This window comes from Candidatus Chlamydia corallus (genome assembly GCF_002817655.1).
Taxonomy (GTDB): domain Bacteria; phylum Chlamydiota; class Chlamydiia; order Chlamydiales; family Chlamydiaceae; genus Chlamydia; species Chlamydia corallus.
Window position 1 is genome coordinate 403700 of the sequence record NZ_NWQK01000001.1, and the last position, 57671, is coordinate 461370.

The window sequence follows — 57671 nt, forward strand, 5'->3', positions numbered from 1 at the left end:
AATAATGATGTATGATGTTGTTTATAAAAATCCCGATGTTTATCTAAAGCTTGACTTTCTAAAAAATTTTCATCTCCGTCTTCGAGAATTTTACTTTCTATTCCTTCTTGGAACTCAATAATATCTTTTTCTAAACATGTGATTGCTAAATCAATCTGGCCAACGACAAAAGATCCTTCTTCATCTTGAAGTGTCTTGAGATGACGGCCTTCTTTAGTCAACTCGATATAGCAACGCCAGTGATCTGCCCGCTTCATCATATCTTCGATATCATTAAATAAGGGTAAACATTGCTTTCTTAGATCCCAAAACAACCTTAAATCTGGGCCTTGAGACGTCGCAGTTAAAGCGCCTCTCATCTTATCCAAGATAAAAGCAACTTTCTTTTCTGGAGAGGCTAGTTCTTTAATCTCATCAGAAAAACGTAATGTTGCATCAGAAACTTCAGTGCTTTCTATAGATGTTACTTCTTCCACTGCTAATTTATCGTTCAAAAACGATTGCTGCTCCGTTTCCAAAGTATGAAAGCTGTTGTCTGAATTATCCATAATAACAACTTAGGTGTGGGGCTTGACAAATAAAATTGTTAAAAGCTAAAGTCTGCTTCTACCAATCTTTAACGTCAATTATTTTATGAGTTTATGTAAAAGAATTTCATTTGAGGAAGGACTGAAAATGTTTGTTTCGTCACCTCTAGAAACGTTACAAAAACTTGCAGACTCTATTCGTAAAGAACGATATCCTTCAAACGAAGTTACTTATGTTCTGGACGCCAACCCAAACTATACTAATATTTGTAAAATAGATTGTACTATTTGTGCGTTCTACAGACAACCTAAATCTCCTGACGCATATCTACTGTCTTTTGATGATTTCCGCCGCCTATTACAACGTTATGTAGGGATAGGAGTTAAAACTGTCCTAATGCAGGGCGGTGTGCATCCTGACTTAGGGATAGATTATTTTGAAGAACTCGTGCGTATTACTGTGCAAGAATTTCCTTCAATTCATCCTCATTTCTTTTCTGCAGTAGAAATTGAACATGCTTGCCAGGTCTCTGGGATCAGCATTCAACAAGGTCTCCAACAGTTATGGGATGCTGGACAACGCACAATCCCTGGGGGCGGAGCTGAAATTCTCTCAGAGAGGGTTAGAAAAATCATTTCGCCAAAAAAAATGAAGCCTGGAGGCTGGATCAATCTACATAAGCTAGCTCACCAAATGGGCTTTCGCACAACAGCAACGATGATGTTTGGGCATGTGGAAAATCCTGAAGATATTCTTATACATCTTCAAACAATACGTGATGCTCAGGATATCTGCCCTGGCTTTTATAGTTTTATCCCTTGGAGTTATAAACCTAGTAATACAGCTCTACAGCATAGAATTCCTAATCGTGCTTCTGCTGAAACATATTACCGCATTTTAGCGCTTGCAAGAATCATTCTGGACAATGTTGATCATGTAGCAGCATCGTGGTTTAGTGAAGGTAAAAACATAGGAGCTAAAGCTCTCCATTACGGAGCTGATGATTTCGGAGGGGTGATTTTAGACGAAAGCGTTCATAAAGCTACAGGATGGTCGGTACAGAGCTCTAAAGAAGAAATTTGTGATATTATCCAATCTGAAGGCTTCATCCCTGTGGAGAGAAATACCTTTTATCAACACATTAACTGTAAAGCAAGTAGTCTTTAGCTATCTTCTGAGCAATAGCTTCTGAAGAAAGGCCTAGTGTAGGGAGTTCTCGAAATATCGAACAACGTTTAAACCATGTTTTTTGTTTTTTAGTATAGTGCCAACTATTGGATATAAATTTTCTTTTTGCTGCATTATACCCTTCTAATTTCTCTCCTTGATCTAAAAATTCTATCCATTCGCGATAACCAATTGCTTTAGATGCTGAAGGATTCTCCCTTATCCCCTGGGTCAATAAGTTCTTTACTTCATCTAATAATCCTTCTTCCAGCATAGCTTCGCAACGCACCTGAATGTTGTTGTGCAAAAATTCCGTTACGGGGGAAAGAAACCAAGCACGACAATAATACTCTCTTGAAGCTTTCGGGACCATATCCCATTCATGATCACTGACTTTTTTTCCTGTAAGTTGAATAATTTCTAACCCTCGAATGATTTTATTTTTATCATTCTTAGTGATTGTTTGAGCATATTCTGGATCTTTAAGAAATAGTTCCTCATAAAGAGCAAAAACTCCATGTTGTTCTGCTACAGCTTCAAGCTGTTCTCGTATCTGAGGGTCTGCGGCAGGACCTTTAGGAGGACCTGAAAGAAAGGTATGAAAGTAAAATCCTGAACCACCAACTAAAATAGGCACTTTATTTCTTGATAGGATGTTTTGGCATGCTTGAATAGCTTCATAATAAAAATCCACGACATTAAACGGTTCTTGAACATGACAGATGTCAATTAAATGGTGAGGAATCGCTTGTCTAGCTTTTAAAGATACTTTTGCAGTTCCAATATCCATTTCTCGATATACCTGCATAGAATCCACTGAGATGATTTCACCGTCAACCATAGGGGCTAATGCTAAAGAAACTTCTGTTTTCCCAGATCCTGTAGGCCCAGCAAGCAAGATGATAGTACGCTTGAATAACTTTATAAACAATTTCTGAGGATCAAGGCATACATCGCATTCAGGAAAAGAAGTTGTACTGGACTCGAATTCAAAAGGAAGCATATAGAGAAACTATAACTTACTCAAACATTCCTGTTCAGACTGACACAGGAAGATCATTTGGTCCAAACCTGCAATCCGCATAACCTCCGCTACGCTCTCTCTGACACAACACAGGCACATTTTTCCTCCTAAGCTCTGAACTAATTTAAAACTAGATAGCAGTAGACGAATACCTGCGCTACTGATATATGAGACATCTTTAAAATTCAGAACAATTTTAAAATTCTTTTTCTGGACAAACTGATCTAAAGACTCTTGAACGCTAGGTACCGAGACAGCATCTAAAGATCCTTCTAAATAAATAACAATGATGTCTCCATATTGTTTAGCTAATAAATTCATCTATAGTCTCTCCAAAAGTAATCTCGTAAATATTAGGGATATTATTTACGATCATAATAAAAAACAATGAACTCATGATAAGACGTTTTCTCAAAACGCTTTTCCCTCCAGGCCCTCGATACTCTTTATGTTATGCTCTGACCTTCATAATGCTGAGCTTATTGGCGTGTGTTCCTATATTTTGTTGGTTATTTCTCCCTGAACTTTCTTTATCTAAATTCAATCCTTCTCCTATCAGGAACCTATTTTTAGTTTCATCCACTTTATCTAGAGTTCCTCCGACTGCAATCGCGGAACACTTATATCTTTCTGCGGACTTTCCTACATATCTACATCAGTTCTCTATTAAAGAAGCAGAGTCTTCATTAAATGCTCTTGGGATTTTTTCCTCTTTAGTTATAGAGAAATCTCCTGATAATAAAGGTATTACGATTTTCTATACCCTACACACACCGATTGCCTATGTTGGCAACCAATCGAATACGTTGTGCAACCTGGAAGGAAACTGTTTTCTTTGCCAACCTTACTTCCCATCTCTTAATCTACCTCAAATTTTTTTCTCTCAAGAAGACTTAGAAATGGAAAAACTACCTAAAAAAAAAATGACTCTTGCTGCTATTCTTCTTAAAGAACTCGCTATGGAGTTTCCGAAAATCATTGACTTGTCTTTAACCGATTCCTACCCTGGAGAAATTATAGTTACTCTCTCCTCAGGCAGTCTGTTACGACTTCCAACTAAAACATTAGATATTGCCTTAGACCTTTATAAACAAACGAAAAAAAGTCCCTTAATAGATGTCGAAAAACAGTACGTTTATGATTTGCGTTCCTCTAATTTCTTATTATTAAAGGCCCTATGAACCCTGTTCTTATTCTTACATCCTTCCCTTCGAATCAAAGTGCTAACTCCTTAGCCACGTATCTTATTAAAGAACATATTGCTTCCTGCGTGCATGTATTCCCTAAAGGACAATCCACATATCTATGGGAAGGAAAGCTATGTAAATCTGAAGAACATCTTGTACAAATCAAATCAATAGACATACGTTTCTCTGAAATCTGCGTAGCTATTAAGCAGTTCTGTAGCTATGATGTCCCTGAAATCTTACTATTCCCTATTGAATATGGGGATCCAAAGTACTTGAGTTGGTTAACGATGGATAGTTGCCCTAAGAAGCCTCTGGATTCAGATTAGACATTGACTTTTTCATTTTGAATATCTACACTTTCGTAAGGAACTTTAAAAACATAGAGTTATGTTTTTTTCTTTCTACATCTCAATTTAATTTGGATTTTATGGAAGAGTTTGTAGCATATATTGTTAAGAATTTAGTTACTAATCCTGAAGCCGTTGAAATTCGTTCTATTGAAGACGAAGCTAGCGAGTCTATTAAACTAGAAATTCGTGTTGCAGCGCAGGATATTGGGAAAATTATTGGAAGAAGAGGGAACACAATACATGCTCTAAGAACCATTCTTAGACGTGTATGTTCTAGATTAAAAAAGAAAGTACAGATAGATTTAATTCAGCCTGAAGACAGAAATGATATAATCCCTGACCACGATTGTATTGGTGATGATCCCTCTACTGACTCTACTGAAGATGATTTTGTTACATCTGAAACGTGCTGCCAAGGACACTGTAAGTACGAAGATCTTGATCAAGAAGAAGAAGAAGACAGTGTGCATCATTCTTGTGAATGTAGTAACCACCACTAATCTTGGTTCCTTGTCTGCTTCTATTTAAATGTAAAAGCTAGAGATTTTAATAAAAAGATCTCTAGCTTTTTTATTACCTTTTAATCAGTGCTTTTTCTTTAGTAAATGCCTGTTCGATAGTCTGCTGTCTATCAAACTTGTGCAAAGCTTCTATAATAAAATGGTCAACAACTTCTTCTTTTGTCCATCCTGCGTGAACAAAAGCCTGTAAAAATGGACTTGATGCTGTCATTCCTGGAATAGGATTGACTTCTGATAACCAGTAATTCCCCTCTTCATCCAAGAAAAAATCTATTCGAGACGAACCTTTCCCTTGCATAGCTCGGTAGACACGCTCTGCAAATTCTCTAACACAATCTAAAGATTCTTGGGGAAGCCCCAAATCAAAAGTAATCTTAGCGCAATCAATCCCATCAAACCCATATTTCTCTTGATAGTCAATAAACCCACCAGCACCACGACGTTCGTTTGGCCCTTCAACACAATACCAACTAGAAGAGTCTCCGATACAGGAAATTTCTATTTCACGAGATCCTAAGCGACTTTCCTCAACAAATACATCTGTATCGTATAGAAAAGCTTCTGAGATCTTTTTTTCTAATTCCTCTGTATCACGGACTAAAAATATTCCAATACTAGATCCCAAATGCGAGGTTTTCACAATCATAGGAAAAGAAAATGCCTCTATAAGATTCTGAACACATATTTCTGGATTACGTTTCCATAAACAGAGATTTATAGCTTGGTAAGGGACTACAGGAACACCAGCCGCGGATGCTATCCGTTTTGTTAACAGCTTATCCATTGCAGCTGCTGCTAAAGGTAGTGAAGGACCGCTATAAGGTTTGCCTAATATTTCAAAAAATCCCTGGATGGTTCCATCTTCTCCAAATGGACCATGTAGAACTGGGAATAAACAGTCAACTTCCGATAAGGCTAAAGCAATTTCCGAAGAAAGAGGAGAATGCCCCTGAGTCTCTTCTATAAGATGAGCAAAATCCCTTCCTGTTCTCCATAAGCCTTGACGATCTATAATGAAGTAACTCAAATCATAGAGTTTTGGAGAAATATATTTAAAGACATGTTGAGCAGAAAGTAGAGAAATATCATGCTCGCAAGATTTGCCTCCACAGACCAATCCTATAGAGAGTTTTCTAGGTTTAAAGTCTTTTAAAGAATCTCCAATAGTATAGATATTTCCAGCTCCTAGAGAAACACAGACGTCATGAATGCGGATATACTTTTGTAGATACTCTACTAATTCTCCATGGGGGACATAATAACAACGCGCGTAAGAAGACTTCCTAATATCTTCAGCAAGGTCGGTAAGGATTATAGACTCTCTGTAACTTTCTCCAGCACTATAGACATCTGTAATGATGACTTCATCAGCTTCTTGGAATGCTTTAGGGAAGGTATTTAAGCAGTCTTTCAGACGAGAGAACCTGTGGGGTTGAAAAATTGCGATTACCCTTCGCAAACCCACAGCATCACGCACAGCTCTCAGGGTATTTGCAACTTCTACAGGATGGTGGGCATAATCTTCTAAGAAAAGGAAGTTTTCCGATGTATTTTTTCTTTCCAAGCGTCGATAAACTCCTGAGAATTCTTTGAGAGCTTTTCGAATGATGTTCATTTCTATGCCAAAGGCAAGCGCAATACCACAAGCTGCTGCTGCATTTGCAGCGTTGTATTGTCCAGGGAGGTTGAGCTCAATGTCTCGATACTCTTGACCCAAAAAGGTAAAGGAAAAGCAAGATTGCCATGCCTTTTGACAATAAGAAACTATATGTAACTGACATTCTGGAGAATATCCATAAGAGATCCCCTCTATCTTTCCTCTCAAAATGGGGCAATCGCCGTTATAAAATACTTTATTAGGATCTATGGCTTTTCTAGAGAAATCCTGAACTGCCTTTATGAGGTTGTCGAGATTTCCTCCATAGTTATTCAGATGTTCATTATCTATATTTGTAATTACCAATGCATGAGGCGTATAGTACTTTAAAGAACCATCACTTTCATCTGCTTCGGTAACAAAGATTTTCGATGATCCAGAATAACCATTCAGGCAGTTTGGAGCTAGTCCTCCAATAGCGTAAGAAGGATCTTTCTGAGCTACCTCAAAAATCGCTCGAATTAGAGATGAAGTACTTGTTTTCCCATGGCTCCCTGAAACCAAAATGCTTTCATAGCCATCCATAAGCTGACTCAAGAGCTCTGCTCTATGGAGAAGGCATAACGATTTTTCAATAGCAGCAAGATACTCTACATTATCAGAAGCTATACTTGAGCTATAGACAACGACGGCACCATCGGGAACATGGCATGCATCATGACCTAAGAAACACCGCGCACCTTTAGCTTTAAGGCTGTCAATAGTATGGCCTACATATAAATCACTTCCAGATATACTATAGCCGCGATCAAGCAAAATATGTGCTAAGGCACTCATGCCTATACCACCTATGCCGATAAAATGATAATGAGGAGTTTCTGTCATGTAATTAACCTATAAGCATTCACAAATAAACGCATGGAATGTTTTTTTAGCCCTCTGTTGATCATAAACTGCTAGGGAGCTGCGTTGTTTTTCTTTATTATGGGAGTCTAAAGCAAACATTACTTTTTCTACTAATAGCTTATCTGTTAACTCTTTTTCTAGGATCATAGCGCCCCCACCTAAGATCTCTACAAAGAATTTAGCGTTAGCCTCCTGATGTCCATAAGCTCCAGGATAAGGAATTAAAATCCCAGGAACTTTTGCCCATAGGATTTCATCTAAAATTGTAGCTCCTGCCCTACTGATGACCAAGTCTGCAGCGAGCAAGACATCGAGTAATTGTTCTTCGAACTGCTTCACACAGCACAGAACTTCTCCACGATTATAGACATGTTGCACTTTAACAATATCACTTTTAGGTCCCACAATATGGTGAACGTACATGTTGGGATACTTATTCACTAGCTTGACAAGAGCTTTTGGAACAAAGGTATTTAGTACATGGGATCCCTGAGAACCTCCAACTACACAGATTGTAGGAGTATGATTTGTACAGCGTTTCATCATAGGGCTTCCTAAAGAAAAGCTTCGTTTAGGAAGGGAGACCTCTTCAGCAGGACATCGGAAATATTTGGCTACAGGAGAGAAATTCACTCCAACGCCTCGAGCATAGCGGGCAAAAAGTTTATTGACCTTTCCAGGAACAAGATTTTGTTCGTGTAGAAATAGGGGGATTTTACGAGATAACCCTGCCATTAATACAGGAAGAGAGTGGTAACTCCCAAATCCTATGACCAGGTCAGGATTAAAAATTTTAAGTTCCTTTCTTGCCTTAAGGTATCCTGAACATAGAGAAAGGGTTCTAGTCATTATCTTTACAGGGTTAATGACTGTAGGAAGCCCTGAGGGGATTTCCCGATAGCTGATGTTCTGTTGCAAAGAAGGATGGTTCTCGAGACCTTTTCCTAGTAGCAATACATCGATGCCTTCACAAGAAAAAGCTTCCTTTACTGAGAGAGCTGGAACGATGTGTCCGCCTGACCCCCCTACAGCTAGGGCTACTTTTCGAATTTTCTTCATCATATACCTTCAATAACAATGTAACTCCACACATATTTGCGATAAGAGACGACCCTCCTTGACTAAAAAAAGGCAGGTTGACTCCTTTACTGGGCAGCAAGCCTGAGACCACTCCCAAATTTATAAACGCTTGCATGCTAATAATCAAAGTAATGACGATTGCCAAGGACGCGCCCTCTAGTGATGACACTTTTATAGCAATTGCATAGCCACCGTAGACAAAGCACATATACAAAAGTATGAGCAGAAGAATACCTACAAATCCAAATTCCTCAGCGTATATTGCAGCAATATAGTCATTTTGAGCTTCTGGGAGATACGTGAGCTTCTGAAGGCTTGCTCCAGGTCCTTTTCCTATTAGCTTTCCAGATCCAGCGGCAATTTTAGCTTGATATGGCTGGTGACCCCTTCCCTTGATGTCTAATTCAGGATGAAGGTAGACATTCAGACGGTACCGAACATAGGGCATTCTATAAGCAAGGGCTCCCCCAGTTATGGTGATACATACAAGTGGAAGAAGCCAATAGCGAAGACGCACTGCGGTCATGATAAAAACAGGAATCAAGGATGCCGAAATAACAGCAGCGGAGCCATTGTCTGGTTCTATTGCAATCAAAAGAATAGGAATAAACAAAACAGCTGTAAGTTTAAGAAACATTTTAAGTTGTTTTTGATACAAGGAAGAGAATGTTAGGAACTGTACAGCAACTATGGGAACGAGATATTTCACAAATTCCGAAGGTTGAATAGTAAGTTGACCAAACCCCAACCAACGTTTTGCACCATTACGGCAAATCCCCACTCCTGGAATAAAAACACAGACTAAAGCTAGGGTAGCTCCTGCAAGCAACACGGGACTAATTTTTAAGAAATCCCTCCATTCCATCATGTAGAGAAGAGAAGAGAGGCCTAAGCCAAGGATAAGATAAGTCACCTGGCGAACGAGAGCTTTATGTGTGCTGCATTCTAGAGAGCGATCTAATACCTCTGCTGAAGAAGTATCAAAAACCATAATCAGCCCTAGAGAGAAGATCCCTAATAAACAAGAAATAACAAACCACTTCATACTAAGGGCCTGCACAAATCAACGTATGCGCAACTGATCTCCAGGTTTGAGACGGCGGGCTTTATACTCATCAAGATCATTCATTTTTAGCAAATCGTCCAATCGAATATGATTGCGCAATGCTATTGTCCAAGGGCTATCTCCTTCTTGGACGATATAATAATTTTCAGATGTAGTATTTTGTGTTTGAGGATTTTTTTCACTGCCGACTTCTTGAGAAGTAGGCACTTTGATGATCTGGCCAATTTTAAGTTGGGTGGTCGTAAGATCATTGATCTGCATCAATTTCGCAACGGTAGTGTGGTTAGCTCGCGCAATGCGTTCAAGAAAATCTCCCTTTTTCACGACAACAGTAGCATAAGGAGATTGTTCCTCTTTCAAACTCTCCTGAACAGACTGAGGCACGACCGTGACAGTAGCGACTTCAGGAGTTTCGGTAACGACAGGCACAGGAGGGGTCGTTACAATAACAGGCTTACTTTCAATAAACTGTGTAGCTAGGGTTTCTTTAGCTATAGAACGATTTGGAACTTCTGCGACTAAAGGCTTTTCTATGACTTTTTCTTCTGAAACAACTGCTTGTGTAATTTTGCTGGCAGCAAAATTACGGTATCCCTCGTTATAATCCTTGACGCCAATACGCTTTGATGTGACAAAAAGAGCCACAAGCAATATAGCATTCACCACGACGGCTGTTATTACCATGTCTCTACGATTCATATCTACCTCGCTGCCTGCATTTCCCCGATCAACAGTTTAAAGTAAGTTCCCCGTTCTTCAAAACTTTGAAATTGATCAAAGCTTGCGCATCCTGGAGACAATAAAACAGTATCTCCTTCTTGTGCTATAATTTGAGCTATAGACACCGCTTCCTCTAAATCTTTAGCTAGCGTCAAAGGAATCGTTCCTGATAAGGCACGAGCTATTGTCTCTCGACTCTCCCCCATAACGATGACGTGTTTGGCTGTTTGGGACAACACAGAAGTTAAGGCAATGAAATCTCCACCTTTATCTCTGCCGCCCAAAATAACAACAACATCTTTCCCTACAGCCATAAGAGCCTTTTCTACTGCTGTCACTGTCGTGGCTTTGCTATCATTAATGTAGTGTACGTGATTTTTTTCCCCAAGATACTCTAATCTATGGGCAGGTTTTTCAAATGTCTGAACTGCCTTTAGAAAACCTTTTGGAGAAATGCAACTCACTTCATTAGCCAAAGCATAAGCTGCACAATAGTTATCTCTATCATGCAAGTATGTTGGTTTTAATGCATCCCCTTTATCTAAAATCTTCTCAATTTTTTCAGAGTAAATTTGATAAGGATTCCCTGAGCAACAGTCGCTCCCTGTCCAAAACGTTTTGGCATGACGCAGGCATTTTTTTATGCGAACTTTAGCATCAAAATAGGCCTCTAAGTTGCGATGATAATCCAGGTGATTACGACAAAAGTTCAACAATACAGCTCCAGAAAATACAGGAATGTTTTCTTCTTGAGTTGCTAACTGAAACGAGCTGATTTCTACAACACGAATTCCTGGATGTATCATTTGGTCTAGTATAGGCAAGCCGATATTGCCCATAGCTATAGCAGGAATTCCCAAGGTATTTAAGAGATGGACTAGAAATAATGTTGTTGTCGTCTTGCCATTAGATCCTGTAATTCCAAAGGAGGGGTATCTTTGAAATTCTGGTGTCTTCAAAGCAACTTGAATATCAGTAACCACGGGGATCTTACGGGATAATGCTTGTTCTACCCACGAATGATACGGTTTGATTCCTGGAGAGCGAATCACAAGGTCGATATTTTCAGGAAACTCGCCTGTTTCCATGAAGATTCTTTCATGCAGATTCTCTACTGATATCAGAGCTTCTAAGGAACTGTCCGCTCCTATAAGATAATGTCCTTGCCTATATAAAAACCTTGCTACGGACTTTCCTGTGATTCCAGCACCCAAAACGAGAATACGCTGGCACATATCTATCTCCATAATACAGCGGCTATCCCTATACTTGCGCATATAAAGCTAAAAATCCAAAAGCGCATGACAATTTTGGTCTCAGGCATCCCCTGATATTCATAATGATGATGTAGTGGAGAGCATAAGAAAATGCGTTTTTTCCTTAATTTACAACTAACTACCTGTAAAATTACAGATCCCGCTTCAGCAACAAAGACCCCTCCAATGATGACTAGAATACATTCTGCGCGTAGCATAACAGCACAGCTACCTAACATGCCTCCTAGAAGCAGCGATCCCGTATCTCCCATGAAAAGCTGTGCTGGAGCACCATTATACCATAAGAATCCTACGCAGGCTCCTACAAGGGCTGCTAAAACATAAGCGACATCTTGAGCTATAGGAATTGTAAAACTTTGTAGAGCAACGAAGATAAATCCCAAAGCAGCTAAAGACATTGTTCCTGAAGCAAGTCCATCCAGGCCGTCGGTAAGATTTACTGCATTGTTTGTTCCTATAATTGCTACAAGAGCGAGTCCCAAGCAAAAAACTTTCCCTATCCAAGAGGACATAAAAAACATACCTTCCATAAAAGGAATCTTGAGAGTAAATAGGGGTTCCGCACTCCCGTAGATGTAGGGAAGGCAAATGAGAGTAGAAGCTGCGATTAAAATTTGAACAATGAATTTATGCTTAGCCTTGAGTCCATGCCCCTGTTTTCGTTTCATTTTTATTCTATCATCATACCAACCCAGACCTGCGTAACAAACCATGATGGCAACAAAGAACCATGTTGAAAATTTTCCCCAAGGCAACCAAATGAGTAGCGAAGCAAGTAAAGAGATAAAAAGTAAGACTCCTCCTCCAGTAGGAACCTGAGCTTTATCTTTGTGAAGAATCTGGAGTTTCTCACAATATTCTTTGTGGATGTAGTCACGATAGTCTTTTCTTTTAAGCCATTTCATTACAGGAACACCCAGAACTACTGTAAACAAAAGAGCTGTCATTCCTGTCAAAGCCAAAGAAAAAAATAAGGACTGCTTTAAAAGCGGAACTAAGGGAACCATACTTGCGCCTAAGGAATTAAAAACAAGCTAACAAAGATTCTAGGGCAAAGGCACGAGAACCTTTCAATAGAATCACATCCCCGTGTTGTACAATTTGCTTCAAAATATCTTTGACATCTTGAGCTGAGGGGAAAAAATTAACTTCACAAGAATAGTCTTTTAAAATGCGTTGCACTGGAATCCACTTTTCCCCAATAAAAAATATAATATGTCCTCGAGAAGCTGCTTTTTCAGCTACCAAAGCATGTCCTTCTTCTGAATACATGCCTAATTCAGCCATATGACCCAAAATTAAAATGATTTTCCCTCCCTCACTTGGTAAAGGCAGAGCATTGAGAGCAGCAATCATAGCTTCTGGACAAGCATTATATGCATCGTTGATTACCTGTATTCCATTTCTGAGGCTATGTTCGAAGCGCATAGGAGGCAATTTCAGTTCGGGTAAGGCACGTATCAAACTTTCTTCTGGAACTTCTAAAATCCAAGAGAGTGCTACAGCAATTAATAAGTTGATGTATGCAGGTTTATAAGAAAAAGCTATCGGGAGATGATAATTTTCTTCAGGAGTTTGGATCACTACAGATTCTTCACTAAGAGCCTTATAGCAGAAATCTGCGAGAGGATCATTAAAAGAAAAAGAAAACTTGTTAGCATTAGGAGAGCAAGCCCATAGATCTGGGAAGCATGAGGAATCTTTGGGGAGAAGCTGCACTTTACTTCTTTGTAGAATGTAACTTTTTTCTCTTACGATCTCTTGGATCCCCTGGGGAAAATTCATAGCATGTTGGTCATTAATATGCGTGATCACTGCAATCTCTGGCTGCACGATACGAAGAAGATCGCGCATATTCCCTGGTTCAGAAACTCCCATCTCTAAAATAATAACATCTTCGTCCCCATCCGCCATCAATAAACTTAAAGGGACGGTCAACTGCGAATTATAACTTTTAGGACTTGCATGAATTTTATAGACAGAGCTTAGAAGTGTTTTTGAGAATTCTTTTGTTGTTGTTTTCCCTACAGATCCTGTGATCCCAACAAGATTTCCTTGGAATAGGTTATATTGATTCGTCCCTGCTTGTTGCAGAGCAAATTTAGGATCCTCAACACGGATCAATTCCAAGCCAAAGTTGTCTCCTTGGTATTGACTGGAGACAACCGCTCCAACAGCTCCTGATTTTGCTGCTTCTTTTAAAAATTTATGACCATCTGTTGCGCTTCCAGGAAGAGCAAAAAATAGATCTCCAGGCTGTATTTCCCTGCTATCTATAGCAAATCCTGTAATTTTTTTGTCAGACTTGGGGCAAGAAACATCTGAGAGCATCAGAGAGACCCAATCTTCAAGCAACACAGCTCGCATATATTTTGCCTACAGAATCTAGGATTTTAGAAAGTCTGCATTCCCTATCAAGAGGAGAGACCTACCCTAAAAAATACTATATTTAAAATGAAGACAAGAATGCAAGCAACCTTATCAGCTCAATTACAAAACCTATTTTTTGAGAAGACTGAAGGGAATCGCATCCCTTAGAAACAACGAAGATATCCCTAGCCTCTCGAATTATAAACACTTCTCGCTTATCATAAAATCTCCTTTCGCTTAAACTGAGGATTCTAATTTTCCCTTTTGGTGGCATAGCCAAGCGGTAAGGCCGAGGCCTGCAAAGCCTCTACCCCCGGTTCGATTCCGGGTGCCACCTTTCTTACTGAAGATATTGTGAACTAAAAAACAAATTGGTAGTGTGAAAATTTCCTACCTACTGGGGGTTTGCATGTCTGAGCAGGAAAAATTATCTAACTATGACGCTGATAAAAAACTTTTTTCAGGTATAGATAAACTTTTCCAGGTAGTGAAGCGATCTTACGGTCCTAAGCAGTCCCTCTCTCAATCTTCTTTCTTTAAAGAGCGGGGATTCAGCTCGATTTCCCAAACAGAACTTACCGATTCCTATGAAAATATAGGTGTGGATTTTGCAAAAGCCATGGCGAATAAAATCCATAAAGAACACGGCGATGGTGCTACCACTGGCCTTATTTTACTTCATGCAATTTTAAAAGAAAGCTACTCGGTTTTAGAACAGGGAATCCCTACTCATAAACTGATTTCTGCTTTAAAAGCTCAAGGAGAAAAACTCCAAGAGGCATTACAGCAACAATCTTGGCCGATTAAAGATGCACAAAAAATTCGGAATATTATTTTTTCTACTTTACAAATGTCAATCATTGCTGATGATTTTTACAATGCTTTGTCTGTTGTAGGCCCTGAAGGTCTTATTTCTATAACTAACGAAAAAGAAATCGATAAAACTTCAATGGATATCTTCCAAGGATTTAAAATTCCTGCAGGTTATGCCTCCACCTATTTTGTTTCTGACACAGCATCCCGTCTGACGAGAATTGCTCATCCCTTACTTCTGATCACAGATAAAAAAATCTCTACTATTCACCCATTTCTTCCCCTACTGCAAGAAATTTCAGAACAAGATCAACACCTGATAATTTTCTGTGAAGATATCGATCCGGACGTACTTGCCACCCTCGTCGTTAACAAGTTGCAAGGACTCTTGCGAGTTACTGTAGTCACAATTCCCGAACTCTCTACTGTAAATCAAGAATTAGGTGAGGATATTGCTTTATTTACTGGGACTCACATTTGTTCTTACCAAGAAGGATCTCATATTTTAACTCCCGAGATGGTGACTTTAGGATCATGTTTATCTATAGAAATCTCGGATTCACAAACGATATTAATTGGAGGTCTACACATCCCCGAAGTCCTGGCCCTGAAGACGCAGCAATTAGCAGAAGACATCCGCACGACTTCATGCCCCGAAACCAAAAAAAGGCTTATCAAAAGAAAAAATAGACTGGAAAGTTCCGTAGCCATTCTTCCTGTTGATGAAGATAACGAAGCTTTATATAACCTAGCTCTTAAGATTATGGACTCTGCTTTAAGTCGTGGTTATGTTCCTGGAGGGGGAACTGCGTTGTTTTATGCATCTTTAACTTTAGCAAGCCCTAAGGATAACGATATTGATGAGAATAAAGTAGCGATTTCTGTCTTAGAGAAAGCCTGTTGTGCTCCCATAAGGCTCTTGGCCGCCAATGCAGATTTGGACGGTGATGCGGTTATTGCTAAGCTCTCCTCACTTGGAACGACAAGCTTAGGAGTCAGTGTGTTTTCTAGAAAAATTGAAGACCTTATTGCTGGAGGAATCTTAGATTCTCTAGCTATGATATCTACAGTGTTCGCCTGTGCTTTAGATACCGCTATTCTGATTCTCTCTTCTAAAATTTTAATTTTTGAAAATCAATATGAAATTTCTATGCTCTAATCTTCTCTCATAAAACTAAGAAACAACTTGTCATAAGCAATTTAAGTTCGATTCTTAAAATAAAGACTTTGAGAACTTCTCCTGAGCCATACATCTTTGCTGTTAGAATTTTTCCCTAATTTCTAATACAATAGATCGGATTGGAAAAACAAAAGTGAGCAACATCATATGCAAGAAAAACCGCAACATGTGCATCGTGTTATTCACATCTCCGATGTACATTTTCATGTTCTCCCTTTCAATCCCCTGCACTGCTTTAATAAAAGACTCAAAGGACTCTTGCGTAAGGTATTTGGATTAGTGAATTTTCAAGCCACAACGATAGGTCAGCGTTTCCCAAAGGTTGCAGAATCTCTTGGAGCTGATAGCATATGCATCACTGGAGATTTCTCCCTTACTGCTATGGATGCAGAGTTCTTACTTGCTAAGCATTTTGTTGAAACTCTAGCTAAACACTCTTCTGTTTACCTTTTGCCTGGGAACCACGATGTGTACACCCCTAAAGCTCTTGCAAAGCAAACATTTTATACCTACTTTCCGAATGAGCAACTCCAACAGAATAAGGTGTCGTTTCACAAGCTCACAGATCATTGGTGGTTAATTCTATTAGATTGTTCTTGTTTGAATGGGTGGTTTTCAGCAAACGGAGCTGTGCATGTAGGACAGATCTCGGCTATTGAAAACTTTTTACTCTCTCTTTCTAGTGAAGAAAATGTCATAATTGCAAACCATTACCCTCTGCTCTCTTCACAACAACTAGACCATGATCTTATCAACAACACACTTTTACACAACGTTTTGAGGAAATATCCTAAAGTACGCCTTTATCTACATGGTCATGAACACCATGCTACTATCTATAGCTGCTTAGATTCTTCACCTTCATACATTCTCAATAGCGGATCGATCTCTCTACCCACGAACTCACGTTTCCATGTTATAGACCTGTATCCTGAGAAATATCAGGTGCATACTATGGTTTTGAAAAACCTCTTAGATTTTAATGCACCTTTAGAGATTGGTAATGAAGCGAGTTTGAATTTTCAGGAGCTGTAGAATGACTCGTAGGAACAATTAAAGTGGCGACTTAAACGCCCTCTTCTAGAATCTTCTCTGCTATAGTTTGAAATAATTCAGGAGTTTCCACTAACTCTTCTTTCTTAACATTGCGGAGAGATTCTGGCATAGCTACAAGCTTAGCAACCCAAGATTTGCGCTTATTCTCTTCATCAAGACCTTGAGCCTTCTCTCTTAATTTTTTTAGTAGTTGAGCCTCTCTAGATAGCTCTTTTATTTTCTTAGTTTCCATATTGCGCACTCTAAGATAGAGACGCTTTTCCTACAACGACTATCTATTTAGAAACTCGAGATTCATAGCTCCCCGTACGAGTATCCACTTTGACCAATTCCCCCTCATCAATAAAGATAGGGACCATAATCTTAGCTCCTGTATTTGTCACAGCGGGCTTTAAAACACGTCCTGATGCTGTATCTCCACGAACTCCTGGAGCTGTTTGTGCAATGCTAAGCTCCATAAAAATCGGAGGCTCTACAGCAACCACATCACCGTTATACAAAACTAGGGTATAGATAACATCTTCTAACAACCATTGTCTGATATTCTCAAGTTTATCCCAGAACACGACTTCTTGTTCAAAAGTCTCGTCATCCATAAACGTTGCCCCTTCTTGATCAGTATAGAGAAGACGCATGGAGTGCTCTCGGATATCCGCAATCTCTACGGATTCTCCAGACTTATAGGTCCGTTCAATCACTCTGCCAGTTAAAAAATTTTTCACTTTGATTCTATTAAAAGCTTGACCCTTCCCTGGTTTTACAAAATCATTTTGTAAAATCAGGTATGGCTGACCATCAATTTGGATTCTTAATCCCACACGGAATTCACTAGTACTTACACGAACCATAAAGCAATCTGTTTCCTAATTTTCTTCGATTTATGTTATCGAGCTTTTTCTCCTTTGTCCAGAAGAATATATATATCAAGAATAGAGGGAACCTGCTTCTATACAAAGGACAGCAGCTACCCGCTATCAAGATTGCAACTCCCTATTTCTAAGATTTTTTTAATGACCGAGAAACAATAAGAATGCTAAGAATCTAAAAAAAGCAGCTTAAAGGAGAGGGCGTGCCCAAACTTAATTCCGAATGCAAAATTGCTCAAGATATGTTAGAGCGTTATTCTGGCTCTAGCGTGAAGCAATTTTGTCCTTATCTCTTACTCACAAACTTTTCTTACTACATCCAAACCTTTGCGAAAATACATGGAGTTCCCGTCTTTGAAGGTTCTATGTTCTCTGCTGCCCATGCTCCTCACATCAAAACTTCAATTTTAGATTTTAAACCAGGGTCTCCAGGAGCTGCATTAACTATAGACTTATGTGCTTTTCTTCCTTGTATGAAGGCGGGGCTAATGTTAGGAATGTGTGGAGGATTGCGCTCTCATTATCAAGTTGGCGATTACTTTGTTCCTATGGCTAGTATACGTGGGGAGGGAACTTCTGATGCCTATTTTCCTCCTGAAGTTCCTGCTCTTGCAAATTTTATTGTACAGAAAGCAATAACTGAAGTTTTAGAAGATAAGAAGGTAAATTACCATATTGGTATTACCCATACGACGAACATTCGCTTTTGGGAATTTAACAAAAAATTTAGACAAAAACTCTACGAAACTAAAGCTCAATCCGCAGAAATGGAATGCGCAACACTTTTTGCTGCGGGATACCGCAGAAATCTGCCTATTGGAGCGTTATTATTGATTTCAGATCTTCCCCTAAGGAAGGGGGGGATCAAAACAAAATCGAGTGGCAATCACGTCTTTAATACCTATACGAAAGACCACATCATAACAGGTCAAGAAGTCATAGAAAATCTTGAAAAAATCATGCAAAAACGCGCTGCTTCTGGACATAAGAAAGGTCTGCCTTATCAAGGGCTTCCTCATATGGAAATTGGAGAAGCCGATGACACTATGGCTAGAGGATCTGGAGCCTCTGACCATGACTATTGAGAGAGAATTCTCTGAAGAATTTGCTCTGTAGTAAATCCGCATTCTTCAGAAACATCATCAGGAGCTCCTGAGTATCCGAATCTATCCATAGCAATAGCTAAACCTTCGGATCCGATATACTTATACCACCCCAAAGCAGATCCTGCCTCTATAGAGACACGAATTCCAAGATCCCCACCCACAATACTCTGCTTGTAGTCTACATCTTGAGCTTCAAAAAGCTCCCAACACGGGAAGGAAATCACTCGCACTTGCTTATCTAAGTGTTCTAGTTCTTTAGCTACAGAAAGAGCCAAAGAAACTTCAGATCCTGTGGCAAAGAGAGTATAGTCAGGTTTTTCTCCAGACTCTTTTAAGACAATATAAGCACCACGGCCTACACCATCTTTAAAAGGCCGGTGCGCAGCAGATAATGTGGGCAATGCTTGTCGCGACAATACAATGACTGTAGGGCCTGAGTGCTTTAATGCTGCAATCCACGCTCCTTTAACTTCATTAGCATCAGCAGGACGTATTACATATAATCCAGGGATAGCGCGCAAAGACATCAATTGTTCCACAGGCTGGTGTGTAGGTCCGTCTTCTCCAACAAATATAGAATCATGAGTCAATTGGTAAATGACTGGCAATTTAGAGAGTGCTGCTAAACGAATAGCGTTACGCATATAGTCAGAAAACACTAAAAATGTTCCACCAAAAGGATGAAACACCTGGCTGTAAGCGAGTCCGTTCATAATTGTCGCCATACCAAACTCACGAACACCGTATTTAATGTTTCTTCCAGAGAAATCATACGTATGGATTACTTTTTCATTTGCAATCCAAGTACCGTCTGAACTCGAAAGATCTGCAGACCCACCAATCAAATAGGGAATGTGCTGCACTAGTACTTGTATCAGTTTATTTGAAGCAGCGCGGCCAGCTATAGAGTCTGGCATTTCTACACTTTGCACAACGGATTCTAGGTTTTTGGGCAACTTATGAGAGGTCAACTTAAGAAATTCTTCGTACAATTCTGGAAACTGTTTGGACCAAACACGAACTTCATCAAGCCATTGCTCCTGTGCTTTTCGATCTTCTTGTATTTTATGAGAAAAGAAGTTCTTTACCGCAGGAGGAACAAAAAATTTCTCTTCAGGAAGATGCCAAAACTGTTTTGTTGCGCTTGTCCCTTCAATTCCTAAAGGAGAACCGTGGGCTTTATTTGTCCCTTCCTTGGGCGAACCGTGACCAATAATCGTATGGGCAATGACGAGTACAGGACGTTCTTGACCATGTTTGATGCTCGAAAAAGTCTCATGAATATGGACAAAGTCATACCCGTCAATTTGATATACATCCCAGCCATAAGCTTCAAAACGTTTTTTTGTATCCTCGACACTCGTTTCATTAAGATATCCATCAAGAACAACGTTATTGTAATCATAGATAACAACAAGATTATTTAAATTTAAAGAGCCTGCGAAACTACAAACTTCATGGCTAACTCCTTCCATAAAGCAGCCGTCCCCTGCCAAGCAATAGATCTTGCCATTAAAAATATTGTGTCCAGGACGATTAAATCGAGATTCTAGCATTTTCATGGACAAAGCCATGCCTACCGCATTACCTAATCCTTGTCCTAAAGGACCTGTTGTTGCCTCGACTCCTACAGTTTCACCGTACTCGGGATGTCCTGGAGTTCGAGAATGAAGCTGCCGAAATTCCTGAAGATCCTCTAAGGAAACATCGAATCCAGAAAGATGTAAACAAGAGTAGAGAAGAGCCGATCCATGGCCTGCGGACAAGACAAACCGATCTCTATTGATCCAATGAGGATCACGTGGATTTTGCCTCAGTACATAGCTATATAGATAAGCGGCAAGTTCTGCACATCCTAAGGGAAGTCCTGGATGACCAGAAGAGGCTTTCTGAATCGATTCAATACTAAGTTGTTTGATGGCCCCAGCGATTTTTCCTAAAATACCAATATCTAATTCTTTATTGATCATAAGTAAACCTTAAAGACCTTCTATACAAAAGCACAAACTATAGGTCATCCCCAACCAAAAAGCAAGCAACTCTTACCCAGCAATTCCTGCAAAAACACATGAACTTTTGATAGCATCTCCATGCGAACCAATGAAGTTTTTTTAACTCAAAATTAGGGATAGAGACGAAAATAAAGAACTCTCCTATAATGGCAAAGAATCTGAAAAACCGCTGCCTTTGAGAGTCTTTTTCATGTTAAGCAATACTATTCGCTCTAATTTTTTAAAATTTTTTGCTAACCGTCACCATACAATTCTTCCCTCCTCTCCAGTATTTCCTCACAATGATCCCTCCCTTCTTTTTACTAATGCAGGAATGAATCAGTTTAAGGACATCTTCCTAAACAAAGAGAAGGTAAGCTACTCTCGAGCCACAACATCACAAAAATGCATTCGTGCTGGAGGGAAACACAACGATCTAGATAATGTGGGTCATACTTCAAGACATCTCACATTCTTTGAAATGTTAGGAAACTTTTCTTTCGGAGACTACTTTAAAGCAGAGGCTATTGCGTTTGCTTGGGAAGTATCTCTATCTGTTTTTAATTTTAATCCCGAAGGACTTTACGCTACAGTGCACGAAAAAGACGATGAAGCATTTGCTCTTTGGGAAAAATATCTCCCTACAGATCGTATTTTCCGTCTTACAGATAAGGATAATTTCTGGAGCATGGCGAACACAGGCCCCTGTGGCTATTGTTCGGAGCTTTTCTTTGACCGCGGCCCCAGTTTTGGGAAAGCCTCTTCTCCCCTTGAAGATACTGAAGGAGAGCGTTTCCTCGAATATTGGAATTTAGTCTTCATGGAATTTAATCGCACTAGCGAAGGCTCTTTACTTGCTTTACCTAATAAACACGTCGATACAGGAGCTGGTCTAGAGAGGCTTGTCTCTTTAATTGCTGGGACTCACACTGTTTTTGAAGCTGATGTATTGCGAGAGTTAATTGCAAAGACAGAGGAGCTATCTGGAAAAGTATATCATCCTGATGATAGTGGTGCGGCTTTCCGGGTGATTGCAGATCACGTACGTTCTTTATCTTTTGCTATTGCTGATGGTCTCCTGCCAGGTAATACCGAGCGAGGCTATGTGCTAAGGAAAATTTTAAGAAGATCCGTAAACTACGGACGACGTTTAGGTTTTCATAATCCTTTCTTGGCAGAAATTGTTCCTTCATTAGTAGATGCTATGGGAGAGGCATACCCAGAATTAAAGAATTCACTATCTCAAATTCAAAAAGCACTTACTTTAGAAGAAGAAAGTTTTTTTAAAACCCTGGACCGTGGAGGGAACCTTTTACAACAAGTTTTGAAAAGTTCCTCCTCTTTGTCCTCTATTTCAGGCGAAGATGCTTTTAAGCTCAAAGATACCTATGGCATGCCTATTGATGAGATTTCTTTGTTAGCTAAAGACTACAATTATAGTATCGACATGGATACATTCCATAAGTTAGAACAAGAAGCTAAGGAACGTTCTAGAAAAAATATTGCTAAATCAGAAGGAATTTCTGGATCTATTTACAGTGAATTAAATTTAGCTTCGGAATTTATAGGATATGATAACCTCTCTTGTGATACGTTTATCGAAGCAATCGTTTTTAAAGATCACCTAGTTTCTTCTCTTCAGGAGAAAGAAGAGGGTGCAATTATATTAAAAGTTTCTCCTTTTTATGCAGAAAAAGGCGGTCAGATTGGGGATTCTGGTGAGATCTTTTGTAGTGAAGGGACTTTTATTGTTACCCACACAACGTCTCCTAAAGCTGGTTTAATCGTACATCACGGGAAAATTTCCCAAGGAATTTTAACTGTAGAGGCTGCGGTTACTGCTCAAGTAGATTGTTCTCGTAGGAAGAAGATTGCGAACAATCACACTGCCTGTCACCTATTACACAAAGCTTTAGAAATGACTTTAGGTGATCACATTCGTCAAGCAGGCTCCTATGTTGACGATACAAAAATCCGTTTAGATTTTACCCACCCTCAGGCAATCTCACCTGAAGATCTTTTCTCTATTGAAACTCTGGTCAACGAAAGTATCCGAGAGAATCATCCTGTAAATATTCGTGAATCTCTCTATTCTGATGTGATGGGATCCTCAGAAATCAAACAGTTCTTTGGAGATAAGTATAGTGATGTTGTCCGAGTAATTTCTGCAGGGCAATCTCACGAACTTTGTGGAGGCACTCATGCGGAAGCTACAGGAGATATCGGGTTCTTCCGTATTGTCAAAGAACATGCTATAGCGATGGGGATTCGACGTATCGAAGCTGTCACTGGGGAGGAAGCTGAGGCAATGGTACACCAACAAAGCGAAATACTAGAAGAGATTGCTCTACTATTACAAGTTCCTAGGGATCAGATTTTACCAAGGCTCACGGCAACTTTAGATGAGCGCAAACAACAAGAAAAACTGTTAACTGAGTTAGAAAACAGTCTTATTCAGACAAAATTAGATAAGTTAATCAACGGTTGTCATCAACGAGAGGGAATCACCTATCTCGTTCATCATCTAGCAGAAAATGAGAATCATCGTTTGCAGCAGTACGCACAATGCTTACATCAAAGGATTCCGAAAAAATTAGTTTCTCTATGGACAACAGAGAAAAATGGAAAATATATTATACTATCCCGAGTCTCTGACGACCTCATCACACAAGGCGTCCTTGCTCAGGATTTATTGAAGGCCGTCCTTACTCCTTGTGGTGGCCGCTGGGGAGGAAAGGACCAATCCGCACAAGGTAGTGCTCCCTCTCTTCCAGGAACAGAAGTATTAAATGAAACTTTATGGCAATGGATTTCAACCCAATTAATTTAGATTTTTCTATTTCCAAAGAATTCAAGGAGAGAACGCTTCCTTTACTATTAGAAAATATTCATCCAGGAGCGACGGCATTCCTTGCAGCAAAGATGTTTCATGACTATCGTGCTTCTGTAGTTATGATTACGACACCTGCACGTCTCGACGATCTCTTTGAAAATTTAAGGACATTTTTAGAAAAATCCCCTATAGAATTTCCCTCTTCTGAAATTGATCTCTCTCCAAAATTAGTGAACATAGATGCTGTAGGGAAGCGAGACAACGTTCTTTACAACTTGAACCAGCAAGATGCTCCGATATTCTGTGTAACGACGTTAAAGGCTCTTCTAGAAAAAACCCGCTCTCCAGAAGCAACAAGCCAACAACATCTCGATCTCGCAGTTGGAGATATCTTGGATCCAGAAACAACTACAGAACTATGTAGAAATTTAGGATATTCTCAGGTAATGCTAACGAGTGAAAAGGGAGAATTTTCTTATCGCGGGGGCATCGTTGATATTTTCCCCTTATCCTCTCCCGAGCCTTTCCGAATGGAATTTTGGGGAGAGAAGATCATTTCTATCAGATCGTATAACCCCTCAGATCAGCTATCTACGGGAAAAGTCTCAAAAATTTCTATCTCTCCAGCCTATATAGAAGAGTCTGCTCAAGGGAAGTATTCTCATTCTCTATTAGACTATTTCAAAACTTCTCCTCTATATCTCTTTGACAACCTAGAAATTTTAGAAGATGACTTTGCCGATATTTCTGGAACACTTTCTTCTCTTCCAGATAGATTTTTCCCCATTGGAAGTTTTTACGATCGCATTGCAACGTCGCATCAAGTCTATTTCTCTGAGGTTCTTTTCCCCAATGTAAAGAATCTCAAGGAAAACCGCGTTATCATCGAGGCATTTCACCGAAATATAGAAGCTCTTCGCGAATCCGTTTCTATACTATACCCCTCTCAAATTGCTGAGAGTGATGGGAATCCTTTACTCACTTTCTTACAGCATCTCCAAGAATACATGCCTCCTCATGGCAAACCATTAAAATTAGCAATCTACAGCACAAAAACTAAATCTTTAAAAGAGGCGCGAGCTCTAGCAGAGACTGTCGCTAGTGGGGATGTTGAAATCTATGAAAAAACAGGAAATCTAACTTCGAGCTTTGCACTAGTGAACGAAGCCTTTGCAGCGATTTCCCTATCAGAGTTTGCTTCTACAAAAGTACTACGGAGGCAAAAACAACGTACTCACTTTTCGGTTACTACTGAAGAAGTTTTTGTTCCGATTCCAGGAGAAACTGTTGTCCATATCCATAACGGAATTGGAAAATTTGTAGGAGTAGAAAAAAAACCTAACCATCTCAATATTGAAACAGATTATCTTGTTTTAGAGTATGCAGATAAAGCTCGGCTTTATGTTCCTTCAAATCAGGCATATCTAATCTCTCGCTATGTGGGAACTTCTGATAAGTCTGTCAATCTCCATCATCTAAATAGTTCGAAGTGGAGGCGGTCTCGAGATCTCACAGAAAAATCTTTGATCGTCTATGCAGAGAAGCTTTTACAGCTAGAAGCACAACGTTCCACAACTCCTGCTTTCGTTTATCCTCCTCACGGAGAATCGGTAATCAAGTTTGCCGAAACTTTTCCTTATGAAGAGACCCCTGATCAGCTAAAGGCTATCGATCAAATTTATAATGACATGATGTCTCCAAAACTCATGGATAGATTGATTTGTGGTGATGCTGGCTTTGGAAAGACTGAAGTCATTATGCGAGCTGCAGTAAAGGCCGTTTGCGACGGCCATCGGCAAGTTATTGTTATGGTTCCCACTACGATTTTAGCAACACAACACTATGAAACTTTTAAGCAAAGAATGGCAGGGTTACCGATAGAGATTGCTGTGCTTTCCCGTTTCTGCCAAGCCAAAGTGCAAAAACTCATCTTTGAAAAAGTTGCTTCAGGACAAATTGATATTCTTATTGGGACTCATAAGCTAATTAACAAGAACCTAGAGTTTAATAATCCTGGTTTACTAGTTATTGATGAAGAACAACGCTTTGGAGTTAAAGTTAAGGATAATCTTAAAGAGCGCTATCCTAATATTGACTGTCTTACAGTATCCGCGACTCCCATTCCAAGAACATTACACATGTCTCTATCTGGAGCCCGTGATCTCTCTGTGATTAGCATGCCTCCTTTGGATAGGTTACCTGTAAGTACTTTTGTAATGGAACATACTACCGAAACCCTGACAGCAGCTTTAAGACATGAGCTCCTTCGAGGAGGACAAGCCTATGTAATTCATAATCGCATTGAAAGCATTTATACTCTTGCCGAGACAATTCGCAATCTGATCCCTGAAGCTCGTATTGGCGTCGCTCATGGTCAGATGTGCTCTGAGGATCTCTCTAACATTTTTACGAAATTTAAAAACCAGCAAACCAATATCCTAGTTGCTACTGCATTAATAGAAAACGGTATTGATATTCCGAATGCCAATACTATTTTGATAGATCATGCCGATAAGTTTGGTATGGCGGATCTTTATCAAATGAAGGGACGTGTAGGGCGTTGGAATAAAAAAGCATACTGTTATTTTCTAGTTTCTCACTTAGACAGATTAACTGGCGAGGCAGCCAAGCGATTAGCTGCTTTAAATAAGCAAGAATATGGGGGGGGAATGAAGATTGCTCTCCACGATTTAGAAATCCGCGGAGCAGGGAATATTCTTGGAACAGATCAATCAGGGCACATAGGAACTATAGGGTTTAATCTGTACTGTAGGTTACTAAAAAAAGCTGTTTCAGCTTTAAAAAAACATACGTCTCCTCTACTTTTTAATGACGATGTGAAAATAGAATTTCCTTACAATTCGCGTATTCCTGATACCTATATCGAAACTGCCTCAATGCGCATCGAATTTTACCAAAAAATCGGTAATGCTGAAAATGATGAAGAGCTTGCCGCAATACAAGAAGAAATGCGAGATCGCTTTGGTCCCTTACCTCAAGAGATCTCCTGGCTTTTTGCCCTTGCCCAAGTCCGTCTATTTGCTCTACAGCACGGCATTTGCAGCATTAAGGGAACTGCTAATGCTCTGTATGTTCAAAAATGCCTTAGCAAATCTGAACAGACCAAGAAAACCCTGCCCTATGCTCTATCGCCCACTCCTGAACTTCTAACCAAAGAAGTCATTGAGTCTATAGAAAGGGGCCTCTTAATGAACGCTTCGTAATTAGGACATCTATGTCTGCTTTTTTTGATCTTTTAAAATCTAAAAGTGCCTCACATCCTCCCATATGGCTTTTACGACAGGTGGGAAGGTATATGCCTCCATACCAAGAATTAAAAGGATCCCAATCCTTAAAGACTTTTTTTCATAATACGGAGGCAATTGTAGAGACTACGCTTTTAGGGCCTTCTTTGCTCAATGTAGATGCTGCTATTCTCTTTGCTGATATTCTATCGATCTTGGATGGTTTTGGCGTGACTTACGACTTTTCTCCTGGTCCCCGCATACAATTTTCTCCAGAGCAACCTTTCACCTTTACTTCCGATCCACAAACTACTTTCTGCTATCTTTTGGATGCTATTAGAAGTCTCACTAAAAAACTTTCTGTCCCTCTTATTGTTTTTGCAGCATCTCCCTTTACGCTAGCCAGCTATCTAATCGATGGAGGTGCTTCCAAAGATTTCTCTAAGACAATGTCTTTTTTATATAGTTATCCCAAAAAATTCGATGAGCTACTCTCTAAAATCATTGAAGGGACTGAGATTTACCTAAAAACACAAATCGATGCAGGAGCTGTTGCTGTACAGCTTTTTGAATCTTCCAGTCTGCGTCTTCCTTCAGCATTATTTACACGCTATGTGACAGAACCAAATCGTACCCTAATAGCAAAACTTAAAGAGCACTCTATTCCCGTGAGTTTATTTTGCCGTTGTTTTGAAGAAAATTTCTACACTCTCAAAGCCACTCAAGCTGATACCCTCCACCCAGATTATCATGTAGACCTTCATCGCATTCAAAAAAATCCCATTCCTATGCCTTCTCTACAAGGAAATATGGATCCAGCACTATTTTTATTGCCCCAAGAAAAATTATTAAACTATGTAGAAAATTTCCTTGTTCCTTTAAGAACATTTCCTAACTTCATTTTTAATTCTGGACATGGGATTCTTCCTGAAACACCTTTAGAAAACGTCCAGTTGGTAGTTTCTTATGTTCAATGTCAACTTTAAATTCTTAGAAGGACTTCATCAACCCGCGCCCAGGTACACAAGTTACCCTACAGCTTTAGAATGGGAATCTTCTGATGCGACTCCAGCTTTTCTAGCTTTCGAGAAAATTAGAGAAAACCCCCGACCCCTCTCTCTTTATTTCCACATTCCCTTCTGTCAATCAATGTGTTTGTATTGCGGCTGTTCTGTTGTTTTGAACCGTCGTGAAGATGTTGTAGAAGCTTATATCAACACCCTAATCCGAGAAATGGAACTTGTAGTTCAAAACATAGGGACTAGGCCTCAGGTATCCCGAATTCATTTTGGAGGAGGAACTCCTAGTCGACTTTCAAGAGAGTTGTTTCATCGGCTTTTTGACAAACTACACAAGCTCTTCGATCTTACGCATACTGAAGAAATTGCTATTGAAGTTGATCCTCGTTCTCTAAGAAGCGATATAGAAAAAGCCGATTTCTTTCAGAAGTTAGGGTTTAACAGAGTCAGCTTGGGCATTCAAGATACCCAAGCTGCTGTCCAAGAAGCTGTAAAACGACGACAATCCAAGGAAGAATCCATAGGAGCATATGAAAAATTTAAGGAACTAGGCTTCCAAAGTATCAATATCGATTTAATCTATGGCCTTCCCAAACAAACAAAAGTGACATTTGCTAAAACAATTCAAGATATTTTAGCGATGCGTCCAGACCGTCTTGCGCTATTTTCTTTTGCCTCGGTTCCCTGGATCAAGCCGCACCAAAAAGCAATGAAAGCTACTGATATGCCTTCTATGGAAGAGAAATTCGCGATTTATTCTCAATCGAGGCACTTGCTTACAAAAGCAGGATACCAGGCCATCGGCATGGATCATTTTTCTCTTCCCCATGATCCTCTAACCCTTGCCTTTAAAAATAAAACTCTGATCCGCAATTTCCAGGGGTATTCTCTCCCTCCAGAGGAAGATCTTCTTGGTTTAGGGATGACTTCTACAAGCTTTATTCGTGGAATTTATCTACAGAATGCCAAAACCCTTGAGGCATATCACAAAACCGTACTTGGAGGAACATTTCCTACTGTGAAAAGTAAAATTCTTACTGAAGACGATCGCATTAGAAAATGGGTAATCCATAAGTTAATGTGCACTTTTTCGGTAGAAAAGGAAGAGTTTTTGAATCTTTTTGGATATCAGTTTGATGCTTATTTTATAGAAAGTCGTGATCGCTTGATCAGCATGGAAACTACAGGTCTCATTTACAACAGTTCTTGCTCTTTGAAAGTAACGCCTCTTGGAGAACTGTTTGTCAGAGTCATTGCCACAGCTTTCGATCGCTATTTTCTCGATAAAGTATCTAAAAAAGAGTGTTTCTCTGCTTCTATATAAAAATCCAGAGAAACTTCGATAGAGGAGGTTGGTTTGAATTCAGCAATCATTATAGGGGCAGGAATCTCTGGTCTTGCTGCAGGTTGGTGGCTGCACCAAAAATTCCCACAAGTCGAAATACTTATCTTAGATAAAAGAGCCTGCGCAGGGGGCCTTGTCCACACTGAATATCACGAAGGGTTTTCTTTTGACCTCGGTCCTAAAGGATTCCTGACTCGCGGAGAGGGAAATTATACTCTAAGACTTATCCACGAACTGGGCCTTCAAAATTCGTTGATCTTCAGTGATAATGCAGCGAAAAAGCGTTTTGTCCATTACAGGGGAAAAGCGCATAAAATATCTGCATGGACTTTAATCAAAGAGGGTTTGCTTTCTTCTTTAATTAAGGATCTCCGTGCGCCTTGCTATGTGCAAGATAGCTCTGTTCAGGATTTTTTAAAACGGCATAGTTCACAAAATTTTACAAACTACATTTTAGATCCAGTAATCACAGCAATACGTGCAGGTCATAGCGGGATTCTCTCAGACAATTCGCAATCTGATCCCTGAAGCTCGTATTGGCGTCGCTCATGGTCAGATGTGCTCTGAGGATCTCTCTAACATTTTTACGAAATTTAAAAACCAGCAAACCAATATCCTAGTTGCTACTGCATTAATAGAAAACGGTATTGATATTCCGAATGCCAATACTATTTTGATAGATCATGCCGATAAGTTTGGTATGGCGGATCTTTATCAAATGAAGGGACGTGTAGGGCGTTGGAATAAAAAAGCATACTGTTATTTTCTAGTTTCTCACTTAGACAGATTAACTGGCGAGGCAGCCAAGCGATTAGCTGCTTTAAATAAGCAAGAATATGGGGGGGGAATGAAGATTGCTCTCCACGATTTAGAAATCCGCGGAGCAGGGAATATTCTTGGAACAGATCAATCAGGGCACATAGGAACTATAGGGTTTAATCTGTACTGTAGGTTACTAAAAAAAGCTGTTTCAGCTTTAAAAAAACATACGTCTCCTCTACTTTTTAATGACGATGTGAAAATAGAATTTCCTTACAATTCGCGTATTCCTGATACCTATATCGAAACTGCCTCAATGCGCATCGAATTTTACCAAAAAATCGGTAATGCTGAAAATGATGAAGAGCTTGCCGCAATACAAGAAGAAATGCGAGATCGCTTTGGTCCCTTACCTCAAGAGATCTCCTGGCTTTTTGCCCTTGCCCAAGTCCGTCTATTTGCTCTACAGCACGGCATTTGCAGCATTAAGGGAACTGCTAATGCTCTGTATGTTCAAAAATGCCTTAGCAAATCTGAACAGACCAAGAAAACCCTGCCCTATGCTCTATCGCCCACTCCTGAACTTCTAACCAAAGAAGTCATTGAGTCTATAGAAAGGGGCCTCTTAATGAACGCTTCGTAATTAGGACATCTATGTCTGCTTTTTTTGATCTTTTAAAATCTAAAAGTGCCTCACATCCTCCCATATGGCTTTTACGACAGGTGGGAAGGTATATGCCTCCATACCAAGAATTAAAAGGATCCCAATCCTTAAAGACTTTTTTTCATAATACGGAGGCAATTGTAGAGACTACGCTTTTAGGGCCTTCTTTGCTCAATGTAGATGCTGCTATTCTCTTTGCTGATATTCTATCGATCTTGGATGGTTTTGGCGTGACTTACGACTTTTCTCCTGGTCCCCGCATACAATTTTCTCCAGAGCAACCTTTCACCTTTACTTCCGATCCACAAACTACTTTCTGCTATCTTTTGGATGCTATTAGAAGTCTCACTAAAAAACTTTCTGTCCCTCTTATTGTTTTTGCAGCATCTCCCTTTACGCTAGCCAGCTATCTAATCGATGGAGGTGCTTCCAAAGATTTCTCTAAGACAATGTCTTTTTTATATAGTTATCCCAAAAAATTCGATGAGCTACTCTCTAAAATCATTGAAGGGACTGAGATTTACCTAAAAACACAAATCGATGCAGGAGCTGTTGCTGTACAGCTTTTTGAATCTTCCAGTCTGCGTCTTCCTTCAGCATTATTTACACGCTATGTGACAGAACCAAATCGTACCCTAATAGCAAAACTTAAAGAGCACTCTATTCCCGTGAGTTTATTTTGCCGTTGTTTTGAAGAAAATTTCTACACTCTCAAAGCCACTCAAGCTGATACCCTCCACCCAGATTATCATGTAGACCTTCATCGCATTCAAAAAAATCCCATTCCTATGCCTTCTCTACAAGGAAATATGGATCCAGCACTATTTTTATTGCCCCAAGAAAAATTATTAAACTATGTAGAAAATTTCCTTGTTCCTTTAAGAACATTTCCTAACTTCATTTTTAATTCTGGACATGGGATTCTTCCTGAAACACCTTTAGAAAACGTCCAGTTGGTAGTTTCTTATGTTCAATGTCAACTTTAAATTCTTAGAAGGACTTCATCAACCCGCGCCCAGGTACACAAGTTACCCTACAGCTTTAGAATGGGAATCTTCTGATGCGACTCCAGCTTTTCTAGCTTTCGAGAAAATTAGAGAAAACCCCCGACCCCTCTCTCTTTATTTCCACATTCCCTTCTGTCAATCAATGTGTTTGTATTGCGGCTGTTCTGTTGTTTTGAACCGTCGTGAAGATGTTGTAGAAGCTTATATCAACACCCTAATCCGAGAAATGGAACTTGTAGTTCAAAACATAGGGACTAGGCCTCAGGTATCCCGAATTCATTTTGGAGGAGGAACTCCTAGTCGACTTTCAAGAGAGTTGTTTCATCGGCTTTTTGACAAACTACACAAGCTCTTCGATCTTACGCATACTGAAGAAATTGCTATTGAAGTTGATCCTCGTTCTCTAAGAAGCGATATAGAAAAAGCCGATTTCTTTCAGAAGTTAGGGTTTAACAGAGTCAGCTTGGGCATTCAAGATACCCAAGCTGCTGTCCAAGAAGCTGTAAAACGACGACAATCCAAGGAAGAATCCATAGGAGCATATGAAAAATTTAAGGAACTAGGCTTCCAAAGTATCAATATCGATTTAATCTATGGCCTTCCCAAACAAACAAAAGTGACATTTGCTAAAACAATTCAAGATATTTTAGCGATGCGTCCAGACCGTCTTGCGCTATTTTCTTTTGCCTCGGTTCCCTGGATCAAGCCGCACCAAAAAGCAATGAAAGCTACTGATATGCCTTCTATGGAAGAGAAATTCGCGATTTATTCTCAATCGAGGCACTTGCTTACAAAAGCAGGATACCAGGCCATCGGCATGGATCATTTTTCTCTTCCCCATGATCCTCTAACCCTTGCCTTTAAAAATAAAACTCTGATCCGCAATTTCCAGGGGTATTCTCTCCCTCCAGAGGAAGATCTTCTTGGTTTAGGGATGACTTCTACAAGCTTTATTCGTGGAATTTATCTACAGAATGCCAAAACCCTTGAGGCATATCACAAAACCGTACTTGGAGGAACATTTCCTACTGTGAAAAGTAAAATTCTTACTGAAGACGATCGCATTAGAAAATGGGTAATCCATAAGTTAATGTGCACTTTTTCGGTAGAAAAGGAAGAGTTTTTGAATCTTTTTGGATATCAGTTTGATGCTTATTTTATAGAAAGTCGTGATCGCTTGATCAGCATGGAAACTACAGGTCTCATTTACAACAGTTCTTGCTCTTTGAAAGTAACGCCTCTTGGAGAACTGTTTGTCAGAGTCATTGCCACAGCTTTCGATCGCTATTTTCTCGATAAAGTATCTAAAAAAGAGTGTTTCTCTGCTTCTATATAAAAATCCAGAGAAACTTCGATAGAGGAGGTTGGTTTGAATTCAGCAATCATTATAGGGGCAGGAATCTCTGGTCTTGCTGCAGGTTGGTGGCTGCACCAAAAATTCCCACAAGTCGAAATACTTATCTTAGATAAAAGAGCCTGCGCAGGGGGCCTTGTCCACACTGAATATCACGAAGGGTTTTCTTTTGACCTCGGTCCTAAAGGATTCCTGACTCGCGGAGAGGGAAATTATACTCTAAGACTTATCCACGAACTGGGCCTTCAAAATTCGTTGATCTTCAGTGATAATGCAGCGAAAAAGCGTTTTGTCCATTACAGGGGAAAAGCGCATAAAATATCTGCATGGACTTTAATCAAAGAGGGTTTGCTTTCTTCTTTAATTAAGGATCTCCGTGCGCCTTGCTATGTGCAAGATAGCTCTGTTCAGGATTTTTTAAAACGGCATAGTTCACAAAATTTTACAAACTACATTTTAGATCCAGTAATCACAGCAATACGTGCAGGTCATAGCGGGATTCTCTCCACTCACATGGCTTTTCCTGAACTTGCAAAGAGAGAAGCTTGCAGCGGTTCTCTATTACGCAGTTATCTTAAAAACAGACCACAAAAAAAGATTCCTAAGCGCGAAGGATATCTTGCCTCTCTCTCTCCTTCTTTGGGAACTTTAATTACTACTATCAAAGAAAAACTTCCCGCAACATGGAAGTTTTCAACTTGCGTAACTAACATCGATTGTTCGCTAAAAGAAGCTTGCGTAACCACACTTTCGGATACATTTTCTGCAGATATGGTGATCTATACAGGACCTATGGATCAGCTCCCTCTCTTGCTTCCTAATCACAGAATTGAAGATTTAGCAAAAAGAGTTCTCCCTTGGAATCTATCTAGCATCAGCTTGGGTTGGCATCACCCTAGTTTCTCTCTTCCCAAAGGTTATGGGATGCTATTTGCAGACGAGCTTCCCCTTTTAGGCATCGTCTGGAACTCACAGATCTTCCCACAACCGTTTTCAGGAAAAACTGTTCTCTCCCTTCTAGTTGAAGGAAAATGGCGAGAAGCGGAAGCCCATGCCTTTGCTATAGCAGCTCTTTCAGAATACCTGCATATCAATCAAAAACCCGATGCTTTTGCTTTATTTTCACCTCAAGATGGCATACCTCAACATGCTGTTGGTTTCCTAGAAGCGAAGCAACGTATCTTCCCTTGTCTACCGAGAAATTTAAAAATTGTAGGGCAAAATATTGCAGGTCCAGGGCTCAATCGATGTATAGCTTCTGCGTATCATACCATATACGATTTAAGCAGGGAGAAAACGCTGGCATAACGCCGTAGTCCTTCCTAAAGACTCTCGATAATATTCTCTATAAGAACGTGGTGAAATCAAGCTCTTTTGTACATGCTCAAGAAGATGATTCGAAAGGCGGGTTGTTTCATTTAACTGGGAATATCCATATGCCAATCCCTCTACCCATCGCAGTTCCATAGCTAAGTAGCACTCCTCTGCCTTAAGAAAATGTAGTTTGGGATGATTCGGGACTTGCCAATCTTCCTTAACCTCCTCAAGAATATGAACTGCCTGAGAGAAATTTCCTAAGGAGATGTAGGCATCAGCAAGATCTAACTTTACCATATAATAGACATACGCCCATGTTTTTTTATGTTCTCCTGACCAAGAAATCTCAGAAAATTCTTCGAGGGCTTTAATAAACCATCCGACTTTCCTCAAAGGTGAGCGTTCGCTATAGCTTTGCATATAATAGACAAGTGAAAGCAGGGAAGATTTAGGGAAGATGTCCGCAAATAAAGAAAGATGTTTCAATGCATCTTCATCACCAATTAAATATTCTTGAAGATCATAAGCAAGAAAATACAGGCTATCGCCATGGGGACGGAGCGCAAGGCGATCACAATACTTAGAATGATTAGGAGTTCCTTTGGGTCGTACCAACGTCCAAACGATTCGCAGTGCAGTTTGCCAAGAATTACATTCTTCAGAAAAAGCTTCTGGCAGCATTGCTATAGCTTCGGGATTATGACAATATAAAGCTTCATAGCAACGCATAGTTATCCTTGCTTCATCAACATCAGAAATTTCAAGGAGAGACATTGGTTTGGATCCCGACTGGAGTGCTTCCCAAAAAGCTAGGGCTTTATAATATTCTGGATCTTTCGTCTCCCTACAAATTTCTTCTAAATTGCATTTTTCTAGATTACGAACGTGGTTGTGGGCAAGCTCTATAATAGGATGCTCATAAACAGCATTCCTATATTTAATCATATCATAGATACAGCGGCTATAAATCTCTGAAAGCTCAGGCAAAGCCCTAAGGCCTCTTTTGCTTTCAGATTTATTCTCATTTCCAAGATCTGGATAAGATAAAGAATAGAGAGAATCTATCAAATGGCGGTATGTAAAAGAAAATTGAGGGTGGTAGAGCATCTCTTGACATAAAGTTTTTTTCTTTTGTACAACGTATGCTAAAAATAACCCTATACCAGACTCCTCACGTCCCCAACTCTTATAAGCACGGAGAAAGTATTCTTCTGCCTTCTTATAATGATTCTTAACATAAGCAATGCATCCTAAATATTCATACACCTTAGCGAAAGTAGCACCTAGTTTTATAGCTGGATCTACAATCTCTAAGAAAACTTTCTGAGCGCTCTCATAATTTCCTTTAGCATAGAAATTTGCTCCTAGAAAAAATCCATACTCTGGAAAATATGGATGACCTGGGATAAAGACTGCATCCCCCCTTTCTAGTAAACGCTCCATTGATGCAAAGTCTTTATTTTGATGATAAAGTTCTAACAAAGAGAAATATGCGTAATATAGTAATGTGGAATGTAAATAGGCTCCGTGATCGATAAGAACTTCAAGCTCGCGAATCGCTTTTTCCCGTGCAAAAGGCAGACATTGCAAAGCATGGTTGAGTAAGACAATATCCACCTCATCAGTACGAGAAACCTCACCTTTGGCTATACGCATTATCAAGGTATCGACAGCTTCAGTATAGGCAATTTCAGAGAAGCAGTAGGGTGTGAGTAAAGCATCACAAGATTCTGAAGCTTCTTGTGATATTTTTATTTGCAAAGCAAGTAGTGTCTTTTGTAAAAAAGTGTTTTCTATTTGTAGTATCTCTGGATGAGGACTACACGATCCCTTTTCTAATGCTTCAATCAGTTGTTTTGCCAATTCTAGAGCCTTTTTATAATCACCTTGTTCTTTAGCTAATAGGATATCCTGTTTACGGTTTTCATAACTGCTATGCAATGTCATTGTGTAGAGTTCAAAGAGCAAGTGATCTTGTAAAGATTCGTGACAGCCTATGTTAAAAAGCTGCTCAACAATATCTCGCAGAGGAGCCTGCTCTGGATTAAAACGCTGCCATAATATCTGTAATTCTTTCCTAACATCCTTGGGTAAGCGTAGTGTTAGTAGTTTCTGAAGAATTTTTACTCCGTATTCGCACTCCCCTTGACGAATACATCTCAAAAGATACTGACGGACCAGGACAACAACAGTTCCCCAATCGCGGACGGAGAGACTCTCTTTATCCATAAGAACCCGCTCAATAAATTCTGTGAAGAGTTCTTCACAATTTTTTCCTGATATCAATGCCGAGTGCATATCTGCACAACAATGACCAAAAGATTTCTGCTGTGGGATATTTGCTGAAATCAATGTAAAACTTAAAACAAGAATTAGGCTCAGCCGAACCAAAGATTTCAGCAATAGGGTGGGGTGATATAGTTTCTTCATCTAAATACTTCTATTACCTTTATAGCAGGCATTTTTTGAAAGTAAGGGATGCGGGAAGTTTCATTACTTCGAACTGTATTCGATTTATCGAAAATAAATTCCCAATTATCAAAGAAAATATTCTTCTTGTCTTTACATGCCATAAAAAATTGATACAAATACGTCCTTCATTTTACTCAAAACACGAAAAAAAAACCCAAATCCTCTCAGAAAGTTCCTTATTTTTTTAAAGCTGTTTTGTAATCTTTTTATAAATTAACACGTTGATAAACAAAGAAGTGTGTTCTCATAACAAAATACAAATAACTTACAAAAGTCTTATTTTTTTCTAAAAAATGGTTGCATGAATTTGAACAAACAAACTAATTAAAAATTAAAACAAGTAAAAATAGTTTAAAACAGCAACTAGAGGACGCTTTTCATGGCGCTAAAAGATACGGCAAAAAAAATGAAAGACCTGCTGGATAGCATCCAACATGACTTAGCCAAAGCAGAAAAAGGAAACAAGGCAGCAGCTCAAAGAGTACGCACAGACTCTATAAAATTAGAAAAGGTTGCGAAACTTTACAGAAAAGAATCTATAAAAGCAGAAAAATCTGGGTTATTAAAACGTAAGCCAGCAACTAAGGCTCCTGCCAAAGGGAAAAAAGCTGCGGTAAAAAAAGCTCCTGCAGCTAAAACTAAGAAGGCAGTCAAAGCTTCTAAACCTGCACCTAAAAAGCTCGCAGCAAAAAAAGCTAAAAAACCTTCCAAAGCACGCGGATTTAGAAAATAATCGGCATTAGCTTTATTTCGTTTAGAGGATATGTAGTTTTCTACTTATCCTCTTTTTTATCCCCTAATTTTATTTGTCACGCCTGTAAATTCTTTCTTAAAAAGGTAGTGATATAATTTTCCTTCGTGATAAAATTTCTATTTGCTTTTGATATTCTCAAACTATCTTTCAAAGATCTCATCTAGGGGTCCGAAACGAAAGTCTCTATGAATTGTTGTTTTGTTCTCACTGAGAATTTCTTTAACAAAAACTAAATTTATATCTTAATTATGTCTACAACCCAAAACTGTCCACATTTTGGTATGTGTGGAGGATGTTCATTCCCTCAATCTGATTATCGTGATTCCCTAAAGAAAAAAGAAGAACTCCTTCATCAGTTGTTCTCTCCTTTAATTCCCTCGGATATGATTGCTCCTATCCTTCCATGTTCTCCTTCTTTAAGAGGAAGAAATAAAATGGAATTCTCCTTTTTTCAAACCTATGAAGGAGAAAAAAGCTTAGGATTCATCAGCTCTACAAAACCAAAGAGAGGCATTCCTGTTACTGGATGTCTGCTTATTCATGAGCACACTATGGATATTTTACAACTCACTCGAGAATGGTGGGATAAATATCCAGAGCTTATGGCCTATTTCCCTCCTAAAAACATAGGCTCGTTATGCACGTTAACTATCCGTATTGGGAGCCCAAAGCAAAATTTTATGGTTATTCTAACAACATCAGGAGCTCCAGAATATAGGGTAGACGAAACAATCATAGAGCAATGGAAAAACATTCTACTTTCATCTTCTCTAAACATATCTTCGATCTATTGGGAAGAAAAGGTAGCTGCGCGTGGTATTCCTACATATTACAAAACTACAAACCTCTATGGAGAATCCTCCATACAGCAAGAATTGTCTTTACCTAGTGATGATAACTGCGCATCCTTTAGTTTGCGTCCCAGAAGTTTCTTTCAACCCCAGATTAGTCAGGCTGTGAAAATTATAGAAACCACTAAAGAGTTTATCAACCCGCAAGGTTCGGAAATTCTTCTTGATCTCTATTGTGGAGCAGGAACTATAGGGATCATGCTTTCTTGCTATGTGAAAAAGGTGATTGGCGTTGAAATTATTCCTGATGCTGTAGCTTCAGCTCAAGAGAACATCAAAGCAAACAACAAGGCAAATTGCGAAGTCTACCTAGAAGATGCTAAAGCTTTCTGCAAAAGGAATGAAAATTTTAAAACTCCTGATATAATTGTTATTGATCCTCCACGTTGTGGTATGCAAAATAAAGTGCTTAAGTATATTTTACGTATAGGTTCTCCAAAAATTATCTACATTTCTTGCAATCCCAAAACACAATTTCAAGAATGTGCAGACCTTGTCTCTGGAGGATATCGCATAAAAAAGATGCAGCCTATTGATCAGTTTCCGTATTCGACGCATCTAGAAAATATTATTTTATTAGAAAGAGAGATCGATCTCTAGGAAAAGCATTGAATGCTCGCTTCCTATTATGATAATCTTGCTTCGAATTAACCCAATTTAAGGTGATTGCATGCTTTCTCATATAGTTACGTGTTTTCTATTTTTATTGAGCTCTGTGCCGTTGTTTGCAGAAGAAGAAGTAGCTCAGTCAAAAAATACTTTTGTGCAGCCTGCCATTATGTTGGCAATTGCCGTTTTGTTTTTTTATTTTATCTTATGGCGTCCCGAACAAAAACGCAGAAAAGCCATGGAAAAACGTAAGAATGACCTTGCTAAGGGAGATAAAGTCACAGCCATGGGAATTGTTGGTATTGTTGATGAGATCCATGAACATACGGTAATTTTAAATATTGCTTCTGGGAAAGTGGAAGTTTTAAAAGGAGCAATCTCTGAAATCCTCAAGCCTGGCGTTAACAAAGCATAAGGCAACTTCTTAGGGCTCTCATCCCACGATTAAAATCGTGGGATTTCTTATTTATTGCCTTAAGGTTTATTGCTTTTTTATGCGCTAAGTTATAATTTGACTCTATGAGCTTTTCATAAAGTCTAGGATTTTTATCGTTATGAATTGGCTTTCAGGCCTCTATTTCATTTGTTTTGCTAGTCTTATCTTTTGCGCTGTTGGCGTGATTCTTGCGATTGTGATCCTTCTATCCCGCAAGTTTTTTATTAAGGTGTATCCTTGTAAATTAAAGATTAATGACAATGAAGAGCTCACTAAAACAGTTGAGAGTGGTCAAACTCTCTTAATTTCTTTATTAAGTTCAGGAATTCCTATTCCTTCTCCTTGTGGAGGAAAAGCTACGTGTAAGCAATGTAAAGTTCGCATTGTTAAAAGTGCTGACGAACCTTTAGAAACAGACCGTTCTACATTTTCAAAAAGACAACTCGAGGAAGGCTGGCGCCTTTCATGCCAGTGCAAAGTTCAACATGACATGAGTTTAGAAATTGAAGAGAGGTATTTAAATGCTTCTTTTTGGGTAGGGACTGTGATCTCCAATGACAATGTAGCTACCTTTATTAAAGAACTTGTTGTTACTGTAGATCCAAATAAACCAATTCCCTTTAAGCCTGGGGGATACTTACAAATTACGGTGCCGAGCTATAAAACCAACTCTTCAGATTGGAAGCAAACAATGGCTCCTGAGTATTACAGCGATTGGGAACACTTTCATCTATTTGATCAAGTTATAGATAACAGCCAACTTACTCAAGATTCTGCAAACAAAGCCTATTCTTTAGCTTCTTATCCTGCGGAGCTTCCTACGATTAAGTTTAACGTACGTATTGCTACTCCTCCTTTTATCAATGGAAGGCCCAATCCAGAGATTCCCTGGGGAGTCTGTTCTTCCTATGTTTTCTCTTTAAAACCTGGGGACAAAATTACTGTTTCAGGCCCTTATGGAGAATCTTTTATGAAAGATGACGATCGCTCTCTCATATTTCTAATTGGAGGCGCGGGTTCATCTTTTAGTAGGAGCCACATTCTAGATCTGCTTTTAAACAAACATTCTACAAGGGAAATTGATCTTTGGTATGGTGCTCGCTCATTAAAAGAGAATATTTACCAAGAAGAATATGAGAATTTAGAAAAAGAGTTTCCAAATTTCCATTATCACCTAGTACTCTCGGAACCTCTTCCTGAAGACATTGCTGCGGGTTGGGATAAAGATGACCCTACAAAGACAAACTTTTTATTTCGAGCATTTAATCTAGCTCAATTAAGTAAGTTAGATAATCCTGAAGATTACCTTTACTATGTATGCGGTCCGCCCCTACACAATAGCAGTATTCTTAAACTCCTTGATGACTATGGGGTCGAGCGGAGTTCGATTATTCTTGATGATTTTGGAAGCTAGTTAAAGTCTCTAATTTTTCTTTATCAACGACGATCTCTAAGAACGCATCCCAAACTCTAAGAAAGCGATATTCCAAAGAATCTTGTATTACCAATAGCATAGAGAGATCCTATTTATGTTATTACTACGTCCTGCAATGCGTATTATTATATTGGCAAGATCAAAGAGATTTATTCCGACTTCAAAAGAACGGTGGTAAAGAACTATAATTCGTAAATTTCTTTATTATCTCTACAGCCATAACTCGCAATCATAAGAAAACCACTACAAAAACATTGCAGCTCCGCACCCTGGATTAGAAAAAACAATCTTACCAAAGTAGGTCTCAGGATTCAGTGGACTTATGAGTAGGGGGAAAAAAGCCAATAGCTGCTAAAAGGCGTGATCTACTGCCACGCAATTCTATACTAAAACGGTCTAGCGAAACAGGATAACAATCAGAACCTTTTGGTGAAACTATTCTTCCAATGGAAAATCCTAAATTTAAGAGTCTGTCAAAAAGACATACTCCAGGTGAATATTCACGACGACCCTGCATAACAAAGTAGATTTGATGCCAGATGGTTTTCTTATATCCATATCTATCTTGATTATATGTATAAAAAAGCAAGGGAACGGACTGTGCATCAGGATCAGGCGTGCTACAGAAACATTCTAGGAAATGAGATACCAAAAGCTCCTTGCTCTCTAAACTCATTTGCTTACTATCTTTTCCTTCGATATCACGAATTTTTTCAATTATTTCTTGCTCTTCTGGATGACCAGTGAAGTCTAGGTCTTCATATAGATGAAGTGTAGGCCAATCAATGGTTTCTACATTTAAGTCTTTCAAAACTAGTGATTTATTTATAGAAAAAATAATTTTAGGAGGCTACCCTTCAGGAGTTTCAACTTTTATAACTTGATATTTGCTAGGGAAGCCATAGAATAAAGGAGATGCAGTTAAGGCAGCCTCTTTAATTAACTGAGGGTTGGCGGCAAGGACAAACTCTTCTTCTTTAGTCATGTCTGTTGGTAGATAGAGACATTTTCTATCAACTTTTATATCGTATTTGTTAACGCACAAATCCAGTATTTTTTGGTTTTCCAAGAGATGTATTATCTGCGCATATGTCATGTACGAAGAAGCCGCGTTATTAATCTAATGAAGACTCTTAAAAACTGATTGTCTTCACCTGAAAAAAAGTTGGCAAAAAAAAAGAGGATAAAAAATTATCCTCTTTGAAATTCTTAATTATAGATTAAGAAACATATAATAAAAAGCTTGGCAACGACTTACTCTCCCATACTCTTGTGTATAGTACCATCAGCGATAAAAGGCTTAACTTCTGAGTTCGGAATGGTATCAGGTGTATCCCTTTTTCCAGTATCACCAAGCTAAATCTTGTAACGTATTTTCACGTATACTAATAGACGCTTAAGAAGAGTCTTTAGTAAACTTGCATAAATCGATTAATTCAACAAAAAAGCTTGTTTAGCTTTTTATATGATAAAAACCAAGTCTATGGACTTATTAGTATTGGTTAGCTAAACACATTACTGTGCGTACACACCCAACCTATCAACCACGTAGTCTACATGGAGTCTCATAGGGATACCTTATCTTAAGGGAGGCTTGGCATTTAGATGCTTTCAATGCTTATCCTTTCCGAACGTAGCTACTCGGCTATGCTTTTGGCAAAACAACCGACACACCATTGGTTCGTCCATTCCGGTCCTCTCGTACTAGGAACAGCTCCTTTCAAGTATCCTGCGCCCACAAAGGATAGAGACCAAACTGTCTCACGACGTTTTGAACCCAGCTCGCGTACCGCTTTAATTGGCGAACAGCCAAACCCTTGGGACCTTCTCCAGCCCCAGGATGCGATGAGCCGACATCGAGGTGCCAAACCGCCACGTCGATATGAACTCTTGGTGGCGATCAGCCTGTTATCCCCGGAGTACCTTTTATCCGTTAAGCGACGGCGATTCCACTTTCCACCGCCGGATCACTAAGCCCGACTTTCGTCTCTGCTCGACTTGTAGGTCTTGCAGTCAACCTATTTTATACCTTTACGCTCTACTCGTGATTGCCAACCACGATGAAATAAGCTTTGGGCTCCTCCGTTACTTTTTAGGAGGATACCGCCCCAGTAAAACTGCCCGTCTGGCAATGTCCATTCTCCAGATTCATGGAGTAATGTTAGATTCCCAACTTGTTAAGACCAGTATTTCAACGATGACTCCCACCCTCCTAACGAAGGATGTTCATAGTCTCCTGGCTATGCTACACATAACAAATCAAAAATCAATACCAAAGTACAGTAAAGGTTCACGGGGTCTTTTCGTCCTTTTGCGGGTAAACAGCATCTTCACTGCTACTACAATTTCACCGAGTCTTTCGTTGAGACAGTGCCCAGATCGTTACACCATTCGTGCAGGTCGGAACTTACCCGACAAGGAATTTCGCTACCTTAGCACCGTTATAGTTACGGCGGCCATTCACCAGGGCTTGGGTTCAATGCTTTGCCTTGCGGCTGACATATCCCTTTAACCTTTTGGCATTGGGCAGGCGTCACACCATATACTTCCCCTTAGAGGTTTGCATAGTGCTGTGTTTTTGTTAAACAGTCGCCTGGGCCATTTCTCTGCGGCCTCTCAAGGCTCATACCGCTGGGTAATCACCTCAAAAGGCTCCCCTTATTCCGAAGTTACGGGGATAATTTGCCGAGTTCCTTAACGAAAGTTATCTCGCGCGCCTTAGAATACTCATCTCGCCCACCTGTGTCGGTTTTGGTACGGTCACCATCAACAGCTAGAAATTATTTCTTGAAAGCCTTGCGCCACACTATCAGTTCCTCCGAAGATTTCCCTTAACCACAACCTAACCTTGTGTTAGCGGATTTGCCTACTAACCAGTCTCATTGTGATACGGACATTTCCAATCGTCCGCGTGCTTAACGTACTCCGTCATTCCATTGCTATAGTTTTAGGTGGTACAGGAATATTTAACCTGTTGCTCCATCGTCTACGCATTTTTGCCTCGACTTAGGGGCCGACTAACCCAGGGAAGACGAGCTTGACCCTGGAAACCTTGGGCTTACGGCGAGGAAGATTTTCACTTCCTTTATCGTTACTTATGCCATGGATCTTCACTAGTATCCGCTCCAGTACTCCTTTCGGTATACCTTCGATGCTGAATACTACGCTCTCCTACCGCGTATATATAATATACACCCGCGATGTCGGTTTTATGCTTGAGCCCCGATTATTATTGGCGCGATGATTCTCGATTGGTGAGCTGTTACGCACTCTTTAAATGATTGCTGCCTCTAAGCCAACATTCCAACTGTCTTAGAATCATCACTTCCTTACTCACTTAGCATAAAATTAGGGACCTTAATCGGCGGTCTGGGCTGTTCCCCTCTCGACAACGAAGCTTAGCCCCCGCTGTCTATCTCCCGGACTCGCTTTTGGTATTCGGAGTTTGATTTCCGTTGGTAAGCCGGTAGGCCCCCGCTAGAATTCAGTGCTCTACCCCCAAAAGCTTAATATCCGAGGCTAACCCTAAAGTTATTTCGGAGAGAACAAGATATCTCCAAGTTTGATTGGCCTTTCACCCCTATTCACAACTCATCCAAACATTTTTCAACATGTACTGGTTCGGTCCTCCACAAAGTCTTACCAATGCTTCAACCTGGTCATAAATAGCTCACTTGGTTTCGTGTCTAAATCAAACGACTAAAACGCTCTTTTAAAACTCGCTTTCGCTTCGACTCCGGAATGTAAATCCCTTAATCTCGCCGTTTAACTTAACTCCCTGGCTCATCATGCAAAAGGCACGCCGTCAACCATGACTCCGAAGAGTTATAGGTCTCCGACCGCTTATAAGCTACTGGTTTCAGGTTCTATTTCACTCCCTTAACAAGGGTTCTTTTCACCTTTCCTTCACAGTACTGGTTCACTATAGGTCATTGACTAGTATTTAGCCTTGGAGAGTGGTCTCCCCAGATTCAGACTAGGTTTCACGTGTCTAGCCCTACTCAGGTATCGATTAGAGTCTCTTGTTTTTTCGTTTACGGGACTATCACCCTGTATCGTTCAACTTTCCAGAAGTATTCAACTAAAACTTAAGATCCCATGTTATCGACCCTACAACCCCATATTAAAAATATGGTTTAGGCTGTTCCCCTTTCGCTCGCCGCTACACAGGGAATCTCTTTGATTTCTTTTCCTCCGCTTACTAAGATGTTTCAGTTCAGCGGGTGTCGCTTTATATGCCTATGAATTCAGCATATAATGATAGACTATTAGTCTACCGGGTTGCCCCATTCGGATACCTCCGGGTCATAGCTCTATACCAGCTCACCGAAGATTAATGCAGGTAAACGCATCCTTCATCGCCTGTCAATGCCAAGGCATCCGCCAATAGCTCTTAACAACTTGGTCTGTAAATTTTTGATCCATGCAAGTTAACTTCACCTAAAGACAGATATTCTTAAACGTCTATTATTATATGTGAAAAATACTTGTTACCATGATTATTTACATAACATACTTGATCATATACTGAATGTTTTGAAAACAAACTTAACAATGCAAAAGAAATAGAATGCGGTGCATAAAATACTTGCCCAACCTAGTCCGGTTGTTACAAGAACAACCTTCCTTGTCCTTAAAAAGGAGGTGATCCAGCCCCACCTTCCGGTAGGGCTACCTTGTTACGACTTCATCCCAGTCATCAGCCTCACCTTGGGCGCCTCTCTCCTATAAATAGGTTGAGTCAACGACTTAAGGTAAAACCAACTCCCATGATGTGACGGGCGGTGTGTACAAGGCCCGGGAACGTATTCACGGCGTTATGGCTGACACGCCATTACTAGCAATTCCGACTTCATGTAGTCGAGTTGCAGACTACAATCCGAACTGGGGTTAGCTTTTAGGATTTGCTCCATCTCACGATCTTGCTACCTTCTGTACTAACCATTGTAGCACGTGTGTCGCCCTGGACATAAGGGCCATGCTGACTTGACGTCATCCTCGCCTTCCTCCTGGTTAACCCAGGCAGTCTCGTTAGAGTTCCCACCCTAAGTGCTGGCAACTAACGATAAGGGTTGCGCTCGTTGCGGGACTTAACCCAACACCTCACGGCACGAGCTGACGACAGCCATGCAGCACCTGTGTATCTGTCCTTGCGGAAGACTGTATTTCTACAGCTGTCAAATACATGTCAAGTCCAGGTAAGGTCCTTCGCGTTGCATCGAATTAAACCACATGCTCCACTGCTTGTGCGGGCCCCCGTCAATTCTTTTGAGTTTCACCCTTGCGAGTGTACTCCTCAGGCGGCATACTTAACACGTTAGCTCCGACACAGATGGGGTTGAGACCATCCACATCAAGTATGCATCGTTTACGGCAAGGACTACCAGGGTATCTAATCCTGTTTGCTCCCCTTGCTTTCGCGCCTTAGCGTCAGGTATAAATTAGAAAAGCGCCTTCGCCACTGGTGTTCTTCCACATATCTACGCATTTCACCGCTACACGTGGAATTCCCTTTTCTCCATCTATCCTCTAGAAAGATAGTTTTAAATGCTGACTTGGGGTTGAGCCCCAAAATTTAACATCTAACTTTCCTTTCCGCCTACACGCCCTTTACGCCCAATAAATCCGATTAACGCTAGCACCCTCCGTATTACCGCAGCTGCTGGCACGGAGTTAGCCGGTGCTTCTTTACCTGGTACGCTCAAATTGATTGGATATTAGCCAATCTCTCTTATTCCCAGGCGAAAGTGCTTTACAACCCTAAGGCCTTCATCACACACGCGGCGTCGCTTCGTCAGACTTTCGTCCATTGCGAAAGATTCTCGACTGCAGCCTCCCGTAGGAGTCTGGGCAGTGTCTCAGTCCCAGTGTTGGCGGTCAATCTCTCAATCCGCCTAGACGTCATAGCCTTGGTAGGCTTTTACCCTACCAACAAGCTGATATCGCATAAACTCTTCCTCAACCGAAAGGTCCGAAGATCCCCTTCTTTAATATTATTAGATGCCTAAATATACTATATTCGGTATTAGCGATCGTTTCCAACCGTTATTCCCAAGTTGAGGGCAGATTATCTATGTATTACTAACCCTTCCGCCACTAAATAACAACCGAAGTCATTATTCCGTTCGACTTGCATGCCTCATCCACGCCGCCAGCGTTCAATCTGAACCAAGATCAAATTCTCAGAAAAAATAAAAAAAAATTAACGGATCTTTCAAAAGATCCTCACAAGCATTTTATACTGGCCTGCATTCTATCTCATTTGCATTGTTAAGAAGAAAAACTCATTACCCATTAAACTAACGATAATAAAGTCTTCGCTGCTCGTCCGCATCGAAGTGTGGACTCTTCTCCTTTGTGGGTTACACTTAAGAAGAAAGCAACATCCTATAAAAAACGCTATTTTTTTCGCAATGCATTTCGTTTGCTTTTTATTTTTTTCTTTTTTTATAAAAAAACGATGCTCTAGCCCAGAACAGCCTGTAAACGCTAAAATTCGGATAAAAAACACTGTGTTTTTATCAATAAGCAAGTGTGTTTGTTTTTGACGAAGTCTTATTTTTGTATTTGAATCGAAAAAATGCCTCGCTGCTTATTTTTCAAAAAATCCATACTAATAGTCTTATTTAAAATGTTAGGATTTCTTATCCCAACCTTTTTATCTTGGATAAATTTCAGACTGAAGCTAATATTTTCTCTTAATCTTATATGGTTTGGCGAACGTAGCTCAGCTGGTTAGAGCGTCGGATTGTGGTTCCGAAGGTCGCGGGTTCAAGCCCCGTCGCTCGCCCTCTTTATCTTCTTTGATTCTTTTGTTTTTCTTGATATAACGAAGTTTATAAACGAAGCTCGACAATACTTAGAATCTTATGTAGCCCATGATAAGAGAAAAAAAAAAGAGCAGGCACCTTCGTCTTCCGACCTTGCCTTTAGCAGCAAAAGCAAGTTTCTATTTATTTTTTTCGTGTTTTTCTGGCCTCAGTTTATGGAGTTTTCATAGAGATCAGCCATGCACACAGAATTGGATAGGTCTGTTAGGCTGGTCATTTAGTTCTTTTTTATTTTACTTTTTTGGTGCTGCGGCTTTTTTTATTCCTTTGTATTTTCTTTGGTTATCTTTTTTATACTTTAGAAAAACTCCCCGACCGCTTTTCTTCTATAAAGCTGCGGCGTTTCTTTCTCTTCCATTTTCTTCTGCTATTCTCTTATCGATGCTATCCCCAGTTGGAACACTTCCTTCTATATTAGATACGCGTCTTCCAAAGTTTATTTTAGGGAATAACCCTCCTGTGTCTTATATGGGTGGAATTCCCTTTTACCTGTTTTATGAAGGCCAATCTTTTTGTTTAAAACACTTGATTGGGTCTGTAGGAACAGCTCTAATTTTTGGATTTTTAATACTATTCTCGGTCCTGTATCTTTGCGGCGGAATTGCTTTATTTAAAAAAAAAACCTTTCAAAAAGCAGTCAAAAAAGTTTTTTTCTCTTTTTTCCAAATTTTCTTCAAAACTTTAAAAAAATTAATAAATAGACGTAACTATCTCCCAAAGCCTTCAGTTCCCTTTGTTTCAAAGAACCCGCTTGTTTTTTCAAAATCACCATCTTTGTCAACTCGAGTTTCTGAAACTATAATTTTAGACGGCTCTATTTCATCTACACCTCAGGAAGAGGGCCCCTCTTCTAGAAAAGAATCCTTTTTCCTTACCCCACATCCTTGCAAACGTTTACTGAAAAAATTCTTAGAGCCTCCAGAAAATAAAGTGAAGGAAGCTACAACAATTCCGTTATCTCAAACTACAGCTTTAGTAGGGGGAGAAAAAAATAAGGAAAGAATTGTTTTTCCTAAGTTAAAAAATTTCGCGGTCTCTGAAAATGATCTTCCACAATATCATTTACTTAGTAAAAACAGAGAAGCTCGTCCTGATTCATTACAAGCTGAGCTAGAAAAAAAAGCTCTTATTTTAAAACAGACTCTTACGAGTTTTGGAATTGATGCTGATATTGGGAACATTTGTTCAGGACCCACGCTAGTCGCTTTTGAAGTTTTACCTCATTCTGGGGTTAAAGTTCAGAAAATCAGGTCTTTAGAAAACGATATTGCTTTAAAACTCCAAGCTTCGAGCATACGTATTATCGCTCCGATTCCAGGTAAAGCCGCTGTGGGTATTGAGATTCCCACTCCCTTTCCTCAAGCGGTTAATTTTCGTGATTTATTGGAAGATTATCAGAAGAAGAATCGCAAATTACAGATCCCCTTATTGCTAGGGAAGAAAGCCAATGGGGATAATCTTTGGGCTGACTTAGCTACAATGCCTCATCTAATTATTGCTGGCACTACGGGATCTGGAAAATCTGTATGTATTAACACGATTGTCATGTCAATGATCATGACCACTCTACCTTCTGAAATTAAACTAGTCATTATTGACCCTAAAAAAGTAGAGCTAACTGGGTATTCGCAATTACCTCACATGTTATCTCCTGTGATTACTGAATCAAGAGAAGTGTACAATGCTTTGGTTTGGCTAGTAAAGGAAATGGAATCTCGTTATGAGATTTTGAGATATTTAGGTTTACGCAATATACAAGCTTTTAACTCCCGGACTCGCAATAAAGCTACTGAGGCTTCTTATGACAGAGAGATTCCTGAAACCATGCCTTTTATAGTAGGGATTATTGATGAGCTTTCTGATTTACTTCTCTCATCATCCCAAGATATTGAAACACCTATCATTCGCTTAGCTCAGATGGCTAGGGCTGTAGGAATTCATCTCATTTTAGCAACACAGCGCCCTTCACGAGAGGTAATTACGGGGTTAATTAAGGCAAATTTTCCCTCTCGAATTGCTTTTAAAGTAGCCAATAAAGTTAACAGCCAGATTATCATTGATGAACCTGGAGCAGAGAATCTGATGGGGAATGGCGACATGCTTATACTCTTGCCTTCTGTTTTTGGAACAATACGAGCTCAAGGTGCCTATATTTACGATGAGGACATTAACAAAGTAATTAAAGATCTATGTTCTAGGTTCCCCACACAATACGTGATTCCTTCTTTTCATACTTTTGATGATTCTGAGTCTGAAAACTCTGGAGAGAAAGATCCTTTATTTACACAAGCAAAAACTTTAATTTTACAGACAGGAAATGCTTCAACCACCTTCCTTCAAAGAAAATTGAAAATTGGTTATGCCCGGGCTGCGAGTTTAATCGATCAGCTTGAAGAGGCTAAAATTATCGGGCCCTCGGAAGGAGCCAAACCCCGTCAAATACTTGTACAGCATCCCCCTCAGGAAGGTTAGCATGGAAGGTTTTTTTCCTTTAGCTTCTGGATCCAAAGGGAATTCTGCTTATCTAGGCACGGATTCTTGTAAGATTCTTATTGATTTAGGGGTGAGTAAACAAGTCGTTCATCGAGAACTACTTTCTATGAACATCCATCCCGAAGACATCCAGGCCATTTTTGTTACACATGAACATTCTGATCATATCTCTGGCATTAAAAGTTTTGTTAAGACGTATAACACTCCTATTGTTTGCAACTTGGAGACGGCTCGTGCTTTATGCCAATTATTAGATAGTCATCCAGAATTTAAAATTTTCTCAACAGGGTCTTCATTTTGTTTTCATGATCTTCGAGTGCAAACTTTCAATGTACCTCATGATGCTGTAGATCCTGTGGGATTTCTTTTTCATTATCATGAAGAAAAGCTGGGCTTTTGCACAGATTTAGGTTGGGTCACCTCTTGGATCACTCACGAACTCTATGATTGTGATTACTTATTGATTGAGTCAAATCACGCTCCTGAATTGGTGCGTCAATCTCAGCGTCCTGATGTTTACAAAAAACGAGTATTGAGTAAGCTAGGTCATATCTCTAACCATGAGTGTGGGCAACTTTTGCAAAGCATTATCACTCCGAAATTAAAGAAGTTATATCTTGCGCATCTTTCTACAGAGTGCAACACTGCGGAGCTAGCATTGGCTACAGTATCGGAATCCATAGCCTCTATAACTTCTGTATCTCCAGAAATTGCATCAGCACAGGGCATCACCTCTCCAATATACTTTTCTCATCTAGAGGCTGCATGTCCATAGTAACCACTAAATCTTCTTCTATACATCTTTCTTTGAATAGCAATTGGCAAGATAGCCAACCTTACTCTTTGGAGCGGGCTAGCGAACTTCTTCGTTTTCGATTCCTTCCTTCTCTAGTTTTTTCTGACTGGAGGGTCGAACAGCAAATCATTAGTTTTTGTCGCAAAGCGAAAAAACGTCGTTTGATTTCCCCTCTAGCAAAGTGGTTAGGGAAGCTGCATAAGCAAGATCTACTGCGTCCCCCTACCCTACCAGTTTCTGTATGTTGGATTAATTCGCACATAGGGTATGGAGTTTTTGCTCATGATGAAATTGCTCCGTGGACATACATCGGAGAATATACGGGAATTTTGCGTCGACGTCAGGCAATTTGGATGGATGAAAACGATTACTGTTTTCGCTATCCTATGCCTTTATTTACTTTAAGATATTTTACTATTGATAGTGGAAATCAGGGAAATATCACACGTTTTATTAATCATAGCGATCAACCTAATGCTGAAGCTGTAGGGATTTTCAATGATGGTTTATTTCATGTGATTATCAGGACAATAGCACCCATACATGCGGGCCAAGAAATCTGTTATCATTATGGCCCGCTGTACTGGAAACAAAGAAAAAAGCGAGAAGAATTTATTCCTGAAGAGAAGTAATTTCTAGCTTTTTTCGTAGGTTCCCATTAGCTCTGCCTGTTCTATAATATGATTTTCCATGGCCTCATATAGCTGATCCCAGGTAACGTTTTCTTCTTCTGGAAGAACTACATTAAGAGCAAATAGAGTAAAGAAGTAGCGATGCTGCCTATCTGGAGGACAAGGACCTTCATAAACAGGCTTTCCAGAAGTATTTAATCCCTGCACAGCAAAGATTTCAGCTCCCTCGGCGAGATCAGTAATTGTGGTAGACAAGTTATAGACTATCCAGTGGATCCACAGACCATCGCTACGAATTTCCTTAGGCACGTCAGGATCTTCGACGATCAAAGCAAGACTTTTTGCTGTATCAGGAACGTCTATGAAGGTCAAAGGAGGGGAAATTCCCGCTCCCTGGCATGTATACTTCTGAGGAATGGGGCGGCCATAAGCAAACGCTGGTGACAATAATTGCATTTTTTCTCCATTAAGTATCTAAATTACGCACAGGATCTGCAAGATAGCCCTCATGCTCTTTGAGCAGAGCAACACCTCGGTTTGTAGATATAACATCCTTCAATAGAGCTATTAGAGCTATGCAGTTCAAGATGACCATACCAGAAAAACCTGTGTCAGATAAGGCCCAAATCATACGCATGTCTATAATACCCCCGAGAGGAATCATCAATACATATATAGCCTTCAGCCATAGATTTGCACGTCTTCCTGGGATCATATATTGTAAACTTTTTTCTGCGCAAGCAAACCATGTCAATATTGTTGTATATCCAAATAAGGCCATCGCTAGAATAACGACAACACCACCTATAGAGCCGAGGCTGTTTTTAAATGCACTCATCACCATCAAAGTGCCTTGCGCTCCCGAGCTATAAGCACCTGAGACAATAAGAACAAGTGTCGTGATTGAACAAACAATCATAACAATCACTGGGGGAACCAGAGTGACAAGTCCGTCTACAATAGGATTTTTGCTTTTTGTATTTGCCTGCAAAATAGATACCATTCCACTGCCACAATCTGTAGCCATGACTGCACGATTAATACCTGTAGAGATGACTTGTGAGAGCGTATACCCTCCAATTCCAGCTAGTCCAGCTTTGAGTCCAAATGCTGAAGAACATATGAGTTTAATTGCGGGAAGAATCGCCGATACATGTTGGAAGAGAATGACTCCACAAGAAATACAGTAAAATCCTGCTATAAAGGGAATCACACGAGCTGAAAATCTTAGAATGCGGTTATTACCACCTGCTAAGACGGGGATAACTACAAGTGCGAGTACAGTTCCAACAAGTAACTTCCCTAGTGTTCCTTCTGCACATAGAGGAACAATACAACTTACTTGAACACAGTTTCCTGCACAGAAGGCTGTCATAATAGTGAATAAAGCAAAGAGTCCTGCAAGAATTTTTTTACGCATGCCAAAGGCAAGGCAAGCTATGGGTCCTCCAACAAATTCTCCTGAATTTCCTTCTGGTTTCCTGTATTTAGATCCTAAATATGAGCCAGCATATTGCACGATAGCTCCGAGCAAAGCTGCAAGCCATATCCAGACCAATGCTCCTGGACCTCCGCAAACTAAGGCGATAGCCATACCAGCGATATTTCCAGTACCAAAATTTCCAGCTAAGATTCCAGCTACCGCTTCGTAAGAAGAGACTTCGCCTACTTTTGACGAAGCATCGTCTAATTTATTTTGAAGCATCAAATTAAAGCCTAGCTTTAAACCATGAAACTGTAATCCCCGCAATTTCCATGTTAAGAGTCCCCCTAACAATAAGATCATAGGGAATACACAAAACGACGTAGCGAATTTATTTAACTGTTCTATAAAATGTAACATTGTCTCTCCTGTTGCTATTAATTATGAAAATCTCAGGAAGACCGAAGACAAAACTTCTGGGCTTCCTTTCCCTTTTGTTTTGGGGAAAGGAAGCTTAGTTGTTGAGAGCTCTTCTAAAAGGTTAAGTTATCACTATATCCACAAGCTCAGGCCACCTTTCCCCTTGGACAATGGACGCAACGGTCCCAGAGTCCAAACCTAAGGTGGAGGCAAATGCAGCAATATCTTCTTCAGTGATAACTCCTTGAGAGAAAGCTTGAGAAAATACTTCGCTTAATTGAGTTAAGAAAAGATTCCAGATCCAGTCGCGGCCCTGCATTTTTTTCATGCCTTCTATCAAAGCAGGGTTCTCAGCAAGAGCTTGCATTAAAGCTAGCGGATGAACTTCTCGAATACGGTACAAAGCACTCTTAATTTCACCCTGGGACAAAGCTAACGTAATTGAAGACTTTTCTGCAGCAGAAGACACAACGAAAGAAAGGTCTCTTTCATCCTGATCTGACATTTTTTCTGCATATGTCTTAAAGTTAGCTTCCACTTCCAACGGATCCTTCCTAGTTTTATCACGTCGAGCGAAGAGTCTTCGAGAGCGACGAGAAAGTCTCTTGACAAGAGAAGGTGTTTCACGGTTTTCCGTCAGTATAACAGACTCTTGATTTAAGTCCCCCGAGTTTTTTGTCTCTAGGCTGTATCCTTTAGGATCATGAGAACAACTACTCAAACTTGTAAGTAAAGTTAACCCGCAAAATATAGTTTTATAAATGAATCTTTTCATTATTTTTAGTTAAAATTTTTTTTTAATTTAAAATATTATAACATATTTTTAATTTAAAAAGGCCTATTTATTACAAAAAAGTTGTTAAGTTATTAACACAACTATACCTTTTATGTCTGAGTCTTTTTATTTCCTCAGAGGAGAACATTCTTGCGTTTCTCAAGTTGATTTGTTATTGGGCATTTTGTTATCAAAATAGGGTCTTTAGTTAATATCTTTAATTTTAAAGATATTAACAAAGCAACGTGATAGAGAAGAGGCTTCCATGTTAAAAATTCTTAAAACCAAAGTCTTGGTTCTCCCGATAGTTTTGCTTATGGGAGTAACTTCTATCGGCTATGCTGCACCTCAACCATCCATACCAGCCCACTCGCAAGCAAAAGTTAAAATTGGTTCTGAAGGTTGGATAGAACAAAAACTACGTCAATATCCTGAGCTTCTTTGGCTTACAGAATCTGGAGGAGCCCCTCTTGTAACGTCTTATCCTGTAGATACGATGTATTCTGAAAAGCTCTTTAATAAAAAAGTTCCTTCTTTAGACATCGCGCTTCGCAGTATGATTCACTTGCATCTCTTGATCCAGGGGTCTCGGCAATCGTACATGCAGCTCTCTCAGATCCTACCTTCTGAAGAGGGGGGAATGACATTTAAGCAATTCCAGACAACTCACAAGCAATTGCTTTTCTTTTTAAATTCTCCTAAGAGCTTCGATAATACTCTGAGAATTTTAGAAACAGCGATCGTGCTGAGGCATGTGGGTTGCTCTGCAAAAGCTACGGCGACATTTAAGCCCTATTTCACAGACTCTTGCCCAGAGACCTTTTACGCAAAGGCGTTACATGTTTTACGTACTTTCCCAGAACTTTGTCCTTCATATGCAAGGCTATCTCCAGAACAGCAAGAAGTCTTGTTATCCCTACGGCGTTTAGGTAACTATGGTTCTCTATTGAACTTAACAGAAGTTCCTAGCGCACAACTGCTTTCTGCTTGGAGAACACGTCGATCTCTTGCGATTTTAGATTTGTACCTTTATTGCTTAGATACATGTGGAGAAAAAAATTGCTCTCAAGAATTTTATGTAAACTTCGCTCCTCTACTTTCTATGTTACAACAGCATGCTACCGTGGAAGAGGCCTTCTCTCGTTACTTTACTTACCGGGCGAATCGTTTAGGTTTTGAGGGAGTATCGCGAACGGACATGACTTTGGTTCGTTTAGCAACGTTAATGAATCTCTCTCCGACAGAAGCAGTTACTTTGGCTTGGAGTTTTAAAAATTTACCTTCTGATGAAGCTGAAAGTCTTGTCAACAGTTTCTATACAATACAAGGGGAACACATTCCTTTAACATTTCGTGGTCTTCCCAGTTTAATTGCTGGACTTTCGCTCGCGACTCATGGATCTACAGTAAGTCCTGAAAGCCGCCTACGTCAAGTATACTCGACAATGCTATCTTTATTAGTAAAAAGCTTACGTTCTCATAAAGAAATGCTAAATAAACAACTCGTCCCACCAAGCACTGTTTTAGATTTTTCTGAAACTACGCTGTCTTCAGGAGGTTTAGACATTTTTTCTGAAAGTATAGTCGTTCGCATTCATTTAAATGGAGCTGTCAGCATAAATTTATAAATCAGGGAATGCTTGAAAGGTTCTACAATAAAATTTGTGGGACTGATAAGTTCCTTTTATAAGAACTAGATTTGAGCAAATAGTGTGGCCATTTCTATCGCTGTAGTCATTCCAGAAATTCCCAAGTGGCATCCTTTAATACCTGATCTTTCCCAAGCAATTTCTGGAGAGGGAGCTGTAACTATTGACAATGTTATGGGAAGACAAAATTCCAAAGAGATTGCACCAATACCTGCAGTTACTTGATTTACAATTTGGTTATAATGGTCTGTTTTTCCTTGAATAAGGACGCCACAGGCAACAATAGCATCGAACTTTTCCCCAGAAGATAAAAGTTTTTTGATCGTACAGGGAACCTCAAAAGCTCCAGGAACACGGATAGTAGTCAATCCATCTTCACTACCTCCGAACTTCAAAAAAGTTTCTTGAGCTCCAGAGACAAGGGCATCAGCCATAGCCTGATTAAAGCAAGAGCCAACAATAGCAATACGTAGATTCTTCGCTGACAAATGTCCTTTCAATGTTTTCATACATCCCCTAAGATTTATCGTAACTGATTGTTACAGCACGGGAGATCTAGCCAATGTCCCATACGTTCCTGTTTTGTTCTTAAATATTGCTCGTTGTCTTCAGAAACCCGCACAGGAAGAGCCACTCTCTCGGTAATGGTGAGTCCGAAACCCTGAAGCCCAAAATATTTTTGAGGATTGTGAGTGATTAAGTTAATCGTTGTCAACTTTAGATCAACAAGAATTTGTGCTCCTATGCCATATTCCCTTGAGTCTATAGGGAATCCCATCGCTAAGTTTGCATCCACAGTATCATAACCGTTATCTTGAAGAGCATAGGCACGTACTTTATAGCCTAAACCGATACCACGCCCTTCTTGCCCTCGCAAGTAAATAATAACACCTTCTCCCTGTTGAGCAATGTAGCGCATTGCTGAATTCAGTTGTTCTCCACAATCACAGCGCTTAGATCCTAAAATATCTCCTGTGATGCACTCTGAGTGGACACGTACTAGGACATTACTTTTTCCTGCAACCTCGCCTTTTACCAAAGCAAGATGTTGTATTCCGTCTAATAATGATTCATAGACATGAATCGTGAAGTCTCCGTAAGTTGTAGGGAGACGTGCTGAGGAGATTTTAGAGACCAGACGATCGGAGAGCATTCGATGAGCTATAATCGATGTCACGGAAATCACAGCAATATTGTATTTCGTGGCAAATTCTAAAATTTGTGGTAATCGCATCATAGAATAATCTTCATTCACTAGTTCTGCGAGCACACCACAAGGCTGAAGTCCTGCTAGCTCCATGAGATCAACAGTAGATTCTGTATGACCTGCTCGTTTTAACACTCCTCCTGGAGAACTTGCTAGGGGGAAAAAGTGTCCTGGGCTAATAAAATCTTCAGGTTTACTCTCAGGGTCTGCTAATAGCTGTACTACTTTAGTTCTATCTGCAGCAGAAACTCCTGTAGTCACTCCATGAGCAGCATCTACGGATATGGTAAAGGGAGTTTTAAAACGGCAACGATTATCTTGGACCATCGGAGGAAGCCCCAAACGTAAGAGACGTTCTTGGCTTAAAGCAGCGCAAACAACCCCTGTGGTATGCTGAAGAAGAAAGGTCATCTTTTCAACGGTAATTTTTTCTCCTGCTATAATAAGGTCACCCTCATCTTCTCTAGAAGCTTCGTCAACAACAATAACAAACTTTCCTGCTCTTAGATCCTCAACAGCCTGCTCTAAAGAAACAAAAT

General features: G+C 39.8%; 44 protein-coding genes, 2 tRNA genes, 3 rRNA genes and 2 pseudogenes (2 of these 51 running past the window's edge). 26 read left to right on the top strand and 25 right to left on the bottom strand.

What is annotated here, in order from left to right; translation table 11 throughout:
* Nucleotides 1-548 carry the beginning of a coiled-coil domain-containing protein gene (locus CMV32_RS01780; RefSeq protein ID WP_100934218.1) on the bottom strand. Its footprint begins 1114 nt before the window's first position, so 548 of the gene's 1662 nt are visible here — the first part of the coding sequence; it begins with the start codon at nt 546-548; its stop codon lies off the left edge, out of view.
* 85 nt (nt 549-633) lie between these two features.
* Here CMV32_RS01780 and mqnC point away from each other — a divergent pair, with 85 nt between their 5' ends.
* The gene (gene mqnC, locus CMV32_RS01785; RefSeq protein WP_100934219.1) at nt 634-1695 is read left to right on the top strand and encodes a cyclic dehypoxanthinyl futalosine synthase; all 1062 of its coding nucleotides are present in this window, start codon (nt 634-636) and stop codon (nt 1693-1695) included.
* Here the strand turns inward: mqnC and miaA are convergent.
* Nucleotides 1670-2698: a tRNA (adenosine(37)-N6)-dimethylallyltransferase MiaA gene (gene miaA / locus CMV32_RS01790; protein WP_100934220.1), complete on the bottom strand. Its 1029-nt coding sequence runs from the start codon at nt 2696-2698 to the stop codon at nt 1670-1672. The genes mqnC and miaA overlap by 26 nt on opposite strands.
* A gap of 9 nt (nt 2699-2707) precedes the next feature.
* Complete coding sequence (locus tag CMV32_RS01795) at nt 2708-3040, bottom strand: STAS domain-containing protein (protein ID WP_100934221.1); 333 nt, start codon at nt 3038-3040, stop codon at nt 2708-2710.
* Between the two features lie 74 nt (nt 3041-3114).
* Here CMV32_RS01795 and CMV32_RS01800 point away from each other — a divergent pair, with 74 nt between their 5' ends.
* The 3 genes from CMV32_RS01800 to CMV32_RS01810 all read left to right on the top strand — a co-directional run bounded on the left by CMV32_RS01800 (nt 3115) and on the right by CMV32_RS01810 (nt 4759).
* Nucleotides 3115-3900: a hypothetical protein gene (locus tag CMV32_RS01800; protein ID WP_100934222.1), complete on the top strand. Its 786-nt coding sequence runs from the start codon at nt 3115-3117 to the stop codon at nt 3898-3900.
* Nucleotides 3897-4235, top strand: coding sequence for a divalent-cation tolerance protein CutA (cutA, locus tag CMV32_RS01805; protein WP_100934223.1), 339 nt, complete (start codon nt 3897-3899; stop codon nt 4233-4235). The genes CMV32_RS01800 and cutA overlap by 4 nt, the downstream gene beginning before the upstream one ends.
* 101 nt (nt 4236-4336) lie before the next feature.
* Nucleotides 4337-4759, top strand: coding sequence for a KH domain-containing protein (locus tag CMV32_RS01810; RefSeq protein ID WP_100934352.1), 423 nt, complete (start codon nt 4337-4339; stop codon nt 4757-4759).
* A 73-nt stretch (nt 4760-4832) separates the two neighbouring features.
* On the opposite strand, the gene CMV32_RS01815 is transcribed toward CMV32_RS01810, so the two are convergent.
* The 7 genes from CMV32_RS01815 to CMV32_RS01845 are packed head-to-tail and all read right to left on the bottom strand — an operon-like array spanning nt 4833 to nt 13793.
* Entirely contained in the window at nt 4833-7262 is a 2430-nt protein-coding gene (locus CMV32_RS01815; RefSeq protein ID WP_100934224.1) for a bifunctional UDP-N-acetylmuramate--L-alanine ligase/D-alanine--D-alanine ligase, read from the bottom strand.
* A 9-nt stretch (nt 7263-7271) separates the two neighbouring features.
* Entirely contained in the window at nt 7272-8345 is a 1074-nt protein-coding gene (murG, locus tag CMV32_RS01820; protein ID WP_100934225.1) for an undecaprenyldiphospho-muramoylpentapeptide beta-N-acetylglucosaminyltransferase, read from the bottom strand.
* Complete coding sequence (gene ftsW / locus CMV32_RS01825) at nt 8251-9408, bottom strand: putative lipid II flippase FtsW (RefSeq protein WP_100934353.1); 1158 nt, start codon at nt 9406-9408, stop codon at nt 8251-8253. The genes murG and ftsW overlap by 95 nt, the downstream gene beginning before the upstream one ends.
* An 18-nt stretch (nt 9409-9426) precedes the next feature.
* Nucleotides 9427-10128 carry a lytic transglycosylase gene (locus CMV32_RS01830; RefSeq protein ID WP_100934226.1) on the bottom strand — a complete coding sequence of 234 codons (702 nt, stop codon included), beginning with the start codon at nt 10126-10128 and terminating at the stop codon, nt 9427-9429.
* A 2-nt stretch (nt 10129-10130) separates the two neighbouring features.
* Entirely contained in the window at nt 10131-11384 is a 1254-nt protein-coding gene (gene murD / locus CMV32_RS01835; RefSeq protein WP_100934227.1) for a UDP-N-acetylmuramoyl-L-alanine--D-glutamate ligase, read from the bottom strand.
* Between the two features lie 2 nt (nt 11385-11386).
* A complete protein-coding gene (gene mraY / locus CMV32_RS01840) occupies nt 11387-12433 on the bottom strand; it encodes a phospho-N-acetylmuramoyl-pentapeptide-transferase (protein ID WP_100934228.1) in 1047 nt (348 codons plus the stop codon).
* A 16-nt stretch (nt 12434-12449) separates the two neighbouring features.
* On the bottom strand, nt 12450-13793 hold the full coding sequence (locus CMV32_RS01845; protein WP_100934229.1) for a UDP-N-acetylmuramoyl-tripeptide--D-alanyl-D-alanine ligase: 1344 nt from the start codon (nt 13791-13793) through the stop codon (nt 12450-12452).
* A 269-nt stretch (nt 13794-14062) separates the two neighbouring features.
* Here CMV32_RS01845 and CMV32_RS01850 point away from each other — a divergent pair.
* From CMV32_RS01850 to CMV32_RS01860, 3 genes are all read left to right on the top strand, one after another.
* Nucleotides 14063-14133 (top strand) — tRNA-Cys (locus CMV32_RS01850).
* Between the two features lie 72 nt (nt 14134-14205).
* Nucleotides 14206-15768 carry a variant chaperonin GroEL3 gene (gene groEL3, locus CMV32_RS01855; RefSeq protein WP_100934230.1) on the top strand — a complete coding sequence of 521 codons (1563 nt, stop codon included), beginning with the start codon at nt 14206-14208 and terminating at the stop codon, nt 15766-15768.
* Between the two features lie 168 nt (nt 15769-15936).
* Nucleotides 15937-16824: a metallophosphoesterase family protein gene (locus CMV32_RS01860; RefSeq protein WP_100934231.1), complete on the top strand. Its 888-nt coding sequence runs from the start codon at nt 15937-15939 to the stop codon at nt 16822-16824.
* Nucleotides 16825-16855: 31 nt separating this feature from the next.
* On the opposite strand, the gene CMV32_RS01865 is transcribed toward CMV32_RS01860, so the two are convergent.
* Both CMV32_RS01865 and efp read right to left on the bottom strand, forming a co-directional pair.
* Nucleotides 16856-17077: a hypothetical protein gene (locus CMV32_RS01865; RefSeq protein WP_192940630.1), complete on the bottom strand. Its 222-nt coding sequence runs from the start codon at nt 17075-17077 to the stop codon at nt 16856-16858.
* 43 nt (nt 17078-17120) lie between these two features.
* Nucleotides 17121-17693 (bottom strand): elongation factor P, encoded by a 573-nt coding sequence (gene efp / locus CMV32_RS01870; RefSeq protein ID WP_100934233.1) that lies wholly within the window; start codon nt 17691-17693, stop codon nt 17121-17123.
* A 260-nt stretch (nt 17694-17953) separates the two neighbouring features.
* Between efp and CMV32_RS01875 the strand changes: the two genes are divergently transcribed.
* Nucleotides 17954-18796 (top strand): AMP nucleosidase, encoded by an 843-nt coding sequence (locus CMV32_RS01875; protein WP_239923138.1) that lies wholly within the window; start codon nt 17954-17956, stop codon nt 18794-18796.
* On the opposite strand, the gene tkt is transcribed toward CMV32_RS01875, so the two are convergent.
* Entirely contained in the window at nt 18790-20787 is a 1998-nt protein-coding gene (gene tkt, locus CMV32_RS01880; protein WP_100934235.1) for a transketolase, read from the bottom strand. The genes CMV32_RS01875 and tkt overlap by 7 nt on opposite strands.
* A gap of 232 nt (nt 20788-21019) precedes the next feature.
* Between tkt and alaS the strand changes: the two genes are divergently transcribed.
* The 9 genes and pseudogenes from alaS to CMV32_RS01925 all read left to right on the top strand — a co-directional run bounded on the left by alaS (nt 21020) and on the right by CMV32_RS01925 (nt 34342).
* Nucleotides 21020-23638 (top strand): alanine--tRNA ligase, encoded by a 2619-nt coding sequence (gene alaS / locus CMV32_RS01885; RefSeq protein WP_100934236.1) that lies wholly within the window; start codon nt 21020-21022, stop codon nt 23636-23638.
* On the top strand, nt 23614-26865 hold the full coding sequence (gene mfd / locus CMV32_RS01890) for a transcription-repair coupling factor (RefSeq protein WP_239923139.1): 3252 nt from the start codon (nt 23614-23616) through the stop codon (nt 26863-26865). Before alaS ends, mfd begins: the two co-directional genes overlap by 25 nt.
* Nucleotides 26866-26876: 11 nt before the next feature.
* Entirely contained in the window at nt 26877-27872 is a 996-nt protein-coding gene (gene hemE / locus CMV32_RS01895) for a uroporphyrinogen decarboxylase (protein WP_100934238.1), read from the top strand.
* Nucleotides 27853-29229 carry an oxygen-independent coproporphyrinogen III oxidase gene (gene hemN / locus CMV32_RS01900; protein ID WP_100934239.1) on the top strand — a complete coding sequence of 459 codons (1377 nt, stop codon included), beginning with the start codon at nt 27853-27855 and terminating at the stop codon, nt 29227-29229. Before hemE (CMV32_RS01895) ends, hemN (CMV32_RS01900) begins: the two co-directional genes overlap by 20 nt.
* Before the next feature lie 33 nt (nt 29230-29262).
* Nucleotides 29263-29754: pseudogene (locus CMV32_RS01905) on the top strand (FAD-dependent oxidoreductase); the annotation flags it as partial.
* Nucleotides 29753-30652, top strand: a pseudogene (locus tag CMV32_RS01910) (TRCF domain-containing protein); the annotation flags it as partial. The pseudogenes CMV32_RS01905 and CMV32_RS01910, both read left to right, overlap by 2 nt.
* A gap of 11 nt (nt 30653-30663) precedes the next feature.
* Nucleotides 30664-31659 carry a uroporphyrinogen decarboxylase gene (gene hemE / locus CMV32_RS01915; protein ID WP_100934238.1) on the top strand — a complete coding sequence of 332 codons (996 nt, stop codon included), beginning with the start codon at nt 30664-30666 and terminating at the stop codon, nt 31657-31659.
* A complete protein-coding gene (gene hemN / locus CMV32_RS01920) occupies nt 31640-33016 on the top strand; it encodes an oxygen-independent coproporphyrinogen III oxidase (protein ID WP_100934239.1) in 1377 nt (458 codons plus the stop codon). Before hemE (CMV32_RS01915) ends, hemN (CMV32_RS01920) begins: the two co-directional genes overlap by 20 nt.
* Nucleotides 33017-33049: 33 nt before the next feature.
* The gene (locus tag CMV32_RS01925) at nt 33050-34342 is read left to right on the top strand and encodes a protoporphyrinogen oxidase (RefSeq protein WP_100934240.1); all 1293 of its coding nucleotides are present in this window, start codon (nt 33050-33052) and stop codon (nt 34340-34342) included.
* Here the strand turns inward: CMV32_RS01925 and CMV32_RS01930 are convergent.
* Complete coding sequence (locus CMV32_RS01930) at nt 34316-36781, bottom strand: hypothetical protein (protein WP_100934241.1); 2466 nt, start codon at nt 36779-36781, stop codon at nt 34316-34318. The two genes, CMV32_RS01925 and CMV32_RS01930, sit on opposite strands and share 27 nt — an antisense overlap.
* Nucleotides 36782-37202: 421 nt before the next feature.
* Here CMV32_RS01930 and hctA point away from each other — a divergent pair, with 421 nt between their 5' ends.
* From hctA to nqrF, 4 genes are all read left to right on the top strand, one after another.
* The gene (hctA, locus tag CMV32_RS01935) at nt 37203-37556 is read left to right on the top strand and encodes a histone H1-like protein HctA (RefSeq protein ID WP_100934242.1); all 354 of its coding nucleotides are present in this window, start codon (nt 37203-37205) and stop codon (nt 37554-37556) included.
* Nucleotides 37557-37825: 269 nt separating this feature from the next.
* Nucleotides 37826-39028: a 23S rRNA (uracil(1939)-C(5))-methyltransferase RlmD gene (rlmD, locus tag CMV32_RS01940; protein ID WP_100934243.1), complete on the top strand. Its 1203-nt coding sequence runs from the start codon at nt 37826-37828 to the stop codon at nt 39026-39028.
* 70 nt (nt 39029-39098) lie between these two features.
* Nucleotides 39099-39452, top strand: a complete 354-nt coding sequence (yajC, locus tag CMV32_RS01945) for a preprotein translocase subunit YajC (protein WP_100934244.1) — start codon at nt 39099-39101, stop codon at nt 39450-39452.
* A gap of 139 nt (nt 39453-39591) precedes the next feature.
* Complete coding sequence (gene nqrF, locus CMV32_RS01950; protein WP_100934245.1) at nt 39592-40887, top strand: NADH:ubiquinone reductase (Na(+)-transporting) subunit F; 1296 nt, start codon at nt 39592-39594, stop codon at nt 40885-40887.
* Here nqrF and CMV32_RS05660 read toward each other — a convergent pair.
* The 6 genes from CMV32_RS05660 to CMV32_RS01970 form a co-directional block, all read right to left on the bottom strand.
* On the bottom strand, nt 40862-40987 hold the full coding sequence (locus tag CMV32_RS05660; protein WP_275051707.1) for a hypothetical protein: 126 nt from the start codon (nt 40985-40987) through the stop codon (nt 40862-40864). The genes nqrF and CMV32_RS05660 overlap by 26 nt on opposite strands.
* Nucleotides 40988-41212: 225 nt before the next feature.
* Complete coding sequence (locus tag CMV32_RS01955; RefSeq protein WP_100934246.1) at nt 41213-41719, bottom strand: hypothetical protein; 507 nt, start codon at nt 41717-41719, stop codon at nt 41213-41215.
* Nucleotides 41720-41758: 39 nt separating this feature from the next.
* Nucleotides 41759-41893, bottom strand: coding sequence for a hypothetical protein (locus CMV32_RS05665; protein ID WP_275051708.1), 135 nt, complete (start codon nt 41891-41893; stop codon nt 41759-41761).
* Between the two features lie 256 nt (nt 41894-42149).
* Nucleotides 42150-42264: ribosomal RNA gene (rrf, locus tag CMV32_RS01960) — 5S ribosomal RNA — on the bottom strand.
* Nucleotides 42265-42379: 115 nt separating this feature from the next.
* Nucleotides 42380-45315: ribosomal RNA gene (locus CMV32_RS01965) — 23S ribosomal RNA — on the bottom strand.
* A 230-nt stretch (nt 45316-45545) separates the two neighbouring features.
* A 16S ribosomal RNA gene (locus tag CMV32_RS01970) occupies nt 45546-47098 on the bottom strand.
* Together the 16S, 23S and 5S rRNA genes form the textbook arrangement of a ribosomal RNA operon.
* Nucleotides 47099-47624: 526 nt before the next feature.
* Here CMV32_RS01970 and CMV32_RS01975 point away from each other — a divergent pair.
* From CMV32_RS01975 to CMV32_RS01990, 4 genes are all read left to right on the top strand, one after another.
* Nucleotides 47625-47698, top strand: a tRNA-His gene (locus tag CMV32_RS01975).
* A gap of 88 nt (nt 47699-47786) precedes the next feature.
* Nucleotides 47787-50210, top strand: a complete 2424-nt coding sequence (locus CMV32_RS01980; protein WP_100934247.1) for an FtsK/SpoIIIE family DNA translocase — start codon at nt 47787-47789, stop codon at nt 50208-50210.
* 1 nt (nt 50211) lies between these two features.
* The gene (locus CMV32_RS01985; RefSeq protein ID WP_100934248.1) at nt 50212-51006 is read left to right on the top strand and encodes an MBL fold metallo-hydrolase; all 795 of its coding nucleotides are present in this window, start codon (nt 50212-50214) and stop codon (nt 51004-51006) included.
* Entirely contained in the window at nt 50997-51659 is a 663-nt protein-coding gene (locus tag CMV32_RS01990) for an SET domain-containing protein (protein ID WP_100934249.1), read from the top strand. The genes CMV32_RS01985 and CMV32_RS01990 overlap by 10 nt, the downstream gene beginning before the upstream one ends.
* A 3-nt stretch (nt 51660-51662) precedes the next feature.
* Here CMV32_RS01990 and CMV32_RS01995 read toward each other — a convergent pair whose 3' ends face one another.
* The 3 genes from CMV32_RS01995 to CMV32_RS02005 all read right to left on the bottom strand — a co-directional run bounded on the left by CMV32_RS01995 (nt 51663) and on the right by CMV32_RS02005 (nt 54277).
* The gene (locus CMV32_RS01995; RefSeq protein ID WP_100934250.1) at nt 51663-52115 is read right to left on the bottom strand and encodes a YbhB/YbcL family Raf kinase inhibitor-like protein; all 453 of its coding nucleotides are present in this window, start codon (nt 52113-52115) and stop codon (nt 51663-51665) included.
* Nucleotides 52116-52125: 10 nt separating this feature from the next.
* Nucleotides 52126-53502 (bottom strand): alanine/glycine:cation symporter family protein, encoded by a 1377-nt coding sequence (locus tag CMV32_RS02000; RefSeq protein WP_100934251.1) that lies wholly within the window; start codon nt 53500-53502, stop codon nt 52126-52128.
* Between the two features lie 121 nt (nt 53503-53623).
* On the bottom strand, nt 53624-54277 hold the full coding sequence (locus CMV32_RS02005; RefSeq protein WP_100934252.1) for a DUF8085 domain-containing protein: 654 nt from the start codon (nt 54275-54277) through the stop codon (nt 53624-53626).
* Between the two features lie 265 nt (nt 54278-54542).
* On the opposite strand from CMV32_RS02005, the gene CMV32_RS02010 reads away from it, so the two are divergent.
* The gene (locus CMV32_RS02010; RefSeq protein ID WP_100934253.1) at nt 54543-55904 is read left to right on the top strand and encodes a hypothetical protein; all 1362 of its coding nucleotides are present in this window, start codon (nt 54543-54545) and stop codon (nt 55902-55904) included.
* A 65-nt stretch (nt 55905-55969) separates the two neighbouring features.
* Here CMV32_RS02010 and ribH read toward each other — a convergent pair whose 3' ends face one another.
* Complete coding sequence (ribH, locus tag CMV32_RS02015; protein ID WP_100934254.1) at nt 55970-56434, bottom strand: 6,7-dimethyl-8-ribityllumazine synthase; 465 nt, start codon at nt 56432-56434, stop codon at nt 55970-55972.
* A gap of 14 nt (nt 56435-56448) precedes the next feature.
* Nucleotides 56449-57671 carry the 3' portion of a bifunctional 3,4-dihydroxy-2-butanone-4-phosphate synthase/GTP cyclohydrolase II gene (locus CMV32_RS02020; protein ID WP_100934255.1) on the bottom strand. It continues 34 nt past the right edge of the window, so only the last 1223 of its 1257 coding nucleotides appear in the window; the start codon falls outside the window, past its right edge — the gene reads right to left on this strand; its stop codon occupies nt 56449-56451.

Coding starts and splice junctions, on each gene's coding strand:
- tkt (WP_100934235.1), bottom strand. CDS start 20,787: ATGATCAATAAAGAATTAGATATTGGTATTTTAGGAAAAATCGCTGGG.
- CMV32_RS01865 (WP_192940630.1), bottom strand. CDS start 17,077: ATGGAAACTAAGAAAATAAAAGAGCTATCTAGAGAGGCTCAACTACTA.
- CMV32_RS05660 (WP_275051707.1), bottom strand. CDS start 40,987: ATGCTATTGGTAATACAAGATTCTTTGGAATATCGCTTTCTTAGAGTT.
- groEL3 (WP_100934230.1), top strand. CDS start 14,206: ATGTCTGAGCAGGAAAAATTATCTAACTATGACGCTGATAAAAAACTT.
- CMV32_RS01815 (WP_100934224.1), bottom strand. CDS start 7,262: ATGACAGAAACTCCTCATTATCATTTTATCGGCATAGGTGGTATAGGC.
- ftsW (WP_100934353.1), bottom strand. CDS start 9,408: ATGAAGTGGTTTGTTATTTCTTGTTTATTAGGGATCTTCTCTCTAGGG.
- CMV32_RS01930 (WP_100934241.1), bottom strand. CDS start 36,781: ATGAAGAAACTATATCACCCCACCCTATTGCTGAAATCTTTGGTTCGG.
- CMV32_RS01985 (WP_100934248.1), top strand. CDS start 50,212: ATGGAAGGTTTTTTTCCTTTAGCTTCTGGATCCAAAGGGAATTCTGCT.
- CMV32_RS01875 (WP_239923138.1), top strand. CDS start 17,954: ATGTTAGAGCGTTATTCTGGCTCTAGCGTGAAGCAATTTTGTCCTTAT.
- alaS (WP_100934236.1), top strand. CDS start 21,020: ATGTTAAGCAATACTATTCGCTCTAATTTTTTAAAATTTTTTGCTAAC.
- CMV32_RS02010 (WP_100934253.1), top strand. CDS start 54,543: ATGTTAAAAATTCTTAAAACCAAAGTCTTGGTTCTCCCGATAGTTTTG.
- CMV32_RS01990 (WP_100934249.1), top strand. CDS start 50,997: ATGTCCATAGTAACCACTAAATCTTCTTCTATACATCTTTCTTTGAAT.
- hctA (WP_100934242.1), top strand. CDS start 37,203: ATGGCGCTAAAAGATACGGCAAAAAAAATGAAAGACCTGCTGGATAGC.
- CMV32_RS02005 (WP_100934252.1), bottom strand. CDS start 54,277: ATGAAAAGATTCATTTATAAAACTATATTTTGCGGGTTAACTTTACTT.
- CMV32_RS02000 (WP_100934251.1), bottom strand. CDS start 53,502: ATGTTACATTTTATAGAACAGTTAAATAAATTCGCTACGTCGTTTTGT.
- CMV32_RS01830 (WP_100934226.1), bottom strand. CDS start 10,128: ATGAATCGTAGAGACATGGTAATAACAGCCGTCGTGGTGAATGCTATA.
- yajC (WP_100934244.1), top strand. CDS start 39,099: ATGCTTTCTCATATAGTTACGTGTTTTCTATTTTTATTGAGCTCTGTG.
- CMV32_RS01800 (WP_100934222.1), top strand. CDS start 3,115: ATGATAAGACGTTTTCTCAAAACGCTTTTCCCTCCAGGCCCTCGATAC.
- ribH (WP_100934254.1), bottom strand. CDS start 56,434: ATGAAAACATTGAAAGGACATTTGTCAGCGAAGAATCTACGTATTGCT.
- CMV32_RS05665 (WP_275051708.1), bottom strand. CDS start 41,893: ATGACTAAAGAAGAAGAGTTTGTCCTTGCCGCCAACCCTCAGTTAATT.
- miaA (WP_100934220.1), bottom strand. CDS start 2,698: ATGCTTCCTTTTGAATTCGAGTCCAGTACAACTTCTTTTCCTGAATGC.
- mfd (WP_239923139.1), top strand. CDS start 23,614: ATGGATTTCAACCCAATTAATTTAGATTTTTCTATTTCCAAAGAATTC.
- mraY (WP_100934228.1), bottom strand. CDS start 12,433: ATGGTTCCCTTAGTTCCGCTTTTAAAGCAGTCCTTATTTTTTTCTTTG.
- hemE (WP_100934238.1), top strand. CDS start 30,664: ATGTCTGCTTTTTTTGATCTTTTAAAATCTAAAAGTGCCTCACATCCT.
- CMV32_RS01995 (WP_100934250.1), bottom strand. CDS start 52,115: ATGCAATTATTGTCACCAGCGTTTGCTTATGGCCGCCCCATTCCTCAG.
- CMV32_RS01860 (WP_100934231.1), top strand. CDS start 15,937: ATGCAAGAAAAACCGCAACATGTGCATCGTGTTATTCACATCTCCGAT.
- CMV32_RS01980 (WP_100934247.1), top strand. CDS start 47,787: ATGATAAGAGAAAAAAAAAAGAGCAGGCACCTTCGTCTTCCGACCTTG.
- CMV32_RS01845 (WP_100934229.1), bottom strand. CDS start 13,793: ATGCGAGCTGTGTTGCTTGAAGATTGGGTCTCTCTGATGCTCTCAGAT.
- cutA (WP_100934223.1), top strand. CDS start 3,897: ATGAACCCTGTTCTTATTCTTACATCCTTCCCTTCGAATCAAAGTGCT.
- nqrF (WP_100934245.1), top strand. CDS start 39,592: ATGAATTGGCTTTCAGGCCTCTATTTCATTTGTTTTGCTAGTCTTATC.
- rlmD (WP_100934243.1), top strand. CDS start 37,826: ATGTCTACAACCCAAAACTGTCCACATTTTGGTATGTGTGGAGGATGT.
- hemE (WP_100934238.1), top strand. CDS start 26,877: ATGTCTGCTTTTTTTGATCTTTTAAAATCTAAAAGTGCCTCACATCCT.
- efp (WP_100934233.1), bottom strand. CDS start 17,693: ATGGTTCGTGTAAGTACTAGTGAATTCCGTGTGGGATTAAGAATCCAA.
- hemN (WP_100934239.1), top strand. CDS start 31,640: ATGTTCAATGTCAACTTTAAATTCTTAGAAGGACTTCATCAACCCGCG.
- hemN (WP_100934239.1), top strand. CDS start 27,853: ATGTTCAATGTCAACTTTAAATTCTTAGAAGGACTTCATCAACCCGCG.
- CMV32_RS01795 (WP_100934221.1), bottom strand. CDS start 3,040: ATGAATTTATTAGCTAAACAATATGGAGACATCATTGTTATTTATTTA.
- mqnC (WP_100934219.1), top strand. CDS start 634: ATGAGTTTATGTAAAAGAATTTCATTTGAGGAAGGACTGAAAATGTTT.
- CMV32_RS01810 (WP_100934352.1), top strand. CDS start 4,337: ATGGAAGAGTTTGTAGCATATATTGTTAAGAATTTAGTTACTAATCCT.
- murG (WP_100934225.1), bottom strand. CDS start 8,345: ATGATGAAGAAAATTCGAAAAGTAGCCCTAGCTGTAGGGGGGTCAGGC.
- murD (WP_100934227.1), bottom strand. CDS start 11,384: ATGTGCCAGCGTATTCTCGTTTTGGGTGCTGGAATCACAGGAAAGTCC.